The organism is Klebsiella sp. NPDC088457 (genome assembly GCF_044900465.1).
Classification (GTDB): Bacteria; Pseudomonadota; Gammaproteobacteria; order Enterobacterales; family Enterobacteriaceae; genus Klebsiella.
Map to the genome: position 1 here is coordinate 1 of NZ_JBJDNH010000028.1, position 56266 is coordinate 56266.

At 55.8% G+C, this 56266-nt stretch carries 58 protein-coding genes and 1 pseudogene (1 of these 59 cut by a window edge); 24 read left to right on the forward strand and 35 right to left on the reverse strand.

What is annotated here, in order from left to right; genetic code table 11:
• Positions 1-284, reverse strand: a 284-nt coding sequence (locus ACI2JR_RS17790; protein WP_462479126.1) for an SAM-dependent methyltransferase, incomplete at its 3' end; no start/stop codon positions are given.
• Positions 285-408: 124 nt separating this feature from the next.
• Between ACI2JR_RS17790 and yhbY the strand changes: the two genes are divergently transcribed.
• Positions 409-702 carry a ribosome assembly RNA-binding protein YhbY gene (yhbY, locus tag ACI2JR_RS17795; RefSeq protein ID WP_132729553.1) on the forward strand — a complete coding sequence of 98 codons (294 nt, stop codon included), beginning with the start codon at positions 409-411 and terminating at the stop codon, positions 700-702.
• A 152-nt stretch (positions 703-854) separates the two neighbouring features.
• Here yhbY and greA read toward each other — a convergent pair whose 3' ends face one another.
• Positions 855-1331 (reverse strand): transcription elongation factor GreA, encoded by a 477-nt coding sequence (greA, locus tag ACI2JR_RS17800; RefSeq protein WP_004868107.1) that lies wholly within the window; start codon positions 1329-1331, stop codon positions 855-857.
• 235 nt (positions 1332-1566) lie between these two features.
• Here greA and dacB point away from each other — a divergent pair, with 235 nt between their 5' ends.
• Entirely contained in the window at positions 1567-3000 is a 1434-nt protein-coding gene (gene dacB, locus ACI2JR_RS17805; RefSeq protein ID WP_462479127.1) for a serine-type D-Ala-D-Ala carboxypeptidase, read from the forward strand.
• A gap of 87 nt (positions 3001-3087) precedes the next feature.
• Here the strand turns inward: dacB and cgtA are convergent, their stop codons facing one another.
• The 4 genes from cgtA to rplU all read right to left on the reverse strand — a co-directional run bounded on the left by cgtA (position 3088) and on the right by rplU (position 5931).
• On the reverse strand, positions 3088-4266 hold the full coding sequence (gene cgtA / locus ACI2JR_RS17810; protein WP_132729551.1) for an Obg family GTPase CgtA: 1179 nt from the start codon (positions 4264-4266) through the stop codon (positions 3088-3090).
• 15 nt (positions 4267-4281) lie between these two features.
• The gene (locus tag ACI2JR_RS17815; protein ID WP_462479128.1) at positions 4282-5247 is read right to left on the reverse strand and encodes a DMT family transporter; all 966 of its coding nucleotides are present in this window, start codon (positions 5245-5247) and stop codon (positions 4282-4284) included.
• Positions 5248-5342: 95 nt separating this feature from the next.
• A complete protein-coding gene (rpmA, locus tag ACI2JR_RS17820) occupies positions 5343-5600 on the reverse strand; it encodes a 50S ribosomal protein L27 (protein ID WP_012135319.1) in 258 nt (85 codons plus the stop codon).
• 19 nt (positions 5601-5619) lie between these two features.
• Positions 5620-5931: a 50S ribosomal protein L21 gene (rplU, locus tag ACI2JR_RS17825; RefSeq protein WP_004106123.1), complete on the reverse strand. Its 312-nt coding sequence runs from the start codon at positions 5929-5931 to the stop codon at positions 5620-5622.
• Between the two features lie 260 nt (positions 5932-6191).
• On the opposite strand from rplU, the gene ispB reads away from it, so the two are divergent.
• Positions 6192-7163, forward strand: coding sequence for an octaprenyl diphosphate synthase (ispB, locus tag ACI2JR_RS17830; RefSeq protein ID WP_132729549.1), 972 nt, complete (start codon positions 6192-6194; stop codon positions 7161-7163).
• 200 nt (positions 7164-7363) lie between these two features.
• Positions 7364-7645 (forward strand): DNA-binding transcriptional regulator SfsB, encoded by a 282-nt coding sequence (gene sfsB, locus ACI2JR_RS17835; protein ID WP_132729548.1) that lies wholly within the window; start codon positions 7364-7366, stop codon positions 7643-7645.
• 61 nt (positions 7646-7706) lie between these two features.
• On the opposite strand, the gene murA is transcribed toward sfsB, so the two are convergent.
• The 7 genes from murA to mlaF form a co-directional block, all read right to left on the reverse strand.
• Positions 7707-8966 (reverse strand): UDP-N-acetylglucosamine 1-carboxyvinyltransferase, encoded by a 1260-nt coding sequence (gene murA / locus ACI2JR_RS17840; protein WP_462479129.1) that lies wholly within the window; start codon positions 8964-8966, stop codon positions 7707-7709.
• A gap of 54 nt (positions 8967-9020) precedes the next feature.
• Positions 9021-9275: a BolA family iron metabolism protein IbaG gene (ibaG, locus tag ACI2JR_RS17845; RefSeq protein ID WP_132729546.1), complete on the reverse strand. Its 255-nt coding sequence runs from the start codon at positions 9273-9275 to the stop codon at positions 9021-9023.
• Between the two features lie 136 nt (positions 9276-9411).
• A complete protein-coding gene (gene mlaB / locus ACI2JR_RS17850) occupies positions 9412-9702 on the reverse strand; it encodes a lipid asymmetry maintenance protein MlaB (RefSeq protein ID WP_132729545.1) in 291 nt (96 codons plus the stop codon).
• The gene (gene mlaC, locus ACI2JR_RS17855; RefSeq protein WP_132729544.1) at positions 9702-10337 is read right to left on the reverse strand and encodes a phospholipid-binding protein MlaC; all 636 of its coding nucleotides are present in this window, start codon (positions 10335-10337) and stop codon (positions 9702-9704) included. Before mlaC ends, mlaB begins: the two co-directional genes overlap by 1 nt.
• Positions 10338-10355: 18 nt before the next feature.
• Positions 10356-10907: an outer membrane lipid asymmetry maintenance protein MlaD gene (gene mlaD, locus ACI2JR_RS17860; protein ID WP_132729543.1), complete on the reverse strand. Its 552-nt coding sequence runs from the start codon at positions 10905-10907 to the stop codon at positions 10356-10358.
• Positions 10908-10911: 4 nt separating this feature from the next.
• Entirely contained in the window at positions 10912-11694 is a 783-nt protein-coding gene (gene mlaE / locus ACI2JR_RS17865; protein ID WP_132729542.1) for a lipid asymmetry maintenance ABC transporter permease subunit MlaE, read from the reverse strand.
• A complete protein-coding gene (mlaF, locus tag ACI2JR_RS17870) occupies positions 11694-12512 on the reverse strand; it encodes a phospholipid ABC transporter ATP-binding protein MlaF (protein WP_132729541.1) in 819 nt (272 codons plus the stop codon). Before mlaF ends, mlaE begins: the two co-directional genes overlap by 1 nt.
• 211 nt (positions 12513-12723) lie before the next feature.
• Here mlaF and ACI2JR_RS17875 point away from each other — a divergent pair, with 211 nt between their 5' ends.
• The 11 genes from ACI2JR_RS17875 (at position 12724) to npr (ending at position 20622) form a co-directional block, all read left to right on the forward strand.
• Positions 12724-13701, forward strand: a complete 978-nt coding sequence (locus ACI2JR_RS17875; RefSeq protein WP_462479130.1) for a calcium/sodium antiporter — start codon at positions 12724-12726, stop codon at positions 13699-13701.
• On the forward strand, positions 13698-14702 hold the full coding sequence (gene kdsD / locus ACI2JR_RS17880; protein ID WP_165905715.1) for an arabinose-5-phosphate isomerase KdsD: 1005 nt from the start codon (positions 13698-13700) through the stop codon (positions 14700-14702). Before ACI2JR_RS17875 ends, kdsD begins: the two co-directional genes overlap by 4 nt.
• Positions 14703-14716: 14 nt before the next feature.
• On the forward strand, positions 14717-15283 hold the full coding sequence (kdsC, locus tag ACI2JR_RS17885) for a 3-deoxy-manno-octulosonate-8-phosphatase KdsC (RefSeq protein ID WP_462479131.1): 567 nt from the start codon (positions 14717-14719) through the stop codon (positions 15281-15283).
• The gene (lptC, locus tag ACI2JR_RS17890; RefSeq protein WP_132729537.1) at positions 15280-15855 is read left to right on the forward strand and encodes an LPS export ABC transporter periplasmic protein LptC; all 576 of its coding nucleotides are present in this window, start codon (positions 15280-15282) and stop codon (positions 15853-15855) included. Before kdsC ends, lptC begins: the two co-directional genes overlap by 4 nt.
• Entirely contained in the window at positions 15824-16369 is a 546-nt protein-coding gene (gene lptA / locus ACI2JR_RS17895) for a lipopolysaccharide ABC transporter substrate-binding protein LptA (protein WP_132729536.1), read from the forward strand. The genes lptC and lptA overlap by 32 nt, the downstream gene beginning before the upstream one ends.
• 6 nt (positions 16370-16375) lie before the next feature.
• On the forward strand, positions 16376-17101 hold the full coding sequence (lptB, locus tag ACI2JR_RS17900; RefSeq protein WP_004206203.1) for an LPS export ABC transporter ATP-binding protein: 726 nt from the start codon (positions 16376-16378) through the stop codon (positions 17099-17101).
• 47 nt (positions 17102-17148) lie between these two features.
• Positions 17149-18582 (forward strand): RNA polymerase factor sigma-54, encoded by a 1434-nt coding sequence (gene rpoN / locus ACI2JR_RS17905; RefSeq protein WP_462479132.1) that lies wholly within the window; start codon positions 17149-17151, stop codon positions 18580-18582.
• A gap of 22 nt (positions 18583-18604) precedes the next feature.
• A complete protein-coding gene (hpf, locus tag ACI2JR_RS17910; RefSeq protein WP_132729534.1) occupies positions 18605-18892 on the forward strand; it encodes a ribosome hibernation promoting factor in 288 nt (95 codons plus the stop codon).
• A 72-nt stretch (positions 18893-18964) separates the two neighbouring features.
• Entirely contained in the window at positions 18965-19453 is a 489-nt protein-coding gene (ptsN, locus tag ACI2JR_RS17915; protein ID WP_132729533.1) for a PTS IIA-like nitrogen regulatory protein PtsN, read from the forward strand.
• Between the two features lie 45 nt (positions 19454-19498).
• Positions 19499-20353: an RNase adapter RapZ gene (rapZ, locus tag ACI2JR_RS17920; RefSeq protein WP_132729532.1), complete on the forward strand. Its 855-nt coding sequence runs from the start codon at positions 19499-19501 to the stop codon at positions 20351-20353.
• Entirely contained in the window at positions 20350-20622 is a 273-nt protein-coding gene (gene npr / locus ACI2JR_RS17925; protein ID WP_004868176.1) for a PTS phosphocarrier protein NPr, read from the forward strand. Before rapZ ends, npr begins: the two co-directional genes overlap by 4 nt.
• Before the next feature lie 50 nt (positions 20623-20672).
• On the opposite strand, the gene mtgA is transcribed toward npr, so the two are convergent.
• The 4 genes from mtgA to ACI2JR_RS17945 form a co-directional block, all read right to left on the reverse strand.
• A complete protein-coding gene (mtgA, locus tag ACI2JR_RS17930; protein ID WP_132729531.1) occupies positions 20673-21398 on the reverse strand; it encodes a monofunctional biosynthetic peptidoglycan transglycosylase in 726 nt (241 codons plus the stop codon).
• On the reverse strand, positions 21395-22048 hold the full coding sequence (gene elbB / locus ACI2JR_RS17935) for an isoprenoid biosynthesis glyoxalase ElbB (protein WP_462479133.1): 654 nt from the start codon (positions 22046-22048) through the stop codon (positions 21395-21397). The genes mtgA and elbB overlap by 4 nt, the downstream gene beginning before the upstream one ends.
• Before the next feature lie 232 nt (positions 22049-22280).
• The gene (gene arcB / locus ACI2JR_RS17940; RefSeq protein ID WP_132729529.1) at positions 22281-24620 is read right to left on the reverse strand and encodes an aerobic respiration two-component sensor histidine kinase ArcB; all 2340 of its coding nucleotides are present in this window, start codon (positions 24618-24620) and stop codon (positions 22281-22283) included.
• Positions 24621-24704: 84 nt separating this feature from the next.
• Positions 24705-25640, reverse strand: a complete 936-nt coding sequence (locus tag ACI2JR_RS17945; protein WP_132729528.1) for a tRNA modification radical SAM protein MnmL/YtqA — start codon at positions 25638-25640, stop codon at positions 24705-24707.
• Between the two features lie 672 nt (positions 25641-26312).
• On the opposite strand from ACI2JR_RS17945, the gene gltB reads away from it, so the two are divergent.
• Both gltB and ACI2JR_RS17955 read left to right on the forward strand, forming a co-directional pair.
• Entirely contained in the window at positions 26313-30773 is a 4461-nt protein-coding gene (gltB, locus tag ACI2JR_RS17950; protein ID WP_132729527.1) for a glutamate synthase large subunit, read from the forward strand.
• Positions 30774-30782: 9 nt separating this feature from the next.
• A complete protein-coding gene (locus ACI2JR_RS17955; protein ID WP_132729526.1) occupies positions 30783-32201 on the forward strand; it encodes a glutamate synthase small subunit in 1419 nt (472 codons plus the stop codon).
• 76 nt (positions 32202-32277) lie between these two features.
• Here ACI2JR_RS17955 and nanQ read toward each other — a convergent pair whose 3' ends face one another.
• From nanQ to zapE, 11 genes are all read right to left on the reverse strand, one after another.
• Positions 32278-32745, reverse strand: a complete 468-nt coding sequence (gene nanQ / locus ACI2JR_RS17960; RefSeq protein ID WP_462479134.1) for an N-acetylneuraminate anomerase — start codon at positions 32743-32745, stop codon at positions 32278-32280.
• Positions 32742-33617, reverse strand: coding sequence for an N-acetylmannosamine kinase (locus ACI2JR_RS17965; RefSeq protein WP_462479135.1), 876 nt, complete (start codon positions 33615-33617; stop codon positions 32742-32744). Before ACI2JR_RS17965 ends, nanQ begins: the two co-directional genes overlap by 4 nt.
• On the reverse strand, positions 33614-34303 hold the full coding sequence (locus ACI2JR_RS17970) for an N-acetylmannosamine-6-phosphate 2-epimerase (RefSeq protein ID WP_462479136.1): 690 nt from the start codon (positions 34301-34303) through the stop codon (positions 33614-33616). Before ACI2JR_RS17970 ends, ACI2JR_RS17965 begins: the two co-directional genes overlap by 4 nt.
• A 49-nt stretch (positions 34304-34352) precedes the next feature.
• The gene (locus ACI2JR_RS17975; RefSeq protein WP_132729522.1) at positions 34353-35840 is read right to left on the reverse strand and encodes an MFS transporter; all 1488 of its coding nucleotides are present in this window, start codon (positions 35838-35840) and stop codon (positions 34353-34355) included.
• Positions 35841-36000: 160 nt separating this feature from the next.
• Positions 36001-36903, reverse strand: a complete 903-nt coding sequence (nanA, locus tag ACI2JR_RS17980) for an N-acetylneuraminate lyase (RefSeq protein ID WP_132729521.1) — start codon at positions 36901-36903, stop codon at positions 36001-36003.
• A gap of 140 nt (positions 36904-37043) precedes the next feature.
• Positions 37044-37835 carry a transcriptional regulator NanR gene (gene nanR / locus ACI2JR_RS17985; RefSeq protein ID WP_132729520.1) on the reverse strand — a complete coding sequence of 264 codons (792 nt, stop codon included), beginning with the start codon at positions 37833-37835 and terminating at the stop codon, positions 37044-37046.
• A 119-nt stretch (positions 37836-37954) separates the two neighbouring features.
• Positions 37955-38452 (reverse strand): ClpXP protease specificity-enhancing factor, encoded by a 498-nt coding sequence (gene sspB / locus ACI2JR_RS17990; RefSeq protein WP_132729519.1) that lies wholly within the window; start codon positions 38450-38452, stop codon positions 37955-37957.
• Positions 38453-38455: 3 nt separating this feature from the next.
• Positions 38456-39094, reverse strand: coding sequence for a stringent starvation protein SspA (gene sspA, locus ACI2JR_RS17995; protein WP_132729518.1), 639 nt, complete (start codon positions 39092-39094; stop codon positions 38456-38458).
• Between the two features lie 306 nt (positions 39095-39400).
• On the reverse strand, positions 39401-39793 hold the full coding sequence (rpsI, locus tag ACI2JR_RS18000) for a 30S ribosomal protein S9 (protein ID WP_003025138.1): 393 nt from the start codon (positions 39791-39793) through the stop codon (positions 39401-39403).
• A 15-nt stretch (positions 39794-39808) separates the two neighbouring features.
• On the reverse strand, positions 39809-40237 hold the full coding sequence (gene rplM / locus ACI2JR_RS18005; RefSeq protein ID WP_004868222.1) for a 50S ribosomal protein L13: 429 nt from the start codon (positions 40235-40237) through the stop codon (positions 39809-39811).
• A gap of 289 nt (positions 40238-40526) precedes the next feature.
• Positions 40527-41654: a cell division protein ZapE gene (gene zapE / locus ACI2JR_RS18010; protein ID WP_132729517.1), complete on the reverse strand. Its 1128-nt coding sequence runs from the start codon at positions 41652-41654 to the stop codon at positions 40527-40529.
• A 190-nt stretch (positions 41655-41844) separates the two neighbouring features.
• Between zapE and zapG the strand changes: the two genes are divergently transcribed.
• The 3 genes from zapG (at position 41845) to degS (ending at position 44929) form a co-directional block, all read left to right on the forward strand.
• Positions 41845-42243 (forward strand): Z-ring associated protein ZapG, encoded by a 399-nt coding sequence (gene zapG, locus ACI2JR_RS18015; RefSeq protein WP_132729516.1) that lies wholly within the window; start codon positions 41845-41847, stop codon positions 42241-42243.
• 172 nt (positions 42244-42415) lie between these two features.
• Entirely contained in the window at positions 42416-43783 is a 1368-nt protein-coding gene (gene degQ, locus ACI2JR_RS18020) for a serine endoprotease DegQ (protein ID WP_132729515.1), read from the forward strand.
• Between the two features lie 87 nt (positions 43784-43870).
• Positions 43871-44929: an outer membrane-stress sensor serine endopeptidase DegS gene (degS, locus tag ACI2JR_RS18025; protein ID WP_132729514.1), complete on the forward strand. Its 1059-nt coding sequence runs from the start codon at positions 43871-43873 to the stop codon at positions 44927-44929.
• A gap of 53 nt (positions 44930-44982) precedes the next feature.
• Here the strand turns inward: degS and mdh are convergent.
• Positions 44983-45920: pseudogene (gene mdh, locus ACI2JR_RS18030) on the reverse strand (malate dehydrogenase).
• Positions 45921-46335: 415 nt separating this feature from the next.
• Here mdh and argR point away from each other — a divergent pair.
• The 3 genes from argR (at position 46336) to yhcN-B (ending at position 47794) form a co-directional block, all read left to right on the forward strand.
• On the forward strand, positions 46336-46806 hold the full coding sequence (gene argR, locus ACI2JR_RS18035) for a transcriptional regulator ArgR (protein ID WP_132729512.1): 471 nt from the start codon (positions 46336-46338) through the stop codon (positions 46804-46806).
• 356 nt (positions 46807-47162) lie between these two features.
• The gene (gene yhcN, locus ACI2JR_RS18040; RefSeq protein WP_132729511.1) at positions 47163-47426 is read left to right on the forward strand and encodes a peroxide/acid stress response protein YhcN; all 264 of its coding nucleotides are present in this window, start codon (positions 47163-47165) and stop codon (positions 47424-47426) included.
• 101 nt (positions 47427-47527) lie between these two features.
• Entirely contained in the window at positions 47528-47794 is a 267-nt protein-coding gene (yhcN-B, locus tag ACI2JR_RS18045; RefSeq protein WP_132729510.1) for a DUF1471 family stress response protein YhcN-B, read from the forward strand.
• Between the two features lie 49 nt (positions 47795-47843).
• Here yhcN-B and ACI2JR_RS18050 read toward each other — a convergent pair whose 3' ends face one another.
• The 4 genes from ACI2JR_RS18050 to aaeX all read right to left on the reverse strand — a co-directional run bounded on the left by ACI2JR_RS18050 (position 47844) and on the right by aaeX (position 51392).
• Entirely contained in the window at positions 47844-48119 is a 276-nt protein-coding gene (locus tag ACI2JR_RS18050; protein ID WP_132729509.1) for a barstar family protein, read from the reverse strand.
• Positions 48120-48275: 156 nt separating this feature from the next.
• Entirely contained in the window at positions 48276-50243 is a 1968-nt protein-coding gene (aaeB, locus tag ACI2JR_RS18055; protein ID WP_462479137.1) for a p-hydroxybenzoic acid efflux pump subunit AaeB, read from the reverse strand.
• A gap of 5 nt (positions 50244-50248) precedes the next feature.
• The gene (gene aaeA / locus ACI2JR_RS18060; protein ID WP_132729507.1) at positions 50249-51181 is read right to left on the reverse strand and encodes a p-hydroxybenzoic acid efflux pump subunit AaeA; all 933 of its coding nucleotides are present in this window, start codon (positions 51179-51181) and stop codon (positions 50249-50251) included.
• Between the two features lie 7 nt (positions 51182-51188).
• The gene (gene aaeX, locus ACI2JR_RS18065) at positions 51189-51392 is read right to left on the reverse strand and encodes a p-hydroxybenzoic acid efflux pump operon protein AaeX (protein WP_004868260.1); all 204 of its coding nucleotides are present in this window, start codon (positions 51390-51392) and stop codon (positions 51189-51191) included.
• Positions 51393-51523: 131 nt separating this feature from the next.
• On the opposite strand from aaeX, the gene aaeR reads away from it, so the two are divergent.
• Positions 51524-52453, forward strand: coding sequence for an HTH-type transcriptional activator AaeR (gene aaeR, locus ACI2JR_RS18070; protein ID WP_132729506.1), 930 nt, complete (start codon positions 51524-51526; stop codon positions 52451-52453).
• A gap of 68 nt (positions 52454-52521) precedes the next feature.
• Here aaeR and tldD read toward each other — a convergent pair whose 3' ends face one another.
• Both tldD and yhdP read right to left on the reverse strand, forming a co-directional pair.
• On the reverse strand, positions 52522-53967 hold the full coding sequence (gene tldD, locus ACI2JR_RS18075; protein ID WP_132729505.1) for a metalloprotease TldD: 1446 nt from the start codon (positions 53965-53967) through the stop codon (positions 52522-52524).
• Positions 53968-54178: 211 nt separating this feature from the next.
• Positions 54179-56266 carry the 3' portion of an AsmA2 domain-containing protein YhdP gene (yhdP, locus tag ACI2JR_RS18080; RefSeq protein WP_462479138.1) on the reverse strand. 1713 nt of this gene lie beyond the right edge of the window, so 2088 of the gene's 3801 nt are visible here — the last part of the coding sequence; its start codon lies beyond the right edge, outside the window; it ends in the stop codon at positions 54179-54181.

Below are 56266 nucleotides of genomic sequence, written 5' to 3' on the forward strand. Positions count from 1 at the left end.
AAGTCCACACCAACGATTGGATCCATCGGTAAAAGATCGCAAGCGATGATGCGGCCGCTGTTTCCGATCTGCGTAACCGCATATTGCGACCAGCCACCGGGTGCAGCGCCGAGGTCAACAATCGTCATCCCCGGTTTAAAAATCTTGTCACTTTGCTGTATTTCATCAAGTTTAAACCAGGCGCGGGAACGTAACCCCTTTTTCTGCGCCTGTTGAACATATTTATCGCTAAAGTGTTCCTGAAGCCAGCGGCTTGAGCTGGCAGAACGCTTTTTACCTGTCATTTAACATTCCCGTTTCGGGTTCATCATACTTTGCGACGTAAAAATCGACACGGTAGTTTGGCGATATATGGGAGATGGCGGTAGAATGAACCGTTTTCAATCCCAACGTAAGCAAAAAAATACGATGAATCTGAGTACTAAACAAAAACAGCACCTGAAAGGTCTGGCACATCCGCTCAAGCCGGTAGTTATGCTTGGCAACAATGGTTTGACCGAAGGGGTACTGGCCGAGATCGAACAAGCGTTAGAGCACCATGAGCTCATCAAGGTGAAAATCGCATCGGAAGACCGCGAAACTAAAACCTTGATCGTGGAAGCTATCGTGCGCGAAACCGGCGCCTGTAACGTACAGGTCATCGGTAAAACGCTGGTCCTGTATCGCCCAACTCAAGAGCGTAAAATCTCGCTGCCACGCTAAGAATATCCTGAATCTCGACACAACTTTGTGTAAAACGAGGGATTTCTACGGGTAGACGAGCAAAATGCCATGCTCCGGACGTTGATAAAAGGCCGCTATGCGGCCTTTTTCCTTTCTTTACAATCCATCAACATGGTAGCGGGAAATACGGATTAAAGGTACTCGACCTTGATAATTTCGTATTCTACTTCGCCGCCTGGCGTGCGGATTGTCACCACGTCATCCTGTTCTTTACCGATCAAACCACGCGCAATGGGTGAGTTCACAGAGATCAGATTCTGCTTAAAATCAGCTTCGTCATCACCCACGATGCGGTAAGTCTGCTCCTCATCGGTATCGAGGTTGAGGACTTTGACCGTCGCCCCAAAAATCACCCGCCCGTTGTTCGGCATTTTGGTGATATCGATAACCTGCGCATTAGACAGTTTGGCTTCAATATCCTTGATACGGCCTTCACAGAAGCCTTGCTGCTCGCGGGCGGCGTGATACTCGGCGTTCTCTTTCAGATCGCCATGTTCGCGCGCATCGGCAATAGCAGCAATGATTTCAGGGCGACGAACGGACTTGAGAAAATCCAGCTCTTCACGCAATTTTTCAGCGCCACGTAAGGTCATCGGAATAGCTTGCATTTGTTATACCTCTTTATCATTCCTTCATGGAACGGACATCTCCGTTCCGCAACCGGCCAGGCCTTAGGCAGGACAGGAGCAAAAAGAAAACCTACCCGGGAAACATTCCCCAGGTCAGCAGCAATTTTCAATTTGATACGTATTTTACCCTGAAGTTCACTATGGGTCATCGTTTACTTTACAGGGTGTTGCACCGTAGTATGACGGCTTGGTTTCAGGTTGTTAGCGCGAGATTATGCGATTTTCCAGATTTATCATCGGATTGACCGCCGGTATAGCGTTTAGCGCTCAGGCGGCGAACATTGACGAGTACATCACCCAGCTTCCTGCGGGTGCTAACCTCGCCTTTATGGCGCAGAAGGTTGGCTCCCCGACGCCGGAGATAGACTTTCACAGTCAGCAGATGGCGCTTCCCGCCAGTACCCAGAAGGTGATCACCGCGCTGGCCGCTCTGCTGCAGCTCGGGCCAAACTTCCGTTTCACCACAACCCTGGAAAGCAAGGGCACGGTTGATGGCGGCGTGTTAAAAGGCGACCTGATTGCGCGCTTTAGCGGCGATCCGACGCTCAAACGCCAGGATATCCGCAATATGGTGGCCACGCTGAAAAAAGCGGGCGTTCAGCGGATCGAAGGCAACGTTCTGATTGATACCTCGGTCTTCGCCAGCCACGACAAAGCGCCCGGCTGGCCGTGGAACGACATGACCCAATGCTTTAGCGCGCCGCCAGCGGCGGCCATCGTCGACCGCAACTGTTTTTCTATCTCGCTATACAGCGCGCAAAAACCGGGCGATCTGGCCTTTATTCGCGTCGCCTCATACTACCCGGTAACCATGTTCAGCCAGGTACGGACGCTGGCACGCGGCTCCGCGGAGGCGCAGTACTGCGAGCTCGACGTGGTGCCAGGCGACCTGAACCGCTATACCTTAACCGGCTGCCTGCCGCAGCGCAGCGAGCCGTTGCCGCTGGCCTTCGCCATTCAGGACGGCGCCAGCTATGCCGGCGTGATTCTGAAGTCCGAACTGACTCAGGCCGGCATTACCTATAGCGGTACGCTGCTGCGCCAGACGCTGGCGAATGATCCCGGTACCGTATTGGCCTCTACCCAATCCGCGCCGCTGCACGATCTCCTGCGAACCATGTTGAAAAAATCCGACAACATGATCGCCGATACCGTTTTCCGCACGATTGGCCATGCGCGCCTTGGCGTTCCGGGAACCTGGCGTGCCGGTTCAGATGCCGTGCGTCAGATCCTGCGTCAGCAGGCCGGCATCGATTTGGGCAACACCCTGATTGCCGATGGTTCCGGCCTGTCGCGGCATAACCTGATTGCCCCTGCGACCATGATGCAGGTGCTGCAATATATCGCCCAGCACGATAATGAACTCAACTTTATTTCCATGCTGCCGCTGGCCGGTCACGACGGTTCGCTACAGTACCGTGCGGGCCTGCATCAGGCCGGGGTGGATGGTAAAGTCTCGGCCAAAACCGGTTCGCTGCAGGGGGTCTATAACCTGGCAGGCTTTATCACGGCCGCCAGCGGGCAGAAAATCGCCTTTGTGCAATATTTGTCAGGGTATGCGGTGCCGCCTGCGGACCAGCGCAACCGGCGCATTCCGCTGGTGCGCTTCGAAAGTCGCTTATATAAGGACCTGTACCAGAACAACTAAAACAAAAGGGCCGCATCGGATGCGGCCCTTTTCGTTGACTCTGGATAGCCCCGGCAAGCTGAGTGCAGCCGGGGTGCCCTCAGCGGATTAACGCTTGTAGATGAACTCAACGCCTTCTTCGTCGTCTTCGTCCCAGTCGTCATCCCAGTCTTCGTCATCTTCGACTTCAACTTCCGCTTCTTCAAGCTGCTGACGATGGTAGTCATCCCACATAAACTCGACTTTTTCCGCCGGCTTCTCTTCCTGGGCGTGCACGATGGGGTTTTCGATGATAAAGGTCATCACGTCCCAGCACAGATCTTTTACCCCCTGCTGGCTTGCTGCGGAGATCAGATAGAACTTATCTTGCCAACCCAGCGCTTCGGCAATGGCTTTCGCCTTCGCTTCTGCTTCCGCTTTATCCATCAGGTCAATCTTGTTGAAGACTAACCAGCGCGGCTTCTCAGCCAGCTTCTCGCTGTATTTCTCCAGCTCACCGATGATAATGCGCGCGTTTTCTACCGGATCGGATCCGTCGATAGGCTCAATATCAATAAGGTGCAGCAGGACGCGGCAGCGCTCGAGGTGCTTCAGGAAGCGGATGCCCAGGCCTGCGCCTTCCGCTGCGCCTTCGATAAGCCCAGGGATGTCGGCGACAACGAAGCTCTTCTCGTTGTCCATACGCACTACGCCGAGGCTTGGCACCAGCGTGGTAAACGGATAATCGGCCACTTTCGGCTTCGCCGCAGAAACGGCGCGGATGAAGGTGGATTTGCCCGCATTCGGCATTCCCAGCATCCCGACGTCTGCCAGCAGCATCAGCTCCAGCTGCAGATCGCGCTTGTCGCCCGGCGTCCCCATCGTTTTCTGACGCGGAGTGCGGTTAACGGACGATTTAAAACGGGTATTGCCCAGACCGTGCCAGCCGCCTTTAGCGACCATCAGACGCTGACCATGTTTGGTCATGTCACCCATGACCTCGCCGGTCCCCTGATCGATAACACGGGTCCCTACAGGCACTTTTACCGAAACGTCTTTACCACGTTTACCGGTACAGTCGCGGCTCTGGCCATTCTGTCCGCGCTCGGCGCGGAAGGATTTTTCAAAGCGGTAGTCGATCAGGGTGTTCAGGTTCTCGTCCGCTTCCAGCCAGACATCACCGCCATCACCACCGTCACCGCCGTCCGGGCCGCCTCTCGGGATATATTTTTCACGGCGGAAGCTAACGCAACCATTGCCGCCATCACCTGCTACGACCAGGATCGTTGCTTCATCAACAAACTTCATTTTACTCTCCGAAAATCATTCGCCTGAGCGGGGCAGCGGCACAACCGCGTCACGCTTACGTAAGCGGCCCCAAAGACGGTGGCCTATGGCGGAATACATCGCGCCCGCAACCACGACAAACGCACCGAGATAACCTAACAGGTTCAACATCGGTCTGGCGAAAACATCGGGCCAGGCCAGTGATAACAAATCTGAAAAAAGCAGCGTAAACAACGGCGTTAAGGTAATCAACGCGCTCACCTGCGCTGCCTGCCAGCGCGCCATGGCTTCCGCCAGCGCACCGTAGCCTACCAGGGTATTTAACCCGCAGAAAATCAGGCACGCGAGCTGCCAGTCGCTTAACGCCAGCGCCTGCGAAGGCGTTGCCAGCGGCAATAACGCTATCGTACATAAAGTGTACAGCAAAAAAAGGATCTGCTGTGACGCCAGACGGCGTAATAACACCTTTTGCGCGACGCCATAGCTAACCCAAACTGTGGCCGCCCCGACGCCAAAAATTACCCCCCACGTGTAATCCGTGAGACGGGTAAAAATTTCAATCAGGCTGGTGTTAAAGAACATCACCAGTCCGCTAATCAGCATCAATGCTCCCACGACCTGGGTACCGCGCATTCTCTCTTTGAGGATAAATACGCTGGCCACCATCATACCGACCGGAGACAGCTGGCCGATCACCTGAGACGCCGTGGGGCTAAGATATTGCAAGGAAGAGCTGAACAGAATGAAGTTACCGAACAGGCCACCTGTCGCAATGGCCAACAGCACCAGCCAGCGCGGTTTGCGAAACAGGCGCAGCGGCGGTAGTTTTCCTTTGATAGCCAGGATTGTGCCAAGGCCAATACTTGCCATCAAAAAGCGATAAAAGACCACCGTCGGCGGTTCCATCACTTCAAGGACCTGCTTCATGGCAATGGGCAATGCCCCCCAGCACATCGCGGTGGTGAGCGCCAATACAATGCCAATGCCGGCCTGCTGCTTCATACCCGTTTTCCCTGCAGAAAAATATCCGGGATTCTAATGTAAAAAGCCCCGCAACAGGTTGCGGGGCTTTAATCCGTTACCGGACCACGAAAAACTTACTCAGCAACGATGCTGATGTATTTACGGTTGTTCGGGCCTTTAACTTCAAATTTCACTTTACCGTCTGCTTTAGCAAACAGAGTGTGGTCACGACCGCAACCTACGTTAGTGCCGGCGTGGAATTTGGTGCCACGCTGACGAACGATGATGCTACCCGCCAGAACGGTTTCGCCACCGAAACGCTTAACGCCAAGGCGTTTAGCTTCTGAATCGCGACCGTTACGAGTTGAGCCGCCAGCCTTTTTATGTGCCATTTAAATCTCTCCTCAGGTCTTAGGCGCTGATGCCAGTAATTTTCACATCAGTGAACCACTGACGATGGCCCTGCTGCTTACGGTAGTGTTTACGACGACGAAACTTAACAATTTTAACTTTCTCGCCACGACCGTGAGCAACAACTTCAGCTTTGATCACGCCGCCCTCAACAAAAGGAACGCCGATCTTGATTTCTTCACCGTTTGCGATCATCAGCACTTCAGCGAACTCAACAGCTTCGCCAGTTGCGATGTCCAGCTTTTCCAGGCGAATGGTCTGACCTTCGCTTACTCGGTGTTGTTTACCACCACTTTGGAAAACCGCGTACATATAAAACTCCGCTTCCGCGCACCTCTTAGTGTGATTCAGAGTGCGCTATAAATATTCACAATAGGGCGCGAATATTACGCAAAACGCGAGCCTTTGACAAGAGCGATCCGCGATCAACGCAGAAAAAAAACACAACTTTCACGCCAACGTTTATCTATGGCAATTTTTCAGTACAATCATAGCTTCTTTTAATTCTATCTTAATCCTTCTGTGAACCCACCTGGATTCGCGGTAACAGGACATGTGGCCCGGCTTTTGCGATGAATTTAGAAAAAATCAATGAGTTAACCGCGCAAGATATGGCGGGTGTCAATGCGACAATCCTTGAGCAACTTGACTCAGATGTTCAGCTTATCAATCAGTTAGGCTATTACATCGTTAGCGGAGGCGGGAAACGTATTCGTCCGATGATTGCGGTCCTTTCCGCCCGGGCTGTCGGTTATCAGGGCGACGCGCACATCACCATCGCTGCGCTGATCGAATTTATCCATACCGCCACCCTGCTGCATGATGATGTCGTTGATGAGTCGGATATGCGTCGTGGTAAAGCCACGGCAAACGCCGCTTTTGGCAACGCCGCCAGCGTACTGGTGGGGGATTTTATCTATACCCGCTCTTTCCAGATGATGACCAGCCTCGGCTCGCTGAAAGTGCTGGAAGTGATGTCGAAAGCCGTCAACGTCATTGCTGAAGGCGAAGTGCTGCAGCTGATGAACGTAAATGACCCGGACATCACTGAAGAAAACTACATGCGGGTGATTTACAGCAAAACCGCCCGTCTGTTTGAAGCCGCTGCGCAATGTTCCGGCATCCTGGCGGGCTGTACCCCGGAGCAGGAACAGGCGCTGCAGGACTACGGTCGCTACCTGGGTACCGCTTTCCAGCTGATCGACGATCTGCTGGACTATAGCTCCGACGGCGAGCGCCTCGGTAAGAACGTCGGTGATGACCTGAACGAAGGGAAACCGACGCTGCCGTTACTGCACGCCATGCGTCACGGTACGCCTGAGCAGTCCGCCATGATTCGCGGAGCGATTGAACAAGGTAACGGGCGCCATCTGCTGGAGGCAGTTCTGGAAACGATGGCAACCTGCGGTTCGCTGGAATGGACACGCCAGCGCGCGGAAGAAGAAGCGGATAAGGCGATTGCCGTCCTTCAGGTGTTACCGGATTCTCCATGGCGCGAAGCGCTTATCGGTCTTGCTCATATTGCGGTACAACGCGACCACTGATTTCCCCCTCCCCTGTTCCCGCGCACCGCGCGGGAAAGCTCCATAAAATTCCAGTAATTGTTAAAAATTGCCCGATATCTTGATATATTCTGAATATTCAATCAACTTACCAGAACTTGTTAGAACCATACTGAATCAAGGGGTATAGTCATTCCGTCGTCCGCTTGGGGCGAACTGGATCCTTATCACCAGGAGAAGTTATGGATAAGTTCATCGACTGGCATCCGGCGGATATTATTGCCGGATTGCGCAAAAAAGGAACATCGCTGGCCGCGGAATCACGGCGTAACGGCTTAAGTTCTTCAACGCTGGCGAATGCCCTGACCCGGCCGTGGCCAAAAGGCGAGCTGATTATTGCTAATGCGCTGGATACCACGCCATGGCTCATCTGGCCGTCGCGCTATCACGACCCGGTAACCCATCAATTTATCGACAGAACGCAGAAGATACGCCCAAAGAAAAACCAGAAATGCAGAGAGTGAAGTGAGGAAGTGTAGATAACAGCCCCCGGACTGACGTCAGAGGGCTGCCGCTACGACAGGTTTACTCGCCTTTTACGCGTTCGATATTCGCGCCCAGCGCCTGCAGTTTATCTTCGATACGCTCATACCCACGGTCGATGTGGTAAATACGATCGACAATCGTCGTGCCTTCTGCGATACAGCCCGCCAGCACCAGGCTTGCGGATGCGCGCAGGTCGGTCGCCATCACCTGCGCACCGGAAAGCTGCGCCACGCCGTGGCAGATCGCCGTATTGCTTTCGATCTCCGCGTGCGCCCCCATACGGATCAGCTCCGGAATGTGCATAAAGCGGTTTTCGAAGATGGTCTCGGTAATGACGCCAGTCCCTTCTGCGACAAGGTTCAGCAGCGTGAACTGGGCCTGCATGTCCGTCGGGAAGCCCGGGTGCGGCGCGGTACGCACGTTGACGGCCTTCGGACGGTTGCCGTGCATATCGAGGCTAATCCAGTCTTCACCGGTTTCGATATCGGCACCCGCATCGCGCAGCTTGGCCAGCACGGCATCCAGAGTATCAGGCTGGGCATTACGGCACAGAATTTTACCGCCGGAGATCGCCGCCGCCACCAGGAAAGTACCGGTTTCGATACGGTCCGGCAGAACGCGATAGACGCCGCCGCCCAGACGTTCCACGCCTTCAATAGTAATGCGGTCGGTGCCCTGACCTTTAATTTTCGCGCCCAGCGTGTTGAGGAAGTTCGCCGTATCGACGATTTCCGGCTCGCGGGCGGCGTTTTCGATAACGGTGGTCCCTTCCGCCAGCGTCGCTGCGCTCATAATGGTCACGGTCGCGCCCACGCTGACCTTGTCCATCACGATATGCGCGCCTTTGAGACGCCCGTTAACCGACGCCTTCACATAGCCCTCTTCCAGCTTAATCTCTGCGCCCAGCTGCTCGAGGCCGATAATATGCAGATCGACCGGGCGCGCGCCGATAGCGCAGCCGCCCGGCAGTGAAACCTGACCCTGACCAAAACGGGCCACCAGCGGCCCCAGCGCCCAGATAGAAGCACGCATGGTTTTGACCAGATCGTACGGAGCACAGAAGACGTCAACCGGGCCAGCATCGATCCACACCGAACCGTTGCGCTCAACTTTGGCGCCCAGCTGGCTCAGCAGTTTCATCGTGGTGTCGATGTCTTTCAGTTTTGGTACATTCTGGATCTCAATCGGCTCATCTGCCAGCAGTGCAGCAAAGAGGATCGGCAGGGCGGCGTTTTTGGCACCGGAGATGGTGACCTCGCCCTGGAGGCGAGTCGGCCCCTGAACACGGAATTTATCCATTGATTCTGTTCTCTGTTAAGAATTCACCTACGCTGCGGGGAACATCCCGGCAGCTTAAAAGCCATTTAGCTTACGATCTCGCGCCCATTCCTGCGGGGTAAAGGCTTTGATCGACAGCGCATGAATGCGGTTGTCAGCAATATATTCCATCAGCGGGGCATAGATAGACTGCTGTTTCTTGACCCGGCTCATGCCATCGAACATCTCACCCACAGCAATAACCTGAAAGTGACTGCCATCGCCAGAGACGTGGACTTCCTGAAGGGAGAGTGCGTTCATTAGCACGGTCTGAATTTCATGATTTTCCATGGGTTCAATTTTTATCTGGTAGTGAAAATAGCCCAACATCTTAGAGGAAAGTGGCGCGGTCTTAAACAAGCAAAAAGCCCCATCGAACATATTGATGGGGCTTTCAGGATAACCTCAGCAGTAACGCACTGAAAAATTATGGGATCATATCGGCAGGAAGATTGTAGAGACCCGCCAAGGTCCGCACATTTTCGCTCTTGCCGATCAGTTTCGCCTCCCGGCCCTGGTGGCGAATTAAGGCGACAAAATGCATCAGTAGCGCCAGCCCGGCGGTATCTACCCGGGTGAGCTCGCTCAGGTCGATGGTCGACACGCCGTCCGTCGCTTGCCCACGGGCGTCCCACAGCGGGACCAGCAGATCCTGGTCCAGTTCCCCCTGCAGCGCCAGGCGCTCGCCGTCGCGAGTCCAGCTCAGCTGCCCGGTCATTATTTTTTCTGCTCCAGGGTGATCGGCTGCGCAGAGATCGATTTCAGCTGCGCGGTCAGTCCATCAACGCCTTTGCTCCGCAGCAGGTCGCTCCACTCGTTCTGCTTGGTGGTGATCATGCTCACCCCTTCAGCAATCATATCGTAAGCCTGCCAGTTACCGGTTTGGGTATTTTTACGCCACTGGAAGTCGAGGCGTACCGGCGGGCGACCGTTCGGATCGATAATGGTCACGCGGATAGGGACAATCGTCGCGTCGCCGAGCGGTTGTTCCGGCGCAATCTGATAAGTCTGCCCGTGGTACATCGCCAGCGCCTGGCCGTAGGCCTGTTTCAGATACTCGCGGAAGGCGGTAAAGTACGCTTCACGCTGGGCCGGAGTCGCCTCTTTGTAATAGCGGCCCAGCACCAGGGCACCGGCATATTTCACCTGTACATACGGCATCAGTTCCTGATCGACGATGTCACGCAGATAGTTCGGGTTAGCATGAATCTTCGGCTGTTCGTTTTTCAGGCGATCGAAGGTTTTCTGCGCCGCTTCATTCATCAGCTTATACGGATTGGATTGATCTGCTGCGCTGGCAGCAGTCAATGGAGCAATCACCAGCATGGCGATCATCAGTAAGCGTTTAAACATTTCGTGTTTCTCCTGAAATTAATGCGTCGTGGCGGCCGGCGGCGTCGCGTCAGTATGACTCTCTCCCGCCGCCGAATCATCGCCAGAATTCTTATTGTCGCCGCCTTTACTGTTGTAAAGGAACTGACCAATCAGATCTTCCAGAACCATAGCAGACTTGGTGTCCTGAATGGTTCCACCATCTTTAAGGATAGACGTCCCCAGTTCCGGATCTTCGAAACCAATATTCAGCGCCAGGTACTGTTCCCCCAGCAGGCCTGAGGTGCGGATAGCCAACGAACTGGAGTCCGGAATATGGTTGTAGCTCTCATCAATATCGAGCGCCACGCGCGGCAGGTAGGTTTTCGGGTCGAGGGTGATGTCCGCCACCCGGCCCACTACCACGCCGCCAATGCGCACCGGAGAACGTGCCTTCAGCCCGCCGATATTGTCAAAGGTGGCATAGAGACGATACGTCGGCTCGGTATGCAGAGAAGTCACGTTCGCGGCTTTCAGACAGATAAACAGCGCCGCCAGCAACGCAACCAGTAAGAACACACCTACCCAGATTTCACTTTTTTTCGTTTGCATGAACTCAATTCCCAAACATCAGCGCAGTCAGCACAAAATCCAGCCCCAGAACCGCCAGCGACGAATGCACCACGGTACGCGTCGTTGCCCGGCTAATCCCGGCGGAAGTGGGGATAGCGTCATAACCGTTAAATAACGCAACCCATGTCACCGTAATGGCGAACACCAGACTCTTAATCAGACAGTTAACCAGATCCATGCGCCAGTCGACGGCGTTTTGCATCGCGGTCCAGAAGAAGCCGCTGTCGATACCTTTCCAGTTAACGCCTACCAGCGAACCGCCCCAGACCCCCACGGCGACAAAAATAATCGTCAACAGCGGGAGCGAGATCACCCCGGCCCAGAAGCGAGGTGAAATCACGCGACGCAGCGGATCGACCGCCATCATCTCCATACTGGAGAGCTGTTCGGTCGCGCGCATCAGGCCAATTTCCGCGGTTAACGCCGAACCGGCGCGCCCGGCAAACAGCAGCGCGGCGACCACCGGTCCCAGTTCGCGCAGCAGCGACAGCGCCACCAGCATCCCTAAGCTGGTTTCGGCGCTATAGGTGGTTAACACCAGGTAGCCCTGCAGCCCCAGCACCATGCCGATAAACAGCCCCGACACGATAATAATCAGCATAGATAGCACGCCGACATTATAGAGCTGGCGGATCAGCAGCGGCGCATGTTTGCGAAATTCCGGCTTGCCGACTACCGCGTTGAAAAGCATTAATCCGGCACGCCCAAACGCCGCGGTAGTTTTAATACCCCGATGTCCGAGCGCGGCCAGCGCATTTAGCAGCATCAGTCGCTCACTCCCTTGCCTAATAAATCATGGCGATAGTCGCCTGCCGGATAGCGGAACGGCACCGGGCCGTCGGCGATACCATCAATAAACTGGCGGACCCGGGGGTCGCCGTTTTCGCGCAGCGACTGCGCGCTGCCGTGCGCCACGATTTTTCTGTCCGCCACGATATACGCGTAGTCGGCAATGCTGAGCACCTCCGGCACATCGTGCGACACCACGATACAGGTCACGCCCAGAGTGCTGTTGAGTTCTGAAATCAGCTTGACCAGCACGCCCATGGTGATGGGGTCCTGTCCGACAAAGGGTTCGTCGAACATGATAAGATCAGGCTCCAGAGCAATCGCCCTCGCCAAAGCGGCGCGGCGCGCCATCCCGCCGGATAGCTCGGAAGGCATTAACTGCGCCGCCCCGCGCAGGCCGACGGCTTCAAGCTTCATCATCACGGTCGTATGCAGCAGCGCGTCAGGCAGACGCGTATGCTCGCGCAGCGGATACGCAACGTTATTGAACACGTCCATATCGGTAAACAGCGCGCCGGACTGGAACAGCATGCTCATCCGCTTGCGCACGGTATACAGGCGCGAGCGCGACATCTGCGGCACGTTTTCACCATCGAACAGGATCTCACCTTTGTCCGGCGCGATCTGTCCACCGATCAGGCGCAGCAGCGTCGTTTTACCGATCCCCGATGGCCCCATGATCGCCGTGATCTTACCGCGCGGCACTGACAGCGAGATATCGTCGAATATCACCCGATCGCCGCGAGAGAAGCGGATACCGCGTACTTCGACCAAATTCGCCTGAGTTTGGCTCATAAAATCATCCTTCCTCAACATCCCTCGGGCTAAGCATGGCGCGTACTTTCACCATAAACCCAACATTTTTACAGAATCTTACCTGCCCGGGTTAGCGAAAGCTGGCATTTGTTTTACTTTTGACAAACATAAAGTCAAAATTAAGAATTCGTTACGCTGCAGACGGATCGGTACAGCGAAGCGACGATTATACCTGAAGAAAGGACTTTAGATGCTCTTAGCGACGGCTCTGTTAATAATTGGTTTATTGCTGGTAGTGTACAGCGCCGATCGTCTGGTCTACGCCGCTTCAATCCTGTGCCGCATGATAGGGATCCCGCCGCTGATTATCGGGATGACGGTGGTGAGTATCGGCACCAGCCTGCCTGAGATCATCGTCTCTGCGGCCGCTTCCCTGCATGGGCAGACCGATCTGGCGATCGGTACGGCGATCGGCTCGAATATCACCAATATTTTATTAATCCTCGGCCTCGCCGCCTTACTTCATCCATTTACCGTGCATTCTGATATCCTGCGCCGCGAGTTACCGCTAATGTTGCTGGTCAGTTTGCTGGCAAGCTTTGTGCTGTACGATGGGCAACTGTCGCGTATGGATGGCTTTTTTTTACTCGCGCTCGCCATACTGTGGCTGTTGTTTACCATTAAGATCGCGCGTCTCGCGGAGCGCCAGGGCAGCGATAGCCTGACCCGGGAACAGATGGCGGAGCTTCCCCGGGAAGGTTCGCTTCCCGTCGCCCTGCTCTGGCTGGGGGTGGCAATGATCGTGATGCCCATGGCGACCCGTATGGTCGTCGATAACGCGACGGTGCTGGCAAACTATTTCGCCATCAGCGAACTGACCGTCGGTTTGACGGTGGTGGCGATCGGCACCAGCCTGCCGGAACTGGCGACGGCGATTGCAGGAGCGCGAAAAGGGGAAGACGATATCGCCATCGGCAATATTATCGGCGCCAATATCCTCAATATCGCCCTGGTCCTCGGGTTACCAGCCCTGATTGCCCCGGGGGCTTTCGCTCCTGAGGCATTTACGCGTGACTATGCCGTGATGCTGTTCGTCAGCGCGATCTTCGCCCTGCTGTGCTGGCGGCGCAAACGGCAACCCGGCCACCTTGCCGGCGCGCTGCTGGTCGGCGGTTTTGTGGTTTGGTTGGCGATGCTGTACTGGGCAGCACCGCTGTTCGTTGAATGAATCGGGATAACATTATGTCGCAAACAGATTTGCCAACGGATTTTGACTTTCAACGGGCAGGACGCGAGGTTCTGGAAATTGAACGTGAAGGTCTGGCTCAACTCGATCGGTACATTAATGACGATTTCACGCATGCCTGCGAGAAGATTTTCCGCTGCAGCGGCAAAGTCGTGGTGATGGGGATGGGCAAGTCCGGTCATATCGGGCGTAAAATGGCCGCCACCTTCGCCAGCACCGGCACGCCGTCGTTCTTCGTCCATCCCGGCGAAGCGGCCCACGGCGACTTAGGCATGGTCACGCCGCAGGATGTGATTATCGCCCTCTCTAACTCCGGCGAGTCGAACGAAATCCTGGCGCTGATTCCGGTGCTCAAACGCCAGCAGGTCCCCCTAATCTGCATCACCAGCCGCCCGGAAAGCAGTATGGCGCGCGCGGCCGATATTCATCTGTGCGTGAAGGTGCAGAAGGAAGCCTGCCCGTTAGGCCTGGCGCCAACCTCCAGCACCACCGCCGCGCTGGTGATGGGCGATGCTCTGGCGGTGGCGCTGCTGGAAGCCCGTGGTTTTACCGCCGAAGATTTCGCGCTGTCGCATCCCGGTGGCGCACTGGGCCGTAAGCTGTTGCTGCGGGTCAATGATATTATGCATACCGGTGATGAAATCCCGCACGTCAATGAGCAAGCCACTTTGCGCGACGCGCTGCTGGAAATCACGCGGAAAAATTTAGGCATGACGGCGGTTTGCGATGATGACATGAACATCATCGGCATCTTCACCGACGGCGACCTGCGTCGGGTGTTCGATACCGGCGTCGATATGCGTAACGCGCGTATCGCCGACGTGATGACGCCGGGCGGCATTCGCATCCGTCCCGGTATACTGGCGGTCGATGCGCTGAATCTGATGCAATCCCGCCATATCACCTGTGTGTTAGTTGCCGATGGCGACCATCTGTTGGGTGTGGTACATATGCACGATCTCCTGCGCGCGGGCGTAGTGTAAGTAAGGATAAAATAATGAATAATGCTGATGCCCTGCTGGCGACCTGCTACGGGCCGGTCAGTCCTGAGTTTATCGATCGGGCGGCGAAGATCCGTTTATTGATCCTCGACGTTGACGGCGTGCTGTCCGACGGTCTTATCTACATGGGCAACCACGGCGAAGAGCTGAAGGCGTTCAACGTCCGTGACGGCTATGGGATCCGTTGCGCGCTGACTTCAGGTATTGAAGTGGCGATTATTACCGGGCGAAAAGCTAAACTGGTAGAAGATCGCTGTCAGACGCTGGGCATTACGCACCTGTACCAGGGGCAGTCCGATAAGCTGCTGGCATTTCATGAGTTATTAAGCAAACTGGCGGTTGCTGCGGACGAAGTCGCCTACGTTGGCGACGACCTGATCGACTGGCCGGTGATGGCGGAAGTCGGTTTAAGCGTGGCGGTGGCGGATGCACACCCTCTGCTGCTGCCGCGGGCGGATTACGTCACCCGTATTAACGGCGGACGCGGAGCGGTACGTGAAGTCTGCGATTTGTTACTATTGGCGCAGGGCAAGCTGGATGAGGCCAAAGGGCAATCAATATGAGTAAAACCAGACGTTGGGTTATCATTTTACTGTCGCTGGTCGCGCTGATCCTGATCGGCCTTAACCTGGCGGGTACCGACGATACCGCCCAGCCGGAGGTCAATCCTGATGACCCGACCTATACCAGTGAACATACCGATACCGTCGTATACAGTCCGGAAGGGGCGCTTAACTATCGCTTAATCGCGGAGCACGTGGAGTATTTTTCCGCCCAGGAGCTGTCGTGGTTTACCAAGCCGGTGATGACCACCTTTGATACCAATAAGGTACCAACCTGGTCTGTCAAAGCGGATAAAGCGAAGCTGACCAAAGACCGCATGCTGTATCTTTACGGGCACGTTGAAGTCAATGCGCTGACCGCAGACTCTCAACTGCAGAAAATTACGACGGATAACGCCCAGATAAACCTGGTGACGCAAGACGTTACCTCCGATGACATGGTGACGTTGTACGGGACAACATTTAATTCCAGCGGCCTGAAAATGCGCGGAAACCTACGCAGCAAAACTGCCGAGCTGATTGAAAAGGTTAGAACCTCTTATGAAATTCAGAACAAACAAACTCAGCCTTAAGATTGCGCTCGCCAGCGCTTTACTGGCCGCCAGCCTGCCGGCGCTGGCAAAAACCGGCGACACCGATCAGCCGATTCATATCGAATCCGATCAGCAGTCGCTGGATATGCAGGGTAATGTTGTCACCTTTACCGGTAATGTCGTCGTCACCCAGGGGACTATCAAAATCAACGCCGATAAGGTGGTGGTGACCCGTCCGGGCGGTGAAAGAGGCAAAGAAGTGATCGACGGTTACGGCAACCCGGCCACCTTCTACCAGATGCAGGACAACGGTAAACCGGTGAAAGGCCGGGCGTCAAAGATGCACTATGAATTGCAGAACGATTTTGTGGTGCTGACCGGCAACGCACACCTGGATCAGCTCGACAGCAATATCCAGGGCGACAAGATCACCTATCTGGTGAAAGAGCAGAAAATGCAGGCGTTCAGCAATAAAGGCGGACGCGTGACGACGGTTCTGGTTCCTTCGCAGCTGCAAGACAAAAGCACCAACCAGCAAAAGAAGGGTAACTAATTCGTTATGGCAACATTAACCGCAAAGAATCTCGCCAAAGCGTACAAAGGCCGCCGCGTGGTGGAAGATGTCAGTCTGACCGTGAATTCCGGCGAGATTGTCGGTCTGCTCGGCCCCAACGGCGCCGGTAAAACCACGACCTTCTACATGGTGGTCGGCATTGTGCCGCGCGACGCCGGCAATATTATCATCGACGATGAAGATATCAGCCTGCTGCCGCTGCACGCGCGCGCGCGCCGGGGCATCGGCTATCTGCCGCAGGAAGCCTCCATTTTCCGTCGTCTGAGCGTTTACGATAACCTGATGGCGGTGTTGCAGATTCGGGACGACCTCAGCAGCGAACAGCGTGAAGACCGCGCGAAAGAACTGATGGAAGAGTTTCACATTGAGCATCTGCGCGACAGCCTCGGTCAGGCGCTGTCCGGCGGTGAACGCCGCCGCGTCGAAATTGCCCGTGCGCTGGCCGCCAACCCGAAATTTATCCTGCTGGATGAACCCTTTGCCGGCGTTGACCCCATTTCCGTTATCGATATCAAACGCATCATCGAACACCTGCGCGACAGCGGTCTTGGGGTGCTGATCACCGACCATAACGTCAGGGAAACGCTGGCCGTCTGCGAACGCGCGTATATCGTCAGCCAGGGCCACCTGATCGCCCATGGCACGCCGCAGCAAATCCTTGAAGACGAGCAGGTTAAGCGCGTGTATCTTGGGGAAGACTTCAGACTCTGATAGGGTAGAGGTTACAGACGTTTTAGCCGGAGATATTAGCCCTGAATATGAAGCAAGGTTTGCAATTAAGGCTAAGCCAACAGCTTGCCATGACGCCACAACTGCAACAGGCCATACGTTTGTTGCAGCTGTCCACGTTAGAACTCCAGCAGGAACTCCAGCAGGCGCTGGAGAGTAATCCATTGCTTGAGCAAACCGATCTTCACGATGAGGTAGATACCAAAGAGGTCGAGGACCGCGAATCGCTGGATACCGTCGACGCTCTTGAACAAAAAGATATGCCGGAAGAGCTGCCGCTCGACGCTAGCTGGGATGAAATCTACACCGCCGGCACGCCGTCGGGAAACGGCGTCGATTATCAGGACGACGAGCTGCCTATCTATCAAGGCGAAACGACCCAAAGTCTGCAGGATTACCTGATGTGGCAGGTGGAGCTGACGCCGTTCACCGATACCGATCGCGCGATCGCCACCTCTATCGTCGATGCCGTCGATGACACCGGCTACCTCACAATTCGGGTGGAGGATATTGTCGAGAGCATCGACGATGACGAAATCGGTCTGGAAGAGGTGGAAGCGGTGCTGAAGCGCATCCAGCGTTTCGACCCCGTCGGCGTAGCGGCCAAAGATCTGCGCGACTGTCTGCTGGTACAACTTTCACAATACGCCAAAGAGACGCCGTGGCTGGAAGAAGCCCGGCTTATCATCAGCGAGCATCTCGATCTGCTCGCTAACCATGACTTCCGCTCCCTGATGCGCGTCACGCGACTCAAAGAAGAGGTGCTGAAAGAAGCGGTTAACCTGATCCAGTCTCTCGACCCGCGTCCCGGTCAGTCGATCCAGACCAGCGAGCCGGAATACGTCATTCCCGACGTTCTGGTGCGAAAGGTTAGCGATCGCTGGGTGGTCGAGCTTAATTCCGATAGCATCCCGCGCCTGAAAATCAACCAGCAGTACGCGGCGATGGGTAACAGCGCGCGCAACGACGCGGACAGCCAGTTTATCCGCAGCAACCTGCAGGAGGCCCGCTGGCTTATCAAGAGCCTGGAAAGCCGCAATGATACGCTGCTGCGCGTCAGCCGCTGCATCGTCGAGCAACAGCAGGCCTTCTTCGATCAGGGCGAAGAGTTTATGAAACCGATGGTTCTGGCGGATATCGCCCAGGCCGTCGAAATGCATGAATCCACGATTTCACGCGTGACCACCCAAAAATATCTACACAGTCCACGCGGTATTTTTGAGCTCAAGTATTTCTTCTCCAGCCATGTGAACACCGAAGGCGGCGGCGAGGCATCGTCGACGGCTATTCGTGCGCTGGTGAAGAAGTTAATCGCCGCGGAGAACCCCGCGAAGCCGTTGAGTGACAGTAAGCTCACCACCATCCTGTCCGAACAGGGTATCATGGTGGCACGCCGTACCGTCGCTAAGTACCGAGAGTCTTTATCCATTCCGCCGTCTAACCAGCGTAAACAACTGGTCTGACCCAACCGATAAGGAAGACACTATGCAGCTCAACATTACAGGACACAACGTCGAAATCACCCCCGCGCTGCGCGACTTCGTCACTGCGAAGTTCAGCAAACTGGAGCAGTTTTTCGACAGGATCAATCAGGTCTATATTGTGTTAAAAGTAGAGAAGGTGACGCAAATTGCGGATGCCAATCTGCATGTCAACGGTGGCGAAATCCATGCCAGTGCGGAAGGGCAGGATATGTATGCCGCTATCGATGGTCTTATCGATAAGCTGGCACGACAGTTAACAAAACATAAAGATAAACTAAAACAACACTAATTGTCCGGGCGTCGCCCTGGCCGGCTGCCAGCTCTCATCGGCGGCCGGCAAGGGGCGCGCTCAGGTGAAATTATGATGAACAACGATTCGGCTCTACAACTGAGCAATGTCCTGAACCAGGAATGTACCCGTAGCCAGGTTCACTGCCAGAGTAAAAAGCGCGCGCTGGAGATTATCAGTGAGCTGGCAGCTAAACAGTTAGGCCTGCCGCCGCAGCTGGTATTTGAAGCGATCCTCACCCGTGAGAAAATGGGCAGTACCGGGATTGGCAATGGCATTGCGATTCCCCACGGTAAGCTCGAAGAGGACACGCTGCGCGCCGTCGGCGTATTTGTCCAGCTGGAAACGCCGATCGCCTTTGATGCGATCGACAACCAGCCTGTCGATCTGCTGTTTGCGCTTCTGGTGCCGGCCGATCAGACCAAAACCCATCTGCATACGCTCTCGTTGGTGGCCAAACGACTGGCGGATAAAACCATTTGTCGTCGCCTGCGCGCTGCACAAAGCGATGAAGAGCTGTATGAAATCATCACCGAAGCAGGAAGCCGCGATGACGCATAACGGGAGTCGCACCCTACCCTTTATCGTACTGAGGAGAAACGGTACATGGTACTGATGATCGTCAGCGGCCGCTCCGGATCGGGGAAATCCGTCGCCCTGCGGGCGCTGGAAGATATGGGCTTCTATTGCGTAGATAACCTGCCGGTAGTGCTGTTGCCCGATCTGGCGCGCTCGCTGGCCGACAGAAACATTTCTGCCGCCGTCAGCATTGACGTGCGTAACATGCCGGAATCGCCGGAGATCTTTGAACAGGCGATGAAAAACCTGCCTGAGTCATTTTCTCCGCAGCTGCTGTTCCTCGACGCCGACCGCAATACGCTGATCCGCCGCTACAGCGACACCCGCCGTCTGCACCCGCTGTCGAGCAAAAACCTGTCGCTGGAGAGCGCCATCGACGAAGAGAGCGACCTGCTGGAGCCGCTGCGCTCACGGGCCGATCTGATCGTCGATACCTCTGAGATGTCGGTGCATGAGCTGGCAGAAATGCTGCGTACGCGTCTGCTTGGCAAGCGCGAACGCGAGCTGACCATGGTCTTTGAATCCTTCGGCTTTAAGCATGGTATCCCGATCGATGCCGATTACGTCTTCGACGTTCGCTTCCTGCCGAACCCACACTGGGATCCGAAGCTGCGCCCGATGACCGGACTGGATAAGCCCGTTGCCGCCTTCCTTGATCGGCACACCGAAGTTCACAACTTTATTTACCAGACCCGCAGTTATCTTGAGCTATGGTTACCGATGCTGGAAACCAATAACCGCAGCTACCTGACGGTGGCCATTGGTTGTACCGGCGGTAAACACCGTTCGGTCTACATCGCCGAACAACTGGCCGATTACTTCCGCTCGCGCGGTAAGAACGTGCAGTCTCGCCATCGGACGCTGGAAAAACGCAAATCATGACCGTAAAGCAGATCGTTGAAATCACCAATAAGCTGGGGATGCATGCCCGCCCGGCGATGAAGCTGTTTGAGCTGATGCAGAATTATGATGCGGAAGTCCTGCTGCGCAACGACGAGGGGACAGAAGCGGAAGCCAATAGCGTGATTGCTCTGCTGATGCTCGATTCCGCCAAGGGTCGGCAAATTGAGATTGAGGCCAACGGTCCGCAGGAAGTCGAGGCGCTGGCAGCGGTTATCGCGCTGTTCAATGCCGGTTTTGACGAAGACTAGTTTTCCCGGTCACGCGACGCTGACCGGGACGACCTCCCTCCGGCTTCGCCTTAATCCAGCCTATGCGCTCGCATAAACCCTTCCCCGCCTAACTGACGCATCTGCCGCAGGATCCATGCCTGTCGGCTGCGAATATAGCCGGACGGCGCATCGGCGCGAAAACGAATCGGATTGGGTAAGACCGCCGCCAGGAGCGCGGCTTCAGACGCGGTTAACTTGCTCGCAGGCTTATGAAAATAGCGCTGTGACGCGGCTTCAACGCCAAAAATTCCTTCGCCGAACTCGGCAATATTCAGATAGACGCAGAGAATGCGTTTTTTACTCCACACCGTCTCAATGCCTACCGTTAACCCGGCTTCCAGCCCTTTGCGCAGCCAGCTGCGGCCATCCCATAGAAACAGGTTTTTCGCCGTCTGCTGTGAGAGCGTGGATGCCCCACGCACCCGGCTTTCGTGCCGTTCGTTGTGCGCCAGCGCTTTTTCTATCGCCGGAAGGTCAAAGCCCCAGTGTTCAGGGAATTTTTGATCCTCAGCGGCAATCGCCGCCAGCCCCATCCACGGCGATATCTCATCCATCCCGACCCAGTCGGAATGGGCGATGTAATGAAAATCCCCGCCCAGCCACGCGCCTAGCTGCCGCTCCAGCATCACCGCCGAATAAGGGACCGGCAGCACGCTGAACAACGCAATACCGCCGCCGCAAAAGACCGCGCCGATCAGCAGTACGCGCAGCAGCAGGCGCTTGATCATCCGCCACGGCGACAGACGAACGCTCATTCAGCCAGAACCAGCACGCGGGCCACCAGCTTCTCAATCCCGGTCGCCGCTTCCGCGATGTTCTGCGCCAGCATATAGGCCGGCGTCGTCACCACTTTGTTCTCTTCATCCACCACGATGTCATCGACCGGGCAGGGCACATGTTCCACGCCCATCTCCTCCATGACGTCCGCAGTGTCGATATCGGTACCAATGGTTACCCGCAGCGGGATCGGCAAAATTTTTGGCAGCAGCGCCGGGGCGATACACATAAAGCCCAACGGTTTACCCGCCTGATGCATCGCCAGAGTCAGCGCTTGCAGGTCGCTGTCGACGGCGCATTCGGCCCCCTGCGCGGCAAAACTGCTAAGATTTTTCGCCGCGCCAAACCCACCGGGGACAATCAGCGCATCGAGATCGTCAGCCCGGGCGCGAGCCAGAGGCTGGATATCGCCGCGGGCAATACGCGCCGCTTCAATCAACACGTTGCGGCTTTCAGCCAGCGGCTCACCGGTCAGATGGTTGATGACATCCGTTTGGCTTTTATCAGGGGCGAAACAGACCGCCTGCGCGCCGCTACGGGCTATCGCCAACAGGGTAATGACCGCTTCATGGATCTCCGTTCCGTCATAGACGCCACAACCGCTCAGTACCACACCTATCTTTTTCATACTGCCAGCTCCTTAGTGCAACTTGCTGAAACCAGTCAAAAATTTTGATTTACCCGCATTGCTTCACATATTTTACTGATTCACGTAACAAATTATTTAAGGTTTGCTATCTTAATGAGCGAGCAAACCCAATCCTAGGTTGCGCTACGTAAAAAATACCTCTCATTATTCTGGCGCAACGACCCGTTCCCTGGTGTTGGCGCAGTATTCGCGCACCCCGGTTTATCCGGGGTCATTTTTTATCTGCCGCCGCCACCCACGCTTTCAGCACCGCCACATCGTTCTGCCACTCTGATTTCATCTCTTCGACCCATTCACCAACGTTATCTGACCACGCCGGCAGGTCCGGAGTCTGAATCTGCTGCCCCAGCTGCTGGATATGGCGCAGGCCGATAGAACCCGCCGCCCCCTTAATCTTATGCCCTTCATCGACGATCCCTTTCTGGTCACGAGCAGTGAGGTTAGATTCCAGCACCGCCAGATAGCCCGGCATCATCTTCTCAAAAACCGCCAGGCCATCGTTGATAAGCTGCGGCCCCACCAGCTCGATGTACTGCTCCAGCATCGGAACATCCAGTACGGCAGACGATTTGCTGACATCAACGCCTGGCATTTCACTGACCTCTTCTTCCGGCGCATCCCAGAATTTTTTAATGATGGCGGTTAACGCCGGTACCGATAGCGGTTTGCTCAGAACATCGTCCATCCCGGCATCGAGATACTCTTTTTTGTTCTTCAGGACGTTGGCGGTGAGCGCGACCAGAGGCGGCAGCTCGTCGGCAGCATATTGCTGCTTGAGTTGACGAGAAATGTCGAGACCGGTCATGTCCGGTAGCTGAATATCCAGCAGCACCAGGTCGTATTCGCCCGGCTCAAACATCTCCAGCGCCGCCTTACCGGTCATCGCAACATCAACGCTGTTACCCAGCTTCTCCAGCACCGAACGCGCGACAATCACATTGAGCTCGATATCCTCAACCAGCAGCACATTCAGCGCCGGCAGCGGCATTTCATCTTCCGTCAGCGTATCTTCCACCTCTTCCGCCACCGCGGGCGCATGCACCGTCAGGGTAAACGTCGCGCCCTGGCCCGGCTGGCTGGAGACATTAATATCCCCGCCCATATTACGCGCCAGACGACGCGATACGGCAAGGCCAATTCCGGTCCCGGTCGCCGGTTTACCGCCGTGGCTGTCTTTCACCTGATAATACATGGCGAAGATCTTATCCTGCTCCGCCTGCGGAATACCAATGCCGGAGTCTTCTACTTCAAAATGCAGGATGTCGCCTTCATCATAGCGAACGCGAACGGTGACGTTTCCGCCCTGTGGGGTGAATTTCACGGCGTTGCTGATGAGGTTCCACAGGATCTGCCGCAGCCGCGTTCCGTCGGTCACCACCTGATGCGGCAGGGGTAACGTCGGATCCATCACGAAACGCAGCCCTTTCTGCTGCGCCTGCAGGCCGGAGAGATTCTCCAGATCGGCCAGGAAGCTGGTAAAGTCGACCTGCTGGTTATCCAGCTGGACTTTTCGCCGCTCCATCTTATCCATATCAATAATATCGTTGAAAATATTACCCAAAGTCACCGCCGAAACATGGATCGTTTTCAGGTATTTTTCCTGCTCGCCGGTCAGCTCGGTATCCAGCAGAATGCGGCTCAGCCCCACGATGCCGTTCAGCGGCGTACGCAGCTCATGGCTGATGGTCGAGATAAATGTCGTCTTGTCGCGGCTGGCGCGTTCCAGCGCATCCTGATAGCGCTTCCGTTCGGTAATGTCGCGCCCAAAGCCCATCAGGCCGCGGCGCTTACCGACGCGGTCATAGTAAGGGACCTTGCGGATTTCAAAGCAGGCTTTGCGCCCGTCCGGATAATCCAACCACTGCTCGTAGGTCAGCGACACGTTATGCCGGAAGACCTTTTCGTCGGTCTCCAGCACTTTCTCCGCCGCTTCTTCGTTATAGACATCCTGCGGCTTGAGGTGGATAAGCTGTTTCTCGCTTTTACCCGTCAGCAGTTCCATCGCCCGGTTACAGCCGGAAAACTCTTTGTCTTCATTGCGATAGAAAACCAGATCCGGCGAGGCATCGAGGAAAGAACGGAGGAAGGAGGATTGTTGTTCCAGCTGAATTTGCGTCTCTTCACGCTCTTTCATCTCAATCTTCAGCTGTTCCAGGGTCGTCTCGCGCTCGGCTTCCGCTTTCTCACGTTCGCCAATCTCCTGATTGAGCTGCGCGATATTGTCTTTAAGCTGCACGTTAAGCTTGAGGTCGCGCTCGCGCATCTCCTCGAGTTTGTCGACCAGTCGCGAGAGGCGCTGTCGCGACTCTTCCAGCTGCTCCACCACCACCGATAAAAAGTAGACCGCCCACGGGGTGATCAGCAGGCCAAAGAAGATAGAGCGGATGACATCGATGCTCTCGACCTGGCCATGCAGGACCATCGTAACGGCCATCTGTACGACGATCGCCAGCACCACCAGAGCCAGGGCCAACAGCATGGAAAAACGCACCAGACCCAGTTTCATCATCAGGTCGACATAGTACTGCGCCAGCATACGGATTTGCTTCATAAGGGATTCCTTCGCGACAACTCCGCACAATAATACCCAATTCTGAGCAATACGCTGTAAGTTGTGCAAAAAATGCGTATCCCCTTACGCTCCTGAGGCTGGCGGGATCCAGCCACGCCCCAGCGCCGAGCCCTGGACGCCGTATTGATTAAGATAGCGGTCAAGTTCAACCATCCCGGTCCAGCGGTTCTCGCACCACTGCGGGGCCAGCAGCGTCGGGCGACGGGCGCTGGCCGAAATGCGGTGATAAATCACCTCCGGCGGAGTATGACGAATCATCTCTCCGGCGGTGGCGGTATAGTCATCCAGCGCGATCGCCTGTAAACGCCCGGCCTGCCAGGCTTTCGCCATAATGCTCCCGGTCACGATATGCAGCGGATGCAGCTTGATACCATCGACGCCGGTTTCCACGACCCGCGCCAACGTTTGCAGGCAATGGCTCTGCTCTTCGCCCGGCAACCCGACGATTAAATGCGCGCATACGTTAAGGCCGCGCTCGCGCGCCAGACGAGTGGTGCGCTGGTAGCAGGCGAAATCATGACCGCGGTTAATACGCCGCAGCGTTTTGTCGTGCGCCGTTTGTAACCCCAGCTCCAGCCACACTTCGTAGCCCTGTTCCCGGTAGCCGCTGAGCAGATCGAACACCGCCTCCGGGACGCAGTCCGGGCGGGTGCCTACGCACAGCCCGACGATGCTGGCCTGGCTCACCGCCTGCTGATACATCTCGCGTAAGAGTTCGACTTCGGCAAAGGTGCTGGTATAGGCCTGAAAGTAGGCCAGATAGCGTTGCGCCCGGTTGACCCGCTGCGCCTGATACGCCAGCTGTTCAGCAATCGAGTGTTGCCGCTGCGCCTCATCGGCAAATGAGGCCACGTTGCAGAACGTGCAGCCCCCGCGGCCAATCGTGCCATCGCGATTCGGGCAGCTAAACCCGCCGTGCAGCGTCAATTTATGCACTTTTTCGCCATAGCGCCGCGAAAGATCCCCACCAAACATATTGACTAATTTCTGTAACTGCATAATCTGATAGACCGGCCTGAATAAAGGGGCCAAGCCTGCCATTTTTAGTCACCTACGGCGATGACCTGGATCAATCGTCAGAGTGGCCGCTCACCTCATTGCATAACCACTCAAGATAACTGCAATTTCATTCACCCGTGCTATGATGAGTTTTGCTTATACTTAACCCCTGGTTTGCCATTATCTTCATCAGGGTAAAAAACAGTGTTATTTCTCGCCTCCGAGATAATAAGCAGATAAATACTCTGCTATAAATAGCCAGTTCAGCACAGAACGATAATGTTACGCTATCGATATAGTGAGACAGATCACACTAGATTAGGCTTTCCGCTACGTTTCATTGCCGCTTAAAACACGACTATCATCTTAACTATCATATAGTTAAACTCTGTATAGCACATTTTTGTATAAATAAGATTGCCATTTGACGTAAGTGCGGATTCCCGATAAGTTGGGAATCCGCTGGAAGCTTTCTGGATGAGTGCTCTGCTCATCATATTTATGCAGTAATTGAGATTCCCTCTTACAGCAAGTCCTCAAACTTGCGTACCGATGCGAAAAGGATTTAAAGAGGGCGAATGCGAGGTGCAAACCCCGTCGCCATGCTCTTTCTGTGCCCGTGCGCAATCGGTATCGGAGGGTGTTACGTAGAGCCTGGGGAGGTTCACTGATATGTTGTACGATAAATCCCTTGAGAGGGATAACTGTGGTTTCGGCCTGATCGCCCACATAGAAGGCGAACCTAGCCACAAGGTAGTGCGTACCGCTATACACGCACTGGCCCGAATGCAGCACCGCGGCGCGATCCTTGCCGATGGTAAAACCGGCGACGGTTGTGGCTTGCTGCTGCAAAAACCCGATCGTTTCTTCCGTATCGTTGCGGAAGAGCGCGGCTGGCGTTTAGCCAAAAATTACGCCGTCGGGATGTTGTTCCTGAATAAAGATCCTGAGCTGGCGGCGACCGCACGCCGCATCGTCGAAGAAGAATTACAACGTGAAACCCTGTCGATCGTCGGCTGGCGCGAAGTGCCGACCAACGAAGGGGTTCTCGGTGAAATCGCCCTCTCCTCGCTGCCCCGTATTGAACAAATTTTTGTTAACGCCCCGGCTGGCTGGCGCCCACGCGATATGGAACGTCGTTTGTTCATCGCTCGCCGCCGCATTGAAAAGCGTCTGCAGGAAGATAAAGATTTCTACGTTTGCAGCCTGTCGAACCTGGTGAACATTTATAAAGGTCTGTGTATGCCGGCGGATTTGCCGCGCTTCTACCTGGACCTCGCGGACCTGCGTCTGGAGTCGGCAATCTGCCTGTTCCACCAGCGCTTCTCCACCAATACCGTGCCGCGCTGGCCGCTGGCCCAACCGTTCCGCTATCTGGCGCATAACGGCGAAATCAACACCATTACCGGCAACCGCCAGTGGGCGCGCGCGCGTACCTATAAGTTCCAGACGCCGTTAATCCCGGATCTGCACGATGCGGCACCGTTCGTTAACGAAACCGGCTCCGACTCCAGCTCCATGGATAACATGCTCGAGCTGCTGCTGGCCGGCGGTATGGATATTGTACGTGCGATGCGTCTGCTCGTTCCGCCAGCCTGGCAGAACAACCCAGATATGGATCCGGAGCTGCGCGCGTTCTTTGACTTTAACTCCATGCACATGGAGCCGTGGGATGGTCCGGCGGGCATCGTGATGTCCGACGGCCGCTACGCGGCCTGTAACCTCGACCGTAACGGTCTGCGCCCGGCGCGCTACGTCATCACCAAAGACAAGCTGATCACCTGCGCTTCCGAAGTCGGGATCTGGGACTATCAGCCTGACGAAGTGGTCGAAAAAGGCCGCGTTGGCCCAGGCGAGCTGATGGTGATCGACACCCGCGGCGGCCGCATTCTGCACTCTGCGGAAACCGACGACGATCTGAAAAGCCGCCACCCTTATAAAGAGTGGATGGAGAAAAACGTCCGTCGCCTGGTGCCGTTCGAAGATCTGCCTGACGAAGATGTCGGCAGCCGTCAGCTGGATGATGACACCCTCGCCAGCTACCAGAAACAGTTTAACTACAGCGCTGAAGAGCTGGACTCCGTGCTGCGCGTTCTGGGCGAAAATGGCCAGGAAGCCGTCGGCTCGATGGGCGATGACACCCCGTTTGCGGTGCTCTCCAGCCAGCCGCGCGTCATCTATGATTACTTCCGCCAGCAGTTCGCGCAGGTTACCAACCCGCCGATCGACCCGCTGCGTGAAGCGCACGTGATGTCGCTGGCCACCAGCATCGGCCGTGAAATGAACGTCTTCTGCGAAGCGGAAGGCCAGGCGCACCGCCTGAGCTTCAAATCGCCGATCCTGCTGTACTCTGATTTCAAACAGCTCACCACGATGAAAGAGGAACACTATCGCGCCGATACGCTGGATATCACCTTTAACGCCACGGAAACCTCGCTGGCCGAAACGGTGAAAGCGCTGTGCGATAAAGCAGAACAGATGGTGCGTAACGGTACCGTCCTGCTGGTGCTCTCCGACCGTAATATCGCCAAAGACCGCCTGCCGGTTCCGGCACCGATGGCGGTGGGCGCCATCCAGACTCGCCTGGTCGATAAGAGCCTGCGCTGCGACGCCAACATCATTGTTGAAACCGCCAGCGCCCGCGACCCGCACCACTTCGCAGTACTGCTGGGCTTCGGCGCAACGGCTATCTATCCATACCTGGCCTATGAAACGCTGGCGAAACTGGTCGATAGCAGAGCCATTGAGAAAGATTACCGTACGGTGATGCTGAACTACCGTAACGGCATCAACAAAGGCCTGTACAAGATCATGTCCAAAATGGGCATTTCGACCATCGCCTCCTACCGCTGTTCGAAGCTGTTCGAAGCCGTCGGTCTGCATCGCGAAGTGTCCGATCTGTGCTTCCTCGGCGTTGTCAGCCGTATCGGCGGCGCGGGCTTCGATGACTTCCAGCAGGATTTGCTGAATCTGTCCAAACGCGCATGGCTGGCACGTAAACCGCTGGATCAGGGCGGCCTGCTGAAATACGTGCACGGTGGCGAATATCACGCCTACAACCCGGACGTCGTCCGCACCCTGCAACAAGCCGTACAAAGCGGTGAATACCAGGATTATCAGCAGTATGCGAAGCTGGTGAATGAACGTCCGGCCGCAACGTTGCGCGACCTGCTGGCGCTGAATCCAGGCGATGACGCCATCAGCATCGACCATGTTGAATCGGCCAAAGAGCTGTTCAAACGCTTTGATACCGCCGCCATGTCTATCGGCGCGTTGAGCCCGGAAGCGCATGAGTCGCTGGCGGAAGCCATGAACAGCATCGGCGGTTTCTCTAACTCCGGCGAAGGCGGTGAAGACCCTGCGCGCTACGGCACCAACAAAGTGTCGCGGATTAAGCAGGTCGCTTCCGGTCGCTTCGGCGTCACCCCGGCTTACCTGGTGAACGCCGATGTTATCCAGATCAAAGTCGCGCAGGGCGCGAAGCCGGGCGAAGGCGGGCAGCTGCCAGGGGATAAAGTCACCCCGTATATTGCCAAACTGCGCTACTCGGTTCCCGGCGTTACCCTGATTTCACCGCCGCCGCACCACGATATTTACTCTATCGAGGATCTGGCGCAGCTAATTTTTGACCTCAAACAGGTTAACCCGAAAGCGATGATTTCCGTGAAGCTGGTTTCTGAACCGGGCGTCGGCACCATCGCTACCGGCGTGGCCAAAGCCTATGCCGACCTCATCACCATCGCCGGTTATGACGGCGGCACCGGCGCCAGCCCGCTTTCCTCAGTGAAATATGCGGGATGTCCGTGGGAACTGGGCCTTGTTGAAACCCAGCAGGCGCTGGTGGCCAACGGCCTGCGTCACAAGATTCGTCTGCAGGTGGACGGCGGGCTGAAAACCGGCCTCGACATCATCAAAGCGGCGATCCTCGGCGCGGAAAGCTTCGGTTTCGGTACCGGCCCGATGGTTGCGCTCGGCTGTAAATATCTGCGCATTTGCCACCTGAACAACTGCGCAACCGGCGTAGCAACCCAGGATGACAAACTGCGTAAGAACCACTATCACGGCCTGCCGTTCAAAGTAACTAACTACTTTGAATTCATCGCCCGCGAAACCCGCGAGCTGATGGCTGAGCTCGGCGTGAAGCGTCTGGTAGACCTGATTGGCCGCACCGACCTGCTGAAAGTGCTGGATGGCTATACCGCGAAGCAGCAGAAGCTGGATCTGAGCAAACTGCTGGAAACCGCCGAGCCACACCCGGGTAAAGCGCTGTACTGCACCGAAAGCAACCCGCCGTTTGATAACGGCGTGCTGAACGCGCAGCTGCTGCAGCAGGCAAAACCGTTCGTTGACGGCAAGCAGAGCAAAACCTTCTGGTTTGATATCCGTAACACCGATCGCTCGGTTGGCGCATCCCTGTCCGGCTATATCGCCCAGACCCACGGCGATCAGGGACTGGCAGCAGACCCGATTACCGCGCACTTCAGCGGTACCGCGGGCCAAAGCTTCGGCGTGTGGAACGCCGGTGGCGTGGAGCTGCATCTGACCGGCGATGCCAACGACTACGTCGGCAAAGGGATGGCGGGTGGTCTGCTTGCGATCCGTCCTCCGGTTGGCTCCGCCTTCCGTAGCCATGAGGCAAGCATCATCGGCAACACCTGCCTGTATGGCGCGACCGGTGGTCGTCTGTACGCGGCAGGCCGCGCAGGCGAACGTTTTGCAGTGCGTAACTCCGGCGCCATCACCGTGGTAGAAGGCATCGGCGATAACGGTTGTGAATACATGACCGGCGGCATCGTCTGCGTGCTGGGTAAAACCGGCGTCAACTTCGGCGCAGGGATGACCGGCGGCTTTGCTTACGTACTGGATGAAGATGGCGACTTCCGTAAACGTGTGAACCCGGAACTGGTGGAAGTGCTGGACGTCGACGCGCTCGCGATCCATGAAGAGCACCTGCGTGGTCTGATTACCGAACACGTGCAGCTGACCGGTTCGTCACGCGGTGAAGAGATCCTGGCTAACTGGCCGGCCTTCGCAGCGAAATTCGCGCTGGTTAAACCAAAGTCCAGCGATGTTAAAGCACTGTTGGGTCACCGTAGTCGTAGCGCAGCAGAGCTGCGTGTGCAGGCGCAGTAAGGAATTCAGATGAGCCAGAACGTATACCAGTTTATCGACTTACAGCGCGTTGATCCGCCAAAGAAACCGCTGAAGATCCGTAAAATTGAATTTGTAGAAATTTACGAGCCGTTTTCAGAAGGCCAGGCCAAAGCCCAGGCAGACCGCTGCCTGTCCTGCGGCAACCCGTACTGCGAATGGAAATGTCCGGTCCACAACTACATTCCTAACTGGCTGAAGCTGGCCAATGAAGGGCGTATTTTTGAAGCGGCAGAACTGTCGCATCAGACCAACACGCTGCCGGAAGTCTGCGGGCGCGTCTGCCCGCAGGACCGCCTGTGTGAAGGTTCCTGTACGCTGAACGATGAGTTCGGCGCGGTGACTATCGGCAACATCGAGCGTTATATCAATGATAAAGCGTTCGAAATGGGCTGGCGTCCCGATCTCTCCGGCGTCAAGCAGACCGGTAAAACGGTCGCTATCGTCGGGGCAGGTCCGGCAGGGCTGGCCTGTGCCGACGTGCTGACCCGTAACGGCGTCAAAGCCGTGGTATTTGACCGCCATCCGGAAATCGGCGGCCTGCTGACCTTCGGTATTCCGGCGTTTAAGCTGGAAAAAGAGGTGATGACCCGCCGCCGGGAAATTTTCACCGGCATGGGGATTGAGTTTAAACTCAATATCGAAGTGGGCCGTGACGTTCAGCTTGACGATCTGCTGAAAGATTACGACGCCGTCTTCCTCGGCGTGGGGACCTATCAGTCCATGCGCGGCGGGCTGGAAAACGAAGATGCGAACGGTGTCTTTGACGCCCTGCCGTTCCTGATCGCCAATACCAAGCAGACCATGGGCTTTGGCGAAACGGCGCACGAACCGTACGTCAATATGGAAGGTAAACGCGTGGTGGTTCTCGGCGGTGGCGACACCGCGATGGACTGCGTACGTACCTCCATACGTCAGGGGGCGACTCACGTTATCTGTGCCTACCGTCGTGACGAAGAAAACATGCCGGGCTCTAAACGCGAAGTGAAAAACGCGCGTGAAGAGGGCGTCGAATTCCAGTTCAACGTTCAGCCTCTGGGTGTGGAAGTGAATGCCAACGGTAAAGTGTGCGGCGTGAAAATGGCGCGTACTGAGATGGGTCAGCCGGATGCGAAGGGCCGCCGTCGTGCGGAGATCGTCGCCGGTTCCGAGCACGTGGTTCCGGCCGATGCGGTGGTGATGGCGTTTGGTTTCCGCCCGCACAGCATGGAGTGGCTGGCGAAGCACGACGTTGAGCTGGATTCCCAGGGCCGTATTATCGCGCCGGAAGGCAATGAGAATGCGTTCCAGACCAGCAACCCGAAAATCTTCGCCGGCGGCGATATCGTGCGCGGTTCCGATCTGGTGGTCACGGCGATTGCCGAAGGTCGTAAAGCGGCTGACGGGATCCTGAACTACCTGGAAGTGTAATCCATCAGCCCGGATGAACCTTTCATCCGGGCTTAATCCGCGACAAAGCCCGATGGTGAAAAGCCAGCGGGCTTTTTTATTCTCTAAGCAGTCCGGCGCGAACCTTGATGACCACCTTTTTCACATCGCTGGAGGCCGTGACCCGACAGCCGGGCTTATGCGGCTCGCCGGGCATGAAGACCGCAAACATCTCAGGCTGCAGCGTCAGCACCTGTTCTCCGGCAATGCGGTTGCACAGCTGATAGTCCTCTGCAGGATGCGGCTCCTCGCACTCGCGCGCCGACCCCATCAGACCATAAAAAATGCGCTCCTCGCCCGCCAGCAGGATCTGGATGTCGATATACTGGGTATGCAGCTCCGCTTTCTTCTCCTCAGACGCTCCGGTAGTGAACTGCATCACATTCATCAACACATTGTCGCCCTGCAGCTCATAGCTCCCTGGCGCCTTATTGTACAGGTCGTGAGCCTGGGCCAGGGCGATAGCCCGCCCCAGCGCTCCCGGCAGCCCGGCCGCCAAAGGCTGCTGTAAATTGCCCACAATCATCTGTTTTCTCCCCGTCCCCATAATGCAGCCCCTAGCAGACCCGCATCATGCCGATAGTAAGCTTCTCGCAGCGGAACATGATAGACCGCGGGTTCCTGTAACAGATACTTCTCAACCAGCGACAGATAGCCGCTGGCCAGACCGATACTGCCGCCCACCACCACGCACTGGCAGTCGGTGACGGCTTTCAGATCGGCAATCAGCCGCGCCAGCGTTTGCGCCGATCGCTGGATCAGGGAGCGCGCCTGCTGATGGCCCTCGCCGGCAAGAGCAAAAATAGCTTTCGCATCCAGGCCGCTGAGCTCCCCTACGGCCGCCGCCGCGATGCCGCGCCCGGAAGCGATAGCCTCGACGCAGCCTTTCCGCCCGCAGCCGCAGACTGGCCCATGGGGATCCGCCAGCGTGTGGCCGCAGTGCCCTGCCAGACCACCGCTGCCGGTTTGCAGTCTGCCATGGCTGACGATACCGCCCCCGACGCCCGTCGAGACGGTCAGAAACAGCATCTCACCCACCTTCTCCGCTAATGCATGATATTCCGCCCACGCCGCGGCCTGAGCATCATTGAGGGCAATACCGGGCAACGCCGTGAGGTCGGATAAACACGCCTGCAGGGGAAAATGCGCCAGTCCTCCCAGATTCGCTGGATTGATGGCGGTCAGAATGCCGTCCTGAATAATGCCGGTGGAAGCAATGGCGAAACGCTCCGCGCGCGCCGCCAGTGGCGCCACAAGTTCGCCTAATGCCGCGGCTAACGCCGCCGGCGTCTGGCAGGCGGGGGTAGCCATTTCACGTCGCGCAGCAATCGCCAGTTCGCGGTCTATCAGCGCGGCGGCAAGCTTGGTGCCGCCAATATCAATCGCCAAAGTGGTCATGACGCCGCCTTTTTCAGCGCCGTGTTGTACCACCCGCAAATATGTTCCAGACGCGTAATCGCAGATCCCACGGTGACCGCCCATGCGCCATGCCGCATGGCCTCAGCCGCCTGAGCCGGCGTGTTGTAGCGCCCTTCGGCAATCACCCGACAGCCCGCCTCGTGTAGCGCCTGGACCAGCGCGAGATCGGGCTCATCCGGCGTGTACGGCGTAGTATAGCCCGACAGGGTGGTGCCGATAATCTCCGCTCCCAGCCGCTGACACCGTCGCCCATCATCAACCGACGAGCAGTCGGTCATCGCCAGCTTCTGCTGCTGATGAATTCTCGCCAGCAGCGCCTCTATCGCCACCGGACGCAGGCGATCGGTGCCATCGATGGCGATAATATCGGCCCCCGCCTGCGCCAGCGCATCCACATCCTCCAGAAATGGCGTAATGCGTACCGGTGAATCGTCAAGGTCGCGCTTCAGAATGCCGATAATCGGTACCGTCACCGCCGCGCGGGTGGCACGCAGATTCTCCACCCCTTCAATACGCAACGCCACCGCCCCGGCCTGTTCGGCCGCCAGCGCCATCGCCGCGACGATGGCCGGCGTATCCAGCGGGCTGCCGGGAACCGGCTGACAGGAGACAATTAACCCGCCGTTGGCGCGGATGCGGCTATCCAGTTGTTCAAGCAAAGACATAATAACTCCCTGAGTACGCTTAATGCCCGGCCTGGGGGCCGGGCACAGATTACCTGGTTTTCATTAATTCACTTTTAGCGGCGCCGAACGGCACTGCGCCGCTCAGCGGTTTGCCATCAATCGCATCATGGGTACGCACGGCTTCCGGGCGGATCCAGCGTTGCACGCGCGAGGGCATATCCAGACCAATAAGCAGGATCACCACAAAGGTCAGGCCGAACGAGAGCGATCCCAGCGTGGTGCCGAGATCCATACGTTGCGCAATCAGCGCGCCGAGGACCGGCGCAATCGCGCCACCCAGCGCCCCCACGTTATAGGTAAAGCCCAGGCCAGCCGCCCGTTGATCGGTATCGAAGTAGCCGCCGATCAGTTTGGGTAAGATCCCGGAGATCCCCTGCCCAAGCATCTGCTGGAAAAACAGTAGCAGGCCCAGAACCCATACGTTTGCGCCGCCGATAGCAAAAACGGGAATAATCAGCAGCTGGGAAGCCAGCAGACTGCAAACGTAAGCTTTTCGCGTCCCCAGCCAGTCGCCGAGAAAGCCGCCGACGCAGCAGCCTACAGCCGCGCCAAAACCGCTAAAGAACAGAACGTTCGCCACGGTCGTATGATCGTAGGCCAGCTCCGTTTTGAGATAAGTCGGTAATAACGCCTGAATAGGCCATGAATAGAGGAAGGCAAACAGGACGACCACCATCAGCGTCACACCCGTTGGCCAGCGTTTACCGCTGCTTTGCACCATAAAGCTGATAAAAATCGTCGCGCAGAGCAGCCCCAGCGCGACGACGATGCCGGCATTGTTGAGCTCACCGGCGAAGCAGAACCACAGCGCCGTCGCCGCCACAGCGGTCAGGAATATATTGAGTACCCGGTATTTTCCGCGGTACAGGATATCCACCATCGTCCGGACCGGCGTTTTGCCTTCATGCTTCTCTTTCCAGTCCTCTGCTTCGGGAATATTCTTTCGCAGCCACAGCGCAAAGACGATCGGCACGATGCCAATGAAAAACAGCGCGCGCCACCCCCACACCGGCACCACCAAGCTGTAGATCTGTGCCGCAATAACCGCTCCGACGGAAAAACCGGAGATCAAAAAACCGCTGGCTTTATTTCTCAGCTGTTTTGGCCAGCTTTCAATAACATAGGTTGCACTTGAACCGTATTCGCCGGCCATCCCCATTCCAATCACCAGACGGGCGATAAACAGGGTGGTATAGCCCGGCGCGAAGCCGCATGCCAGCGTGCCCACTGAAAAAAGGACAATGCTGGTGACCATGGCCAACCGCCGTCCATAGCGATCGCCCATGGCGCCCAGCATCAGCCCGCCGAACCAGCGTGAAATAAAGGCGGCAGAGATCAGACTTGCCGCTTCAACGGTTGTCAGGCCAAAGTCCCCCTGAATTTCCGTTAACACCAGAGCGATTAATACAAAATCAAAACCATCAAGCAAATAACCCAACCAGGCGGCGGAGAAAGCCCGCCATTGCGCCCGGTTGAGATGGCGATACCACGGGATGTTCTGGGTCGTTGTGCTCATTTTGCTCTCCCGCGATGGGTCAGACCCACGCTTGGTTTTTCATACCGGATGTCGCTATCGCCACACCAGGTATAGACAATGTTGTCGCCCGAACACGGCGCCCGGTGGCGCAGTCCGGGAGTTCCCCCGCTCGCACCATGCGTGCGGGGCCAGCGATGGCTCAACCCAGCCGTTCTTTCTCCTGCTGCAGCTGCTGCGCCAGCGCCTTCAGCTGCGGCAGGAATTGCTCATCGACCGGGGCGAACGGCTTGCGGCACAGCGGCTCAGCCACCACATCCATGTAGTGAAGAACGCTTTTCAGACCGCGGAATACGCCGGTTTTAATCAACAGATCGATCGCCTTGTTGCATTCACATTGCAGCCTTTGCGCCTCGGCGATATCGCCGGCGCGCAGCGCTTTGACGATCCCCTGATAGCGCCAGCCCATAATGTTATAGGTACTGCCGATCCCGCCGTCGGCCCCCGCCAGCAGGCCGGAGGCAAAGATCTCATCATAGCCGTTGTAAAGGACCAGATCCGGATGGGCGCGGCGGATCTGCTCCATCTGGTAAAGATCGCCAGAGGTTTGTTTCAACGCCCCTACGCCCGGCAGGGTCACGAGGGAGCTGATCTGATCCAGAGTCAGCTTAACCCCGCTCAACGCCGGGATGTTGTAGACCACCATCGGTAAGCCGTTAGCTGAATCAATAATGGCCCGGTAGTGGGCGCAGTGCTCCTCGAAGCTGAAGGGGTAGTAGAACGGGGTTACGGCGGAGACGGCATCGTAGCCATAGCCTTCCGCCACCTGTGCCAGCTGCTGGCTTTCGAGCGTGCTGACGCAGCCGACGTGGGCAATCAGGGTCATTTTCCCCTTTGCTTCGTCGGCGACGATCTCCAGCACTTCCTGACGCTCTGCGCTGCTTTGCACGAAAGCCTCGCCGGTAGAGCCGCCGACGTACAAGCCATCGATTCCCTGACTCAGGTTGAAACGCACCAGCCGCCGCAGGCTTTCTCTATCCAGCATTTGTTGCCCGTCAAACGGTGTAAGCAGTGCCGCCATAACCCCACGTAAATTGACCGCCATATAAACCTCTTTATGCTATGCGTTATGATTAACTATGTACCTTTATACCTGTTATACCAGAACAGATAAGCAACAGCCCCATACAGAACGCTTAATATGCGATCTGCTTCACTAAACAACGATCCTGACGATCGTGTGAATTACTGACGCGGCTGTTTTTTCTGGCCGAAGGCGTGCCAGGTGGCGGAAACGCTATTGAGGTGGGTCTGCAAGGCGCGATCGGCTTCGTCTGGGTCGCGGCGACGAATAGCCGCTACGATATCGATATGCTGTTGATAGCTTACGTTATTATGCTCGTGCAGCTCGTGCTCAGGTACTTTAGGACGCGCGGCGATCAGCCAGTCCAGCAGGGCGACATGGATAGCCAGGAAGATCGGATTGCCGGGAATCTCCGCCAGGACGCGGTGAAATTCGACGTCAGAACGAATAAACAGCGCGTTATCATCCAGCGACTGGCTATTGATCTTCAGCGCCAGCTCCAGCTTTGCAATCTGCTCATCGCTGGCGTGTTCCGCTGCGTAACGGACCAGGCTGGATTCGAAAAACAGGCGCAGCTGTTCAAAATGCGCGATCCCGCCTGGGTGGGCGAGAAAATCCTTCGCCATCCCCGAGAGTTCACCGATGATGGTGTCGGCAGAAGGCCGGGAGACGCGGGCGCGTTCGCCGTTGCTGATCTGCACCAATCCTTTACGCTTTAAGGCGGCCAGCGCCTCACGCACGGAGGGACGGCCGACGTTGAAGAAGGTCATCAGCTCACGCTCAGAAGGTAACTGCTCGCCTTCGGTAAACTCGCGACGGCGGATCATATTCTCGAGCTCTTCTTCCACCATTTCCGACAGTTTTTTTCGCGCCAGAGGACGGCGGCGCAGGCTGCTGCCGATTGCGGATGAACTCTCTTCAGTCTGGGGATCAAATGCGCTCATAGGGACCATGTGTGATTGGTGACAGCAAGTGACGACCGTACCATCTTAACACAACAATTGTATGCTGGCGGCGTAGATAACAGAACAGGCCCCGAAGGGCCTGCAATCTGTATATCCATGATGCGGGATTATTTCACGACGCGCAGCGCCGGACGCCCGCCGCGCGATGGCGGCGGCGTATCATCAGGATCGTCCTCGTGATCATCCGGCTTATCACCGTCGATCACCGACATGACCGTTTCATTCTCATTGCCTGATGAGGCTTCGTCATCATTCAGGGTGGTGACGTCTTCATCATAGGCGGCTTCAGGTTCGAACATCGTCCCTGCGCCGTTTTCGCGGGCATAAATCGCCAGCACGGCAGCCATTGGAACAGAAACGTTGCGCGGAACACCGCCGAAGCGCGCATTGAAACGCACTTCGTCATTCGCCAGTTCCAGATTACCTACGGCACGCGGCGCAATATTGAGCACGATTTGCCCGTCGCGCGCGTACTCCATCGGAACCAGTACGTTCGGCAGTGTCACATCCACAACCAGATGTGGAGTCAGCTGGTTATCCAGCAGCCACTCATAGAACGCCCGCAGTAAGTACGGGCGACGCGGCGTTAGCTGCGATACATCCATCGGTTAGCCCCGACCGAGACGCATTTCACGCTCGGCTTCAGTTAAAGAAGCGAGGAAGGAATCACGTTCAAAGACGCGAGTCATATAGCCCTTGAGCTCTTTCGCGCCGGCACCAACAACTTCAACACCGAGAACCGGCAAACGCCACAGCAGCGGCGCCAGATAGCAATCAACCAGGCTGAACTCATCGCTCAGGAAGTAAGGTTTTTGCGTAAAGACCGGCGCAATCGCCTGCAGCTCTTCACGCAGCTGCTTACGCGCGGTATCCGCTTGCGCGGCGGTACCGGTCTGAATGGTATTCATCAGCGAATACCAGTCTTTTTCGATGCGTTGCATGTACAGACGGCTTTCTCCACGCGCCACCGGATATACCGGCATTAACGGCGGATGTGGGAAACGCTCATCCAGATATTCCATAATGATGCGGGATTCCCACAGAGTGAGCTCACGATCCACCAGCGTAGGTACGCTTTGATTCGGGTTGAGGTCAATCAGATCCTGAGGTGGGTTGTCCTTCTCCACGTGTTCTATCTCAAAACTAACACCTTTTTCTGCCAGCACGATGCGGACTTGGTGGCTATAGATGTCAGTAGGACCAGAAAACAGCGTCATTACCGAACGTTTGTTGGCAGCGACAGCCATGAAAACCTCCAGGTATATTCAGAATTTTTGTACTGCTACCAGCCACGCGTGGCCAGCCAGATGTAAAAACCCCATTCGCGTGAACGTCATTCCCGTTGATGCAAAAAATGAACAATCACCAGCATTTGGGCAGAAAATTGGATGATAGTTTACCAGATCTTGAAGGCGTTGTGGTGAGGGGATTCTGGAAATGCTGAAAAAGTGGTAAGAACAGGCGATTTGCTTGTGGATAACGGGGGATTTATTCATAAAAAAACCCGCCGAAGCGGGTTTTTTCGCAAATTGTTCTGCGTGAGCAGAAAACAATTAACGTTTGGAGAACTGAGGACGACGACGTGCTTTACGCAGACCGACTTTCTTACGTTCAACCTGACGAGCATCACGGGTAACGAAGCCAGCTTTACGCAGTTCGCCACGCAGGGACTCATCATACTCCATCAGAGCGCGGGTGATACCGTGACGGATCGCACCAGCCTGACCAGAGATACCACCACCTTTAACAGTGATGTACAGATCCAGTTTTTCAACCATGTCGACCAGTTCCAGCGGCTGACGAACTACCATGCGGGCAGTTTCACGACCGAAGTACTGTTCCAGAGAACGCTGGTTGATAACGATTTTGCCGCTGCCTGGTTTGATGAAAACGCGAGCTGCGGAACTTTTGCGGCGACCAGTGCCGTAATATTGATTTTCAGCCATTGCCTATAATCCCGATTAGATGTCAAGAACTTGCGGTTGCTGTGCCGCGTGGTTGTGCTCGTTACCCGCGTAAACTTTCAGTTTACGGTACATAGCACGACCCAGCGGGCCTTTTGGCAACATGCCTTTAACCGCGATTTCAATCACACGCTCAGGACGGCGAGCAATCATCTCTTCAAAGGTCGCTTCTTTAATACCACCGATGTGACCGGTGTGATGATAGTACATTTTGTCTTCGCGCTTGTTGCCGGTAACAGCCACTTTTTCTGCGTTCAGAACGATGATGTAATCACCAGTATCTACGTGCGGAGTGTATTCCGCTTTATGCTTACCGCGCAGGCGACGAGCCAGTTCAGAAGCCAGACGGCCCAGAGTTTTACCGGTCGCGTCAACAACATACCAGTCGCGCTTTACGGTTTCTGGTTTAGCTGTAAAAGTTTTCATTAAAAGCTTACCCAAATAATAAGTTACACGTTGGTGAACACCCAAACGTTTAGTCAGTTGAGGTTCACACGACATTGTCCAGCAAACCTACCCCTTCGAATAGCCTATGCCGGCACTATAGAAAGTTTTGGGAAAAAAACCTTCTTGTAACGTGGGGTCGCAAGATTATAGAGAAGTCGGGGCCAAAGATCGACCCCTTTATGTGATTTGGACCAGGTTTTTTCGCCAGGTCCGCGCCGCCGATTTTCCCTGCCCCACCGGCCAGAGCGGGCATGGAAAAGGCGGGGTTTCAGGGCATATGCGGGCGCTTCAGATACTCTTCGCTCTGCATTTCCTGCAGGCGCGACAAACAGCGCTGGAACTCAAACTTCAGGCGTTCCCCCTGATAAACGTCATACAGCGGCACCGCCGCGCTGACCACCAGCTTGACGTGGCGCTCGTAGAACTCATCCACCAGGGCGATAAAACGCCGGGCTTCGCTTTCCAGCTGCGGGGTCATCACCGGAACATCGAACAGCATCACGGTATGGAACTGGCGCGAAAGCGCAATGTAGTCGTGCTGGCTGCGCGCATCGACGCATAGCGTGGCAAAGGAGGCCGCCAGGGTCTGGTTCTCGACCCCTAACGTCGGCAGCGGACGGTGATTAATCTCCAGCGTCGGCATCTGCTCACGCTTCGCCCCCGCCAATGCCAGCCACAGTTTATCCATCTGCTGCTGCGTCTGCGCGTTGAGCGGCGACAGCCACAAATGCGCCTGGGTTAAGGTACGCAGTCGATAATCAATTCCCGCATCGACGTTCATGATGTCGCAATGTTGTTTAATCGCATCGATTGCCGGCAGGAAGCGGGCACGCTGCAGGCCGTTGCGGTACAGATCATCCGGCGGGATATTAGAGGTGGCGACTAAGGTGATCCCGCGGGCAAACAGCGCTTTCATCAAGCCGCCCAGCAGCATGGCGTCGGTAATATCGGAGACAAAAAACTCATCGAAACACAGAACGTCGGTTTCCGCCTTGAAGCGATCAGCAAGAATTTCCAGCGGATCGCTATGCCCCTGCAGGGTAATTAACTCTTCATGGACGCGTAGCATAAAGCGGTGGAAGTGCAGCCGCTGCTTACGCTCACCCGGCAAACTCTGATAAAACAGATCCATCAACCAGGTTTTTCCCCGCCCTACGCCACCCCACATATAGAGGCCGCGGACGGCAGCGGTATCGACAGTGGTCTCACGCTTGCCCAGCAGCTTGCCGAATTTTGCCCGCAGACCGCCGCTTTGCGGCGCCGGCGCAGGTTTATTCTGCAGTTCACGATAGATGGTATCGAGGCGGCTGACCGCTTCTTGCTGGACATCGTCAGGTTGATGGCTGCCCTCCTGGAGGGCTAAAAGGTAACGCGATGTTGGGGACAGGCTTTGCATGATCTAATTGTTATTCCTTGAAAACCGTAATGCCGGAGCTCACGATTGACGAAAAAAAGGCCGTTCTACACTACGCGACGAGACGCCAGGAGACCCCCTCTGAGGAATTAGCGGTGAGAGTCGCCCTATCGGGCGCAGGCGGAGAGCCTCATAGCCACCCTACGGAACCACAAAACAACGGGAGATGTACATGACCTGGGAATATGCGCTAATTGGGCTAGTTGTCGGTATCATCATCGGTGCCGTCGCCATGCGTTTTGGCAACCGCAAATTACGTCAACAGCAGGCGCTGCAGTACGAACTGGAAAAGAATAAAACAGAGCTTGAAGAGTATCGTGAAGAGCTGGTTAGCCATTTTGCCCGCAGCGCTGAACTGCTGGATAACATGGCGGATGACTATCGCCAGCTGTATCAACACATGGCGAAAAGCTCCAGCAGCCTGCTGCCGGACACCATGGCGGAAGCGAACCCGTTCCGCAACCGCCTGGCAGAATCAGAAGCCGGTAACGATCAGGCGCCGGTCCAGATGCCGCGCGACTATTCTGAAGGCGCATCCGGTCTGCTGCGCGGTGGCGCAAAGCGCGACTGATTTTTCGCTGACAGCAAAAATATTATCCGGGCGCGCTCCCTGCGCCCGCCTCCCCCCGCATTCCAGCTATTATTTAAGCATTGACCGCATTGTTAGCGGGTCGAAAATTCAATAACATCAGACCATTCGGGACGTTTTTCCATACACCTCAGGTTACGAGAGCCAGCATCTAATGAAGAAACAGACTTTGCTGTTGAGTGCGTTAGCGTTAAGCATAGGGTTATCGCTGTCGGTCTTACCTACGGCTACGGCATCGTTACCCACGCAGGTACCTGGCCAGGGGGCATTGCCGAGCCTTGCGCCGATGCTGGAAAAGGTGCTGCCTGCGGTGGTGAGCGTACAGGTTGAAGGTACCGCAGCGCCGGTACAAAACATGCCGGAAGAGTTGAAAAAGTACTTTGGTGACAATGCGCCGCAGGAACAGGCTCAGCCTTTTGAAGGCCTCGGCTCCGGGGTAATCATCGATGCGGCGAAAGGCTATGTATTAACCAATAATCACGTTATCAGCCAGGCGCAAAAAATCAGCGTGCAGCTCAACGATGGCCGTGAGTTTGACGCGAAGCTGGTCGGCAGCGACGATCAGAGTGATATCGCCCTGTTGCAGATCCAAAACCCCAGCCATCTGACGCAAATCGCCGTCGCCGATTCCGATAAGCTGCGCGTTGGCGATTTTGCTGTCGCCGTCGGCAACCCGTTTGGCCTTGGGCAAACCGCGACCTCCGGCATTATCTCGGCGCTCGGCCGCAGCGGGCTTAACCTCGAAGGGCTGGAGAACTTTATCCAGACCGACGCCTCCATCAACCGGGGTAACTCCGGCGGGGCGCTGCTGAACCTGAACGGCGAGCTGATTGGCATCAATACCGCGATCCTGGCTCCGGGCGGCGGTAGCGTCGGGATCGGCTTTGCTATTCCGAGCAATATGGCGCAAACCCTTGCCCAGCAGCTGATTCAGTTTGGTGAAATCAAACGCGGCCTGTTGGGCATTAAGGGTATGGAGATGAGCGCGGATATCGCCAGGGCGATGAATATCGACGTACAGCGCGGCGCCTTTGTCAGCGAAGTATTACCTAATTCGGGGTCGGCGAAAGCCGGGATTAAATCCGGGGACGTGATTGTCAGCATGAACGGCAAAGCGCTCAGCAGTTTCGCCGAACTGCGGTCGCGGATCGCCACCACCGAGCCGGGCACCAAAGTGAAGCTGGGCGTGTTGCGTGACGGGAAGCCGCTGGACGTTGAAGTAACGCTGGATAAGAGCACCTCCTCTACCGCCAGCGCCGATCTCATTATTCCAGCTCTGCAGGGTGCATCGTTGAGCGACGGTCAGATGAAGGACGGCACCAAAGGCGTCACCGTTGACAACGTCGATAAAGGCAGCGCCGCGGCACAGGTTGGTCTGCATAAGGATGATATTATCATCGGCCTTAACCGCGAGCGCGTTCGTTCTATCGCCGAATTGCGTAAAGTGCTGGAGAGTAAACCGGCCGTCATCGCCCTTAACGTTATCCGTGGTAATGAAAGCATCTATTTGCTGCTGCGTTAAGGCCCATTTCCGGGCATCGCCCGCAGTGCGATGTCCGGATAACTCGTGCTATGCTGCGCTTGTCCATCCATCAACGATACCTGCATCATGCCTGGAAAGTTATTACGTTCTATACTCATCGGTTTGATCGTCGGGGGCCTGCTTCTGGCCGTGATGCCCTCGCTACGTCAATGGCATCTGTCGACGACGACCCAGTACGATAGCGCGGACGAGTCGCCCGTCAGCTATAACCCTGCCGTTCGCCGCGCCGCTCCTGCGGTGGTTAACGTCTATAACCGCGCGCTGAATGGCAGCAGCCATAATCAACTGACCCTGGGTTCAGGGGTCATTATGGACCAGCGCGGCTACATTTTAACCAATAAACACGTCATCAACGATGCGGATCAGATTATCGTCGCCTTGCAGGACGGCCGCGTCTTTGAAGCGCTGCTGGTCGGTTCGGACACGTTGACCGACCTGGCGGTGTTAAAAATTAACGCCAACGCCGGCTTACCGGTTATCCCGATCAATCCGAAACGGGTGCCGCATATCGGCGACGTGGTGCTGGCCATTGGTAACCCGTATAACCTCGGGCAGACGATTACCCAGGGGATCATCAGCGCGACCGGTCGTATTGGCCTGAACCCCACCGGGCGGCAAAACTTCCTGCAAACCGATGCCTCGATTAACCACGGTAACTCCGGCGGGGCGCTGGTGAACTCGCTGGGCGAACTGATGGGCATCAACACCCTATCATTTGATAAAAGCAATGATGGTGAAACGCCGGAAGGGATCGGCTTTGCTATTCCCTTCCAGCTGGCAACAAAAATTATGGATAAACTGATCCGCGATGGCCGCGTGATCCGTGGCTATATTGGTATCAGCGGCCGTGAAATTGCGCCACTGCATGCTCAGGGCGGTGGCATCGATCAGCTGCAGGGGATTGTGGTTAACGATGTCGCGCCGGATGGCCCGGCGGCGCAGGCCGGGATCCGCACTAACGATGTGATCATCTCGGTGAATGACAAACCTGCGGTTTCAGCCCTTGAAACTATGGATCAGGTCGCGGAAATTCGTCCTGGCTCAGAAATTCCGGTGGTTATCATGCGTGACGATAAGAAAATCACCCTGCATATCGCCGTTCAGGAATATCCGGCGACCAACTAGCCATCATAAAAAAACCGGAGCCATGGCTCCGGTTTTTCCAGCACATCGTTATCTTATTTATTAACGAAATCTTCGCCCAGAGCGATATCTTTCTTCAGCGTATCCAGCATGCCTTCCAGCGCCTGTTGTTCAAAGGGACTGAGCTTACCGATAGTCTGACGCTCTTCGATACCATTTTTCCCCAGCAATAACGGCTGCGAGAAGAAGCGCGCGTACTGCCCATCGCCTTCAACATAGGCGCATTCTACCACCCCTTTTTCACCCTGCATGGCGCGGACTAAGGAGAGACCGAAACGGGCTGCCGCCTGACCCATGGAGAGCGTCGCCGAGCCGCCACCGGCCTTGGCTTCAACCACTTCGGTACCGGCGTTCTGAATGCGTTTTGTCAGATCGGCCACTTCTTGTTCGCTGAAGCTCACGCCAGCAATCTGTGACAGCAGTGGCAGGATGGTGACGCCGGAGTGGCCGCCGATAACCGGCACTTCGACGTCTGATGCGGATTTACCTTTCAGCTCAGCCACAAAGGTATTCGAGCGGATGATATCCAGCGTAGTCACGCCAAACAGTTTGTTCTTATCGTAAACGCCCGCTTTCTTCAGCACTTCCGCCGCAATCGCCACGGTGGTGTTCACCGGGTTGGTAATGATACCGATGCAGGCGTGCGGGCTGGTTTTGGCAATCTGTTGCACCAGATTCTTCACGATACCGGCGTTGACGTTAAATAAATCGGAGCGATCCATACCTGGCTTACGGGCTACGCCAGCGGAAATCAGCACCACGTCTGCCCCGACAAGCGCCGGGGTGGCGTCTTCACCGGAAAAACCTTTGATTTTTACGTCGGTAGGGATATGGCTAAGATCAACCGCCACGCCCGGCGTTACCGGAGCGATGTCGTACAACGAGAGTTCTGAACCTGAAGGCAGTTGGGTCTTAAGTAGTAGGCAAGCGCCTGGCCTATTCCACCAGCGGCGCCGAGGACTGCAACTTTCATCCTAAACTCCTTATTATGGTTAATATCGTCTTTCGTTACTCCGTCGCCTGGACCTTAATTCACAAGATGAACAATTACAATAAGTATGGTTGAAGAATGCGTTCTGGTGCGCAGCGATGCATCCGCTTCGCATTTTCATCCCTGAGACTGACCATCCAGCAAAACCGAGTACCGGATCGACTATTGGTTACAATACACCCAGCTCGCTCGGCAAAACAACACCATTCTCATAACATTTAATTTACTTTTACAGCTATTTACGCGCTGTGATGAAGGCATGTTCCTTATCAGGGTTATTTGCTAAAATATGCCCCCTTCATAACATTATTTACTTTATCCCCTTGCGGATTATTTGCATAAAAATTCATTGTTATGCATAATGATGTTGTTTTTACCACCATAATCTGGGTGACTTATGCGAAGTTCGGCAAAACAAGAAGAACTGGTTAAAGCGTTTAAACTGCTGCTTAAAGAAGAAAAATTCAGCTCTCAAGGTGAAATCGTCCAGGCGCTGCAGGAGCAGGGATTCGATAATATCAACCAATCGAAAGTCTCCCGCATGCTGACAAAATTTGGTGCGGTTCGTACCCGTAACGCCAAAATGGAGATGGTCTATTGCCTGCCTGCCGAGCTCGGCGTCCCGACGACCTCCAGCCCACTGAAAAACCTGGTGCTGGATATCGACTATAACGATGCCGTGGTGGTTATCCATACCAGCCCGGGGGCTGCGCAGCTGATTGCCCGCCTGCTGGACTCTCTTGGCAAAGCGGAAGGTATTCTCGGCAGCATCGCCGGTGATGACACGATCTTTACCACCCCGGCCAGAGGTTTCACCGTCAAAGATCTGCACGATGCCATTCTCGTTCTGTTCGAACAGGAACTCTAGGCGTCCCCCCTCTGGTCGCTGCCACCAGAGGGCCCCCTCAAAAATGCAGCATTCCTTTAACATTTAGTGTGGTTTTTCGCCTCTATACATTCCTTTACTGAATGACAGGGTCAGAAGCGCACAAAATATCAAAATCACCTATCATTATGATTTTATTGGCTATAACCACCAATCCTGGCCAATAAATGACATTTCTAATTCTTATACGTTATAAAAAAGACAATTCTTTGTAATTATTTACGCAAACAATCATTAGCACGGTATTAATATTTTTAGTGATTAGTGTATACTTGATTTTGTGATGAGGGTCACGAAACGAAGAGCCCTCAATAATAAGTTTCGACGAGGTGAACATCATGAAAATCAAAACAACTGTCGCTGCACTCAGCATCCTGTCTGTTCTCTCCTTTGGCGCTTTCGCCGCTGATTCTATCAACAGCGAGCAGGCGCAAGGTCGCCAGGCAATCGGTACGGTTTCCGTCGGCGCGGTGAGTGCTTCCCCGATGGATATGCATGAAATGCTGAACAAAAAAGCACAAGAAGAAGGTGCTTCTTCCTATCGCATTATCGAAGCCCGTACCGGTGACCATTGGCACGCGACGGCTGAGCTTTATAAATAAGCGTTAACAATTGTCGGTAATCAACTGAATACAAAATTTCCAGCGGCCCAGGTCCATAAGAAACCTCCCGCCGCTGCAACAATATGGTTGGAGTAAAAATTATGAAAAGTGCAATGATCATCGCATCCCTGGGCCTGGCTTCCGTACTCTCTTTCGGCGCCAGCGCCGCCGTACATCAGGTCAACGCGGAACAGGCGCAAAACCTGCAACCTATGGGCACCATCTCTGTTTCTCAGGTAGGCAGTGCCCCGATGGATATGCGCCACGAACTGGCGGCTAAAGCCGAAAAAGAAGGCGCAAGCAGCTACCGTATTATTGAAGCCCGTACCGGGGATACCTGGCACGCTACGGCTGAGTTGTACAAATAAACCCTCGTCGTCTTATCCGACGACTTGCCCCCGCCTGTCGGGGGCTTTTTTATGCCTGTCGGGCGTTAAAGCGTAACTCCCCTTCCAGCTCTTCTTCAGCTTCATCAAACAGCAATATTAAGGCGCCAAAACGCCGACGCTGCTTATCGCTTAAGTGAATAAACTCAATTTCGAGCGGTAATGGCAGCAGGCCGCCCATCACCGTCTCCCACAGTGAATCGAGATTGTTGACCTTTTCACGATTGAGCGCGAAGGTACGTGAAAACTCACGATAGAAATCCTGCTGTTCGGCTATGTCATCAAAATCAAATGTATAGATAGTCATCGCCAGCACCCTGTCAAAACCGCACCATTGCCACCCGTCCCGATACGCGATAGCCGCCGGGTCTTCTCTTTCTTCACTCCGGTACTGAGCGCGAACGCTCCCGATGATTAAGTATAGTGATAAAAAAACCGACGCTTCAGCGTCGGTTTTAGGGAGTTAGTGATTGGTGAAAGCGTACTGGTATTTTCGCAACATCTCCACCAGTCGCCGGACCGGTTCGGTTACCTGCGGCGATGCCTCCCAGACCTGCAGTTTTTCCTGATAGACATCCAGCTCTGCAAGCAGACGGGCGAAATAGCGACGCCGCTTATCATCGTTGCTGGCGGAAATCACATGGTCCGCGGTGCGTCGCAGCTGGCGATGGAATGCCGAGAGATCTTCGTTGACCGGTACCGGAGCATCCCGCAAACGTTGATGGGCAATAATCAGCGTCAATGCGAGGCGGAAACGGGCAATGTCATCGGGAAACTTATTCAACAGTAAGAACAGCTGCTGATAAAGCGCCGGAAGATGGTTCTCTTTACGACGAGCGGTATTGGTGGTCAGCGATGAGACCGCCGCCGAAACAAACTGATTCAGCAGCACACGCCCGGTACGTTCCCGAGAGTTATCCCGCACCAGCAAAATCACCATCAGCGCCAGGAAACAGCCGACGATCTGTCCCAGCGCACTATCGAGAAACTGGCTGAACTGAAACTGCATTGGGTTGTCCAGCACCAGAATATTGATGGTACCTGCCAACGCCCCCATCGATCCCAGCCGGCGCTTCTGGACTTCAATCCCAATGAAGAATGCCATCACCGCCAGACTAATACACAGCAGCAGCATACTTTGCTGCGTCGCGGGCATGATCACGAGGAAAAACAACGCCCCCAGCGGTAGGGCTACCAGCATCCCGTAGAGGAAATCCAGCGCCACCATTCGCGGGTTCGGTAGGCGCATCGCCAGCGCGGTCACCACGGCGATCATCACCATCGCCCCGCTGCCGGAGGTCCAGCCGGTCCACAGCCAGAATAACGTACCGAGGATGCAGGAGATGGAGGTGCGCCAGAAGTTGACCATCGCATGATGACGTTCGGCGGACCCCGCTTTGATCACCACTTCATCCTGCAGAACGTCATCTTCAATCCGGCTGATTTTGGTATTGCCAACCACACCGCGTTTCAACAGCAGATAGCGCGTCGCCGCACCTACCCAGCTGTAGATCGTCACCGGCGTGTTGTGCTCCCCTTTCCAGGTCAGAAAGCGGCGCACCCTCTTCAGCTGCCGGTGGACGTCCTGCACGCTCTCAACCGGTTCGGCAAACAGCTCGCGATAATCATCGGTCACAATTTCCGGGCGTGAATTCTGGATTAAATAGGTTTCACAGGCCTGAGTAATCAGCGTCAGGGAGAGGGTGTTAATGGCCTTCAGGCGGCGGTTAACCTTTGCCCACCGCGACGACTCCATAATCAGGTTGCCGCGCATGCCTTCCAGGGCGCTAGTCCGGCGTACCAGCGCTCCCCATGCTTTGTCGACCACCTCGCTGTCGCCGTGCGCAATGCACAGTTGCATCAAGCGATATTGATCAATCAACAGGTTATCCAGCTCGAGATCGATCTCTTTTTTAATCGAACGCGGGGAAAAAAGCAGGTCCGCCACAATGGCGCTGACGATCCCCACCACAATCTCGCTGCAGCGCTCAACGGCAAACTGCGGCGCCAGCATCGGCTCGCTGTTGATGGTAATGACAATGATCAGCGCAGTGTAGCCCGCCAGGCCCCAGGCGTAGGAGTTTTCGACGCGCACCAGCGAGGAGATCCAGGTGCAAAACCCCGCCCACAGACAGCATACCAGCATCATCAACAGCGGCGCGCGAATCATCAGAATGATAATCGTCAGCGCAGCAATACAGCCGATAAAGGTTCCGACGATACGTAGCATCCCGCGATAGCGGATGGCGCCAGAATAGGGTTCTCCCCCGGCGGCGAATGCCGGACCGGCGGCAACGATAGCCGCCGTCAGCACCGCCCAGCGCGGGGTTTCCAGTTGAAAGTGGAAGCCGACGAATAACGCCAGCACCACCGCACACGCTAATTTAATGGCGAAGCGGAGGTGCCGGGGAGCAATGGTGAAGATCCCCATGGCGATTAACCAAACTCACGCAGGCGCATCGCCAGTTTCTGGAAAAAGTTCGCCTGGCGGGTATCACGATCCTCTTTACCGGTAATGACCACCGTCGCCGTCGTGCCCGATGGCCACAGGTTGCCCTGCTGCTGATCGAGACGAATACGCACCGGAACGCGCTGCGCCAGACGCACCCATTCGAGGTTAGAGTCCACGGAGGCCATCCCTTTGGCATCGCTGCTGCTGCTGGCGTTGGTCACCCCGGCGGCAATGCTGTCGACCGTACCTTTAATCGTGCGGCTGCTTCCCAGCGGGGTGATTTCCGCACGGTAGCCCTGGCGCACGCCTTCCAGCTTAGTCTCTTCGAGGTAGGCAATCACGTAGAAGGTGTTCTGTTTCACCAGCGCCACCGCCGTCGAACCGCGGGTAATAAATTCGCCGCTGTAAACGTTGAGGTTGGTCACCCAGCCATCGGCCGGCGCGCGGATAACCGTACGTTCAAGATCGAGTTTCGCCAGATCGCGGGTTGCCACCGCTTTTGCCAGCTGATGCTCCACCGTTTGTAATACGTTGTTGGCCTGGTCTATCTCCTCACGGGACATCGCCTGTATGCCAAGCCGGTTACGACGCCCGGCCTCGGTACGCTTTTCCTGCGCCAGGGTCTGGTAGTAAGCCACGTCGGCCTGAGCCTCTTCGAGGGCTTTCTGATAACGCGGCTGATCAATCACGAACAAAACCTGGTCTTTCTTAACCAGCTGGTTATCCTTGACGTCGACCTGCGTAATCAGCCCTGACACATCCGGCGCGATCGCCACGATATCGGCGCTAAAGCGTGCGTCACGCGTCCAGGGCGACGCGGTGTAATACACCCATGCGCGAAAAATCGCGACAAATGCCAGGATAACCAGTATCACAGTGATTGCGGTACGGAAGATATTTCTTGTTAGTGTTTTCACATCAACCTCAAACGAACAAACGCGATATCAGATAAAAAAGGCAGCAATATAACGCGGTATTAAAAAGTGCAGGGTGCCAGACAAAATCATAGATGCCGGTAGGAACCAGCAGGCGATGCACCAGCCAGAAAATAGCCAGTGAAATGAGCAACTCAAAGAAGATCGGCGGAAACGACAAGCCGAAAATCACGATGACAGGAAACAGACTCATGATGACCTTGATAAGAAGCGTACAGGTGGTAAGCGTAAAACGTTTATTATTTAGCTAACAATATAGTAACGTAACAATTGCAGCATGATCTATATTATGTGATCTAAATCACTTTTAAGTCAGAGTGAACAATGGAACGACTAAAACGCATGTCCGTTTTTGCCAAAGTGGTTGAACTGGGTTCATTTACCGCTACGGCCCACCAGCTCCAGATGAGCGTTTCTTCGATCAGTCAGACCATCTCCAAACTGGAAGATGAACTCCAGGTGAAGCTGCTCAACCGCAGCACCCGCAGCCTTGGCTTAACGGAAGCCGGTAAGATTTATTACCAGGGCTGCCGCCGGATGCTGTTCGAAGCCCAGGACGTCCATGAGCAGCTGTACGCGTTTAACAATACGCCCATCGGCACGCTGCGCGTCGGCTGCTCTTCAACTATGGCGCAAAATGTCCTCGCCCACATTACCGCCAGCATGCTGAAAGAATACCCCGGGCTCTCGGTCAATCTGGTCACCGGTATTCCGGCGCCGGATCTCATTGCCGATGGCCTGGACGTGGTGATCCGCGTCGGCGCATTGCAGGACTCCAGCCTCTTTTCACGCCGTCTCGGCTCGATGCCGATGGTGCTGTGTGCGGCGAAGAGCTATTTGCAGCAGGCGGGGTGCCCGGAAAAGCCCGCGGATCTCGCCAGCCATTCGTGGCTGGAGTACAGCGTACGCCCCGACAATGAGTTTGAAATTATCGCCCCGGAAGGGATTTCAACCAAACTGATCCCCCAGGGCCGCTTTGTCACCAACGATCCCATGACGCTGGTACGCTGGCTGACCGCAGGGGTCGGGGTTGCTTACGTTCCGCTGATGTGGGCGATCGAAGAGATCAACCGCGGTGAGCTGGAGATCTTGCTGCCAAGCTACCAGTCCGATCCGCGTCCGGTGTACGCGCTGTATACCGAAAAGGACAAGCTACCGTTGAAGGTACAGGTCTGTATTAACTCGCTGACGGAGTATTTTGTCGAAGTGGCGAAGATTTACCAGGGAATGCACGGCCGCGGGATCGCCCGCTAACGACGAAGCCAGGGAGCGGGTGAAAAACAGGTGCGCCTCCGCAGGCTGCGGAAGCGCATTCAGGACGATCAGGCGGTGCCGCCGACGGTGAGATTATCCACTTTCAGCGTCGGCTGGCCAACGCCGACCGGTACGCTCTGGCCCTCTTTACCACACACGCCGACGCCGCTATCCAGCTTCAGGTCGTTACCTACCATCGAAATCTGCTGCATCGCTTCAATCCCGGAACCGATCAGGGTCGCGCCTTTGACGGCCTTCGTCACTTTGCCTTTTTCGATCAGGTAAGCTTCGGAGGTCGAGAACACAAACTTACCGGAGGTGATATCAACCTGACCACCGCCGAAGTTGGGGGCATAAATACCGTAATCAACCGATTCGATAATCTCCTGCGGCGTGGATTTACCTGCCAGCATATAGGTATTGGTCATCCGCGGCATCGGCAGATGGGCGTAAGACTCGCGGCGGCCGTTGCCGGTCGGGGCGACGCCCATCAAGCGGGCATTAAGTTTGTCCTGCATATAGCCTTTCAGGATGCCGTTTTCGATCAATACGTTATATTGCCCCGGCGTCCCTTCGTCATCCACCGCCAGCGAGCCGCGGCGATGGGCAATGGTGCCATCATCCACCACGGTGCACAGCTCTGAGGCCACCAGCTCCCCCATATGACCGCTGAACACCGACGTGCCGCGACGGTTAAAGTCACCTTCCAGGCCGTGCCCGACCGCTTCATGCAGCAAAACGCCAGGCCAGCCCGCGCCAAGAACCACCGGCAGCATCCCGGCCGGCGCCGCGACGGCGGTCAGATTCACCAGCGCCATCCGCACCGCTTCTTTCGCCCAGGCATCAGCACGGACTTCTCCTTCCTCGGAAGCCAGGAAGTAGTCATAGCCAAAACGACCGCCGCCGCCGCTGGAGCCGCGCTCACGCTTGCCATTGTCTTCCACCAGCACGCTGACGGACAGGCGGACCAGCGGGCGAACGTCCGCCGCCAGCGTGCCATCGGTCGCCGCGACCAGGATCAGTTCATAGACGCCGCTCAGGCTGGCAGACACTTCCTGCACGCGGTTGTCGGCGGCGCGGGCCGCTTTATCGACGCGACGCAGAATATCCAGCTTCTCTTCGCGGCTCATGCTCTGCAGCGGGTCGATACTGGTATACAGAGAGCCGTATTCCACCGCCCCCAGGGTACGGACTTTGCCATCACCGCTGTCGCGCACGATGGTACGCGCCGCCTGCGCGCTCTGTTCCAGCGCCAGCAGGCTAATTTGGTCCGCATAGGCGAAACCGGTTTTCTCTCCGCTCACCGCGCGGACGCCAACACCCTGGTCAATATTGTACGAACCATCTTTAATGATGCTGTCTTCCAGAACCCAGGATTCGTGATAGCTCGACTGAAAATAGAGATCGCCGTAATCAAGACGGCGCTCGGCCAACTGGCCAAGAATGGCAAAAAGGTCCTGATGGTTCAGGCCATTTGCCGACAGTAATTGTTCACTTACCAGGTTCAGACTCATCGTTATGCTACTCGTTTGTTGCCGCGTATCAGGCGGAAAGAGATACCCTAAATAGTTCAAGTTGCACAAAGGCGGCAAGCGAGAGAACCCCAGCAGCATAGAAAACTATGTCACCAGGTGAACACGCGTAGCCAACGCATCTGCGGCTTGAAAGACCACGGGTATAGAACGCTATCTATTGAGAGTGCGATAATTCCCCGCAATCGTCAAATCATTGCTTTTTGTCGCTACGCGCCTGGCGCAGCACTTCATTGATTTGCGGCTGATCGATAGGACCGGTGATGCGATAGCGCAGGATAGACACTTTGTTCCACAGCGGCCCCAGCACCTTACTGGCCGCAAAAACGGCGGCGCCGACAATAGGGTTAATCGCAAAGGCCGTCGCTACGCCGACGGTCGCCGAAATTTCCGGCGCGACGACGGCCTGCAGGTCCAGCTGGCGGCGCACGAGATCGACCGCTCCCTTAATCGCAATATCCGCCTCCAGGCCATCCACCAGCGTATCATCGGTATTCAGCACGCCATCTTTAATCCACGCGGTGCTGCGGATCGAATCGAAGTAGAAACCTTCGCTAAAGGTATCGCTGAAGTCGAAGCGCAGTTTACGCAGCAGCGCATCGACACTCAGCAGGCGTAACAGTTGCCCGGCATGACCGGTGCTGATGTCGGTAAACTCGCCTTTTCCAAGATGGCTTTTCAACACCCCATTAAGAGACGCCACATCCGGCTGCCACGGCGGCGCACGCCAGTGCAGATCATAATCGACATCGAATGACGACCCTTTCACCGGGGTTGAAATACCGAAGAAACTGGCGAAGGCATCCGTTTTATTGCCGTGCAGTTTGCCTTTCAGCGAAGTCCGCACGCCGCCCGGCGCATTTACCCATACGCCATCGGAGGTGAGACGGCCAAAACCGGTATCCACCAGCCCGTTTGCCAGCGTCAGCGTATCGCCTTTAATCGAGAAATCACCATCAATGCGCCCATACTTTTGCCCCCAGAGCCAGCACTCCGCGCAGCGTAGCTGGAGATCAGGCCAGCCGCGGAATTCAATGCGCTTATCGGCAAAGAGGCTGGCGTCACCTGTCGCCGGGCTGCTGTTCTGAGCGGTCGCCGGGTTGTAATAGAGGTAGCGAATCGCCGCCTGCCAGGGGGCGTTTTTACGCATCGTCAGCGAGGCGTTAATTTCTCGCCCCTGGGCTTCAACCTTCGAGCCGCCGGCATCGGGCTGAGCGACCAGACTCACATTGTTCCAGTTTTGGCCGGCAAACGTCAGCGTCGGCGTCCGTAAGGTGATGCGTTGCGGGAAAAGGATATTGCTACTCACCTCATTGACGGCGCCGCCCTGGAAAAGGGCCAGCCACTCCGCACCATCCATCGGCGGCATATTCAGCTCCACGCCCGCCTGATCCGGCAGCGGAGAGATCGCCTTGCTATCCGAGGTCAGAATCGCCCGATCCAGCGTCAGCTTGCGATTCAGCAGCCAGCGGCTGTTGATATGGTTTTTCCCGCCGATGGCGCCGGTCAGATTGAAACTGTTGAGTCCGCCCTCGACGTTGATTTTGACCGGCAGCGGCTCACCCGCCTTTTTATCGACCGGTGAAGGTAAGTGACTACTTACATTTTTCAGATCGCCGTTGATATCGACTTTATAGCTCGCGCCGCCGTGATACGGTAGCTCAATGGCGACCTTGCCCTCCCACGGCACGCTACCGCTCAGCGCATCCTCAACCGCTTTTGGCAGCAGACCGGTACGCGACGGCTGCCAGTTCGCATTCATCCCGACATTGACCTGAAAGGCTTTCGGCCCTTCGATGGTGGCAAAATCAAGATTCAGCGGCTGATTAAACCAGCTGGCGCTCAGAGTTTCACTTTGCAGATCGCCATTCACAAAGCTGAATTTACCGGTCAGGTTGTTCAGCGTCGTATCTATCGGTTTGATAAACAGACTGTTATCTTTCAGATTCACATCGCCTTTGGCGGTGGTAAGCTCGCCATCCAGCGGAATATCAAGATGTAAGCGAGCGCTCACATCGCCATCTAACTGCAGCTCATCCAGCGCTGAGCCCAGCGTCTCTTTTAGCGGCGTCGCTTTGAAGTAAGGGCCGACCTCTTTCCCGGGGCCGTTAATATCGGCATCAATGAACAGTTTTTCCCGCGAGTAGTCCGGAATCACCGCATCAAGGTTGCTGGCGGTCACATTACCCAGCATCGCCTTATCGGCCTTCATCCATAACCCGTTATTGATGAAGTCCAGATTGATGTTCAAGCCGGTTAATGCCGGCCAGTCGGGCTGGAA

Excerpts from the sequence above, each read along its gene's own strand:
- nanR (WP_132729520.1), bottom strand. The coding sequence starts at position 37,835 with ATGGTCCCTATGAGCGCATTTGATCCCCAGACTGAAGAGAGTTCATCC.
- ACI2JR_RS18050 (WP_132729509.1), bottom strand. The coding sequence starts at position 48,119 with ATGACTATCTATACATTTGATTTTGATGACATAGCCGAACAGCAGGAT.
- elbB (WP_462479133.1), bottom strand. The coding sequence starts at position 22,048 with ATGAAAAAGATAGGTGTGGTACTGAGCGGTTGTGGCGTCTATGACGGA.
- lptA (WP_132729536.1), top strand. The coding sequence starts at position 15,824 with ATGAAATTCAGAACAAACAAACTCAGCCTTAAGATTGCGCTCGCCAGC.
- yhcN (WP_132729511.1), top strand. The coding sequence starts at position 47,163 with ATGAAAATCAAAACAACTGTCGCTGCACTCAGCATCCTGTCTGTTCTC.
- aaeR (WP_132729506.1), top strand. The coding sequence starts at position 51,524 with ATGGAACGACTAAAACGCATGTCCGTTTTTGCCAAAGTGGTTGAACTG.
- arcB (WP_132729529.1), bottom strand. The coding sequence starts at position 24,620 with ATGAAGCAAATCCGTATGCTGGCGCAGTACTATGTCGACCTGATGATG.
- ptsN (WP_132729533.1), top strand. The coding sequence starts at position 18,965 with ATGATGAACAACGATTCGGCTCTACAACTGAGCAATGTCCTGAACCAG.
- ACI2JR_RS17815 (WP_462479128.1), bottom strand. The coding sequence starts at position 5,247 with ATGAAGCAGCAGGCCGGCATTGGCATTGTATTGGCGCTCACCACCGCG.
- ACI2JR_RS17970 (WP_462479136.1), bottom strand. The coding sequence starts at position 34,303 with ATGTCTTTGCTTGAACAACTGGATAGCCGCATCCGCGCCAACGGCGGG.
- rpsI (WP_003025138.1), bottom strand. The coding sequence starts at position 39,793 with ATGGCTGAAAATCAATATTACGGCACTGGTCGCCGCAAAAGTTCCGCA.
- rpoN (WP_462479132.1), top strand. The coding sequence starts at position 17,149 with ATGAAGCAAGGTTTGCAATTAAGGCTAAGCCAACAGCTTGCCATGACG.
- rpmA (WP_012135319.1), bottom strand. The coding sequence starts at position 5,600 with ATGGCACATAAAAAGGCTGGCGGCTCAACTCGTAACGGTCGCGATTCA.
- yhbY (WP_132729553.1), top strand. The coding sequence starts at position 409 with ATGAATCTGAGTACTAAACAAAAACAGCACCTGAAAGGTCTGGCACAT.
- ACI2JR_RS17875 (WP_462479130.1), top strand. The coding sequence starts at position 12,724 with ATGCTCTTAGCGACGGCTCTGTTAATAATTGGTTTATTGCTGGTAGTG.
- mlaD (WP_132729543.1), bottom strand. The coding sequence starts at position 10,907 with ATGCAAACGAAAAAAAGTGAAATCTGGGTAGGTGTGTTCTTACTGGTT.
- ispB (WP_132729549.1), top strand. The coding sequence starts at position 6,192 with ATGAATTTAGAAAAAATCAATGAGTTAACCGCGCAAGATATGGCGGGT.
- degS (WP_132729514.1), top strand. The coding sequence starts at position 43,871 with ATGCCTGGAAAGTTATTACGTTCTATACTCATCGGTTTGATCGTCGGG.
- sspA (WP_132729518.1), bottom strand. The coding sequence starts at position 39,094 with ATGGCTGTCGCTGCCAACAAACGTTCGGTAATGACGCTGTTTTCTGGT.
- ibaG (WP_132729546.1), bottom strand. The coding sequence starts at position 9,275 with ATGGAAAATCATGAAATTCAGACCGTGCTAATGAACGCACTCTCCCTT.
- zapG (WP_132729516.1), top strand. The coding sequence starts at position 41,845 with ATGACCTGGGAATATGCGCTAATTGGGCTAGTTGTCGGTATCATCATC.
- ACI2JR_RS17945 (WP_132729528.1), bottom strand. The coding sequence starts at position 25,640 with ATGCAGTTACAGAAATTAGTCAATATGTTTGGTGGGGATCTTTCGCGG.
- lptC (WP_132729537.1), top strand. The coding sequence starts at position 15,280 with ATGAGTAAAACCAGACGTTGGGTTATCATTTTACTGTCGCTGGTCGCG.
- mlaB (WP_132729545.1), bottom strand. The coding sequence starts at position 9,702 with ATGACCGGGCAGCTGAGCTGGACTCGCGACGGCGAGCGCCTGGCGCTG.
- mlaE (WP_132729542.1), bottom strand. The coding sequence starts at position 11,694 with ATGCTGCTAAATGCGCTGGCCGCGCTCGGACATCGGGGTATTAAAACT.
- ACI2JR_RS17975 (WP_132729522.1), bottom strand. The coding sequence starts at position 35,840 with ATGAGCACAACGACCCAGAACATCCCGTGGTATCGCCATCTCAACCGG.
- lptB (WP_004206203.1), top strand. The coding sequence starts at position 16,376 with ATGGCAACATTAACCGCAAAGAATCTCGCCAAAGCGTACAAAGGCCGC.
- ACI2JR_RS17965 (WP_462479135.1), bottom strand. The coding sequence starts at position 33,617 with ATGACCACTTTGGCGATTGATATTGGCGGCACCAAGCTTGCCGCCGCG.
- aaeX (WP_004868260.1), bottom strand. The coding sequence starts at position 51,392 with ATGAGTCTGTTTCCTGTCATCGTGATTTTCGGCTTGTCGTTTCCGCCG.
- nanQ (WP_462479134.1), bottom strand. The coding sequence starts at position 32,745 with ATGATTGTGGGCAATTTACAGCAGCCTTTGGCGGCCGGGCTGCCGGGA.
- zapE (WP_132729517.1), bottom strand. The coding sequence starts at position 41,654 with ATGCAAAGCCTGTCCCCAACATCGCGTTACCTTTTAGCCCTCCAGGAG.
- kdsC (WP_462479131.1), top strand. The coding sequence starts at position 14,717 with ATGAATAATGCTGATGCCCTGCTGGCGACCTGCTACGGGCCGGTCAGT.
- rplU (WP_004106123.1), bottom strand. The coding sequence starts at position 5,931 with ATGTACGCGGTTTTCCAAAGTGGTGGTAAACAACACCGAGTAAGCGAA.
- murA (WP_462479129.1), bottom strand. The coding sequence starts at position 8,966 with ATGGATAAATTCCGTGTTCAGGGGCCGACTCGCCTCCAGGGCGAGGTC.
- greA (WP_004868107.1), bottom strand. The coding sequence starts at position 1,331 with ATGCAAGCTATTCCGATGACCTTACGTGGCGCTGAAAAATTGCGTGAA.
- cgtA (WP_132729551.1), bottom strand. The coding sequence starts at position 4,266 with ATGAAGTTTGTTGATGAAGCAACGATCCTGGTCGTAGCAGGTGATGGC.
- degQ (WP_132729515.1), top strand. The coding sequence starts at position 42,416 with ATGAAGAAACAGACTTTGCTGTTGAGTGCGTTAGCGTTAAGCATAGGG.
- yhcN-B (WP_132729510.1), top strand. The coding sequence starts at position 47,528 with ATGAAAAGTGCAATGATCATCGCATCCCTGGGCCTGGCTTCCGTACTC.
- gltB (WP_132729527.1), top strand. The coding sequence starts at position 26,313 with ATGTTGTACGATAAATCCCTTGAGAGGGATAACTGTGGTTTCGGCCTG.
- mlaC (WP_132729544.1), bottom strand. The coding sequence starts at position 10,337 with ATGTTTAAACGCTTACTGATGATCGCCATGCTGGTGATTGCTCCATTG.
- kdsD (WP_165905715.1), top strand. The coding sequence starts at position 13,698 with ATGAATCGGGATAACATTATGTCGCAAACAGATTTGCCAACGGATTTT.
- ACI2JR_RS17955 (WP_132729526.1), top strand. The coding sequence starts at position 30,783 with ATGAGCCAGAACGTATACCAGTTTATCGACTTACAGCGCGTTGATCCG.
- dacB (WP_462479127.1), top strand. The coding sequence starts at position 1,567 with ATGCGATTTTCCAGATTTATCATCGGATTGACCGCCGGTATAGCGTTT.
- rapZ (WP_132729532.1), top strand. The coding sequence starts at position 19,499 with ATGGTACTGATGATCGTCAGCGGCCGCTCCGGATCGGGGAAATCCGTC.
- mlaF (WP_132729541.1), bottom strand. The coding sequence starts at position 12,512 with ATGAGCCAAACTCAGGCGAATTTGGTCGAAGTACGCGGTATCCGCTTC.
- sspB (WP_132729519.1), bottom strand. The coding sequence starts at position 38,452 with ATGGATGTATCGCAGCTAACGCCGCGTCGCCCGTACTTACTGCGGGCG.
- rplM (WP_004868222.1), bottom strand. The coding sequence starts at position 40,237 with ATGAAAACTTTTACAGCTAAACCAGAAACCGTAAAGCGCGACTGGTAT.
- tldD (WP_132729505.1), bottom strand. The coding sequence starts at position 53,967 with ATGAGTCTGAACCTGGTAAGTGAACAATTACTGTCGGCAAATGGCCTG.
- npr (WP_004868176.1), top strand. The coding sequence starts at position 20,350 with ATGACCGTAAAGCAGATCGTTGAAATCACCAATAAGCTGGGGATGCAT.
- sfsB (WP_132729548.1), top strand. The coding sequence starts at position 7,364 with ATGGATAAGTTCATCGACTGGCATCCGGCGGATATTATTGCCGGATTG.
- aaeB (WP_462479137.1), bottom strand. The coding sequence starts at position 50,243 with ATGGGGATCTTCACCATTGCTCCCCGGCACCTCCGCTTCGCCATTAAA.
- hpf (WP_132729534.1), top strand. The coding sequence starts at position 18,605 with ATGCAGCTCAACATTACAGGACACAACGTCGAAATCACCCCCGCGCTG.
- nanA (WP_132729521.1), bottom strand. The coding sequence starts at position 36,903 with ATGGCGGTCAATTTACGTGGGGTTATGGCGGCACTGCTTACACCGTTT.
- mtgA (WP_132729531.1), bottom strand. The coding sequence starts at position 21,398 with ATGAGCGTTCGTCTGTCGCCGTGGCGGATGATCAAGCGCCTGCTGCTG.
- argR (WP_132729512.1), top strand. The coding sequence starts at position 46,336 with ATGCGAAGTTCGGCAAAACAAGAAGAACTGGTTAAAGCGTTTAAACTG.